Here is a 45,040-nt window from a genome sequence, read left to right on the forward strand (position 1 = left end):
GCCTCCGGTCCTTCTGCCTCCGGGATTGATGGTGCTGTTGCAGGGGGCACGGGCACCTCCGCCGCTGGGGCTGCCGCTTCTGGAGCCGGCGGCACAGCCCCCGGTGTGACGGGCACCCCGGCCTCCGGCCCTTCTGCTTCCGGAGCCGGCGGCACAGCCCCCGGTGTGACGGGCACCCCGGCCTCCGGTCCTTCTGCCTCCGGGATTGATGGTGCTGTTGCAGGGGGCACGGGCACCTCCGCCGCTGGGGCTGCCGCTTCTGGAGCCGGCGGCACCGCCCCCGGTGTGACCGGCACCCCGGACTCCGGTCCTTCTGCCTCCGTAGCCGGTGGTGCCGGTGCGGAGGGGGCGGGCGCTTCGGTCGCCGGACCCTCCGGCTTCCGGGCCGGCGACACCGTTCCGGGAAACACGGGGGCCCGGTCGGCAGGCGGGGTTCTGCAAGCCGACGGGTCAGCCCTCGCCGATGCCTCCGCCGCTGACAGTGCCCTCGCCGCCCGGGAGCCAGGCCCTCAGCTTCCCTTCGGCGAAGAAGAAGACCCCACCACGGAGCGCAGTGCCGCTCTCGCCGCCCGGCTGAGTGCCGAGCTGGCTCGGGAGGAGGCCGCCGGGGTGGACGCAAGCGGCGCGGGACGGCGGAGTCCCGAGAGTGCCCAGTGGGACGATTTCGCCTGCGGGGTGCCACTCTTCCCGCTGCAACCCCAGCGCACCGCCCGTGAGCTGCTCGCCGACCACGTCACGGCGATGGTGTGCTGCGCGGCCGTAGACACCGCCGGAGCCGTCCCCGCCCTGGACTGGCTGGACGGGCCCTCCCTGCTGCTGGGCGGTGAACGGGCGGCCGACCTGGCGCCCAAGGTCCTCACTCTGATCGAGGAGGGAGACCCGGGCCCGCTGCGCGACTGGCTGGCCGCGTCCGGCATACGCCCCGAGAAGCCCGTACGTCTCGTCTGACCCGACCGGGGACGACCCGCCGGCCCCCCGCCGGAGGCGCCCGCCGCCCGCCACGGGCCCGAATCCCGCCGAGGCCGGCGGTAGTCCCTCCCCGGCTCTCAGCCGACCCGGACCCCACCCGACCCCCGTGCCGGAAGCCCGCACGGGACCCCGTACCGGAAAAGCGACTTCCAGTTCAGGTCAATTCGCAACGACTAGTGACCGTCCCCGTGCGTTATGTGATGTGCTGGGACCGACCACGCCCTTGGCAAAGGCACGCGACATAAGACAGCACGGCCGAGCACACCGAGCACAGCGAGAGCAGTGAGCACCACCGAGACAGGCACGGGGGCCTGAGGGAGGGGAGCGACCATGGCCTCGGACCACATCCGCCGCTGGGAGTCCGGAGCACTCGCGCACGCCGTCACGGACCCCTTCGGGCAGGGCCCGGTGCCCTGGCTGCGTGGCAGTGAGACGTATTTCGACGACACCGGCCACGTCGTGCCGTGGTACGTCGACCCCAGCCCGCAGCAGCTCACCGGCGGCGACCGCGTACGCGTCCCGGCGCCGCGCGCGGCCGGGTCCGGCCCCCGCTCGGCCGACGACGTGCACCGCCAGATCAAGGGCTTCACCTCCACCGGCGCGGTCGCGCCCGGCGAGGCGATCGACTTCCACATCACGGTCGACCCGCCGCAGCAGTTCAGCGTGGACATCTACCGCATCGGCCACTACGGCGGCGACGGCGCGTCCAAGATCACCACCAGCCCCCGCCTCTCCGGCATCGTCCAGCCCCCGCCGCTGACCGCCGACCGCACGGTCTCCTGTCACCACTGGTGGCTGTCCTGGCGCCTCCAGGTGCCCTCCTACTGGAGCATCGGCGCCTATGTGGCCGTCCTGACCACCGCCGACGGCTACCGCTCCCACGTGCCGTTCACGGTCCGCGACGACCACCCCGCGGACCTCCTCCTGCTGCTGCCGGACATCACCTGGCAGGCGTACAACCTCTACCCGGAGGACGGCCGGACCGGCGCCAGCCTCTACCACGCCTGGGACGAGAAGGGCCGGCTGCTGGGGGAGGCCGACGCCGCGACCACCGTCTCCTTCGACCGGCCGTACGCCGGCGCGGGCCTGCCCCTGCACGTCGGCCACGCCTACGACTTCATCCGCTGGGCCGAGCGCTACGGCTACGACCTCGCCTACGCCGAGGCCCGTGACCTGCACGCCGGCCGGATCGACCCCACCCGCTACCGGGGACTGGTCTTCCCGGGCCACGACGAGTACTGGTCGGTGCCGATGCGCCGGGCCGTCGAGGACGCCCGCGACCGTGGCACCTCGCTGGTGTTCCTCTCCGCCAACACCATGTACTGGCAGGTGGAGCTGGGCCCGTCCCCGTCCGGCGTCCCGGACCGCCTATTGACCTGCCGTAAGCGCAAGGGCCCCGGGCGGCCGGTGCTGTGGCGCGAGATCGACCGGCCCGAGCAGCAGCTGGCCGGCATCCAGTACGCGGGCCGGGTCCCCGAGCCGCACCCGCTGATCGTCCGCAATGCCGGCCACTGGCTGTGGGAGGCGACCGGCGCCCATGAGGGCGACGAGATCGCGGGCCTGGTCGCCGGCGAGGCGGACCGTTACTTCCCGCGCACCCCACTGCCCGAGCACGACGAACGCATCCTGCTCGCCCACTCCCCCTACACCGACAACGACGGCGTCCTGCGCCACCAGGAGACGTCGCTCTACCGTGCCCCCTCCGGCGCCTGGGTGTTCGCCTCGGGCACTTTCGCCTGGTCCCCGGCCCTGGACCGCCCGGGCCATGTGGACGCCCGTGTCCAGCGCGCCACCGCGAACCTGCTGGACCGCATCTGCAAACGCGACTGACACCAAGCGCCCCACGCCCGGCGCCCGACCCACACCCCCGGGCGCGCCCTATCACCCCCATACGGGAGAATCGAGGCATTGGACAGAACCACGGGGAGGAACCGTGTCCGGATTCGTAGAAAAGCCCGAGCCGATCGAGGTTCCGGGCCTGGTGCACCTGCACACCGGAAAGGTGCGCGAGCTGTACCAGAACGAGGCGGGCGACCTCGTGATGGTCGCCAGCGACCGCATGTCCGCCTATGACTGGGTGCTGCCCACGGAGATCCCCGACAAGGGCCGCGTCCTCACCCAGCTCTCCCTGTGGTGGTTCGACCAGCTCCGCGACCTCGCCAGGAACCATGTCATCAGCACCGAGCTGCCCGAGGGCGCCCCGGCCGACTGGGCGGGCCGCACGCTGATCTGCAAGTCGCTGAAGATGGTCCCGGTGGAGTGCGTGGCCCGTGGCTACCTCACCGGCTCCGGCCTCGCCGAGTACCAGGAGTCCCGTACGGTCTGCGGCCTCGCCCTCCCCGAAGGCCTCGTCGACGGCTCCGAACTCCCCGCTCCGATCTTCACCCCGGCCACCAAGGCCGAGGTCGGCGAGCACGACGAGAACGTGTCCTACGAGGAGGTGGCCCGCCAGGTCGGCGCCGAGACCGCCGCCCAGCTGCGCCAGGCCACGCTCGCGGTGTACTCGCGTGCCCGGGACATCGCCCGGGACCGGGGGATCATCCTGGCCGACACCAAGTTCGAGTTCGGCTTCGACGGCGACACCCTCGTCCTCGCCGACGAGGTCCTCACCCCGGACTCCTCCCGCTTCTGGCCGGCCGACCAGTGGCAGCCGGGCCGCGCCCAGCCGTCGTACGACAAGCAGTACGTCCGTGACTGGCTGACCTCGCCCGAGTCCGGCTGGGACCGCAGGAGCGAGCAGCCCCCGCCGGCGCTGCCGGAGGAGGTCGTGGCGGCGACCCGGCAGAAGTACGTGGAGGCGTACGAGCGGCTGACGGGCACCAGCTGGTCCTAGGCACGAAAAAGACCCCGGTCCAATGGACCGGGGTCTCATCCCGAGCGGACGACGAGGCTCGAACTCGCGACCTCAACCTTGGCAAGGTTGCGCTCTACCAACTGAGCTACGTCCGCGTTGCGCCGTTGCGCGAGAGCAACTATACCCAACCTCGCTCGCGTGCGAGACGCACTGCCGCATGACGGTTCTCGGCGCCGAGCTTCGTGACCGCCGAGGAGAGGTAGTTCCGCACGGTCCCCGGTGACAGCGCGGCCCGTTCGGCGATCTCCGCGACCGGCGCTCCGTCGGCGGCCAGCTCCAGCACCTCCGCCTCCCGCGCGGTCAGCGGGGAGTCCCCGGCGGAGATCGCGTCGGCGGCCAACTCGGGGTCCACGTAGCGGTTTCCGGCATGCACCGTGCGGATGATCTCGGCGAGCCGCTGGGCGCTGACGGTCTTCGGGACGAACCCGCGCACACCGGCCGCGAGCGCCCGTTTCAGATGCCCGGGCCGCCCGTGCCCGGTGACGATCAGCACCTGGCAGCCGGGCAGTTCGGCACGCAGGGATGTGGCGACCTTCACACCGTCCGCGCCCGGCATCTGGAGGTCCAGGACGGCTACGTCGGGCTGGTGCGCCCGGGCCATCGCCAGTGCCTCGGGCCCGCTCGCCGCCTCCGCGACGACCAGCAGATCGTCCTCCAGGGAGAGCAGGGCGGCCAGCGCACCCCGGATCAGGTGCTCGTCGTCGGCGAGCAACAGCCGTACCGGAGCGCTCACGAGGTGACTCCTCTCACAGTCCTCAGGGGTACGTCCGCCACCAACCGGAACCGGTCCCGGCCCGTGCCCACGACTCCCGCCTCCAGGGTTCCGTCCACGGCGGCGAGCCGCTCCCGCAGTCCCGCGAGCCCCGAGCCACCGCCACCGCTGGGCGCCGCGGCCCCGTCGTTCTCCACCGTGAGCACCACATGCCCCTCATGTACCGCCAGTTCCACCTCGCACCGGCCCGCGTCCCCGTGCCGCAGCACGTTGGTGGTGGCCTCGCGCACCACCCAGCCGAGTGCGGACTGCACCTCGGCGGGCAGTCCGCCGGTCTCCGCGCGGACCTCGCAGTCGATCCCGGCCGCCGTCAGCACGCCCTGGGCACCGGCGAGTTCCACGCCGAGGTCGGCCTCGCGGTAGCCGCGTACGACGGCCCGCACCTCCCGCTGGGACTCCTGCGCGACGCGCTGCACCTCGATCATCTGCTCCACGGCCTCCGGCCGCCCCCGCCGGGCCAGTTGCACGGCCAGCTCGCTCTTGAGGGAGATCACGGACAGGTTCCGCCCCAGCACGTCGTGCAGGTCGCGTCCGAAGCGCAGCCGTTCCTCCGCGACGGCGAGCCGGGCCTCCACCTCACGGGCCCGTTCCGCCTCCCACAGCACGGCCAGGGTCCAGGCGCCGCAGCGGCAGGCGAGCAGTGAGAACACCGTCTGGAAGGCCACCATCAGGAAGGTCGCGAGCAGGCCCACGGTGTCGTGGTCGGCGAGCCACACGGCACCCGTCAGCACGGCCGCGAGCACCGCCGACCGGCGCAGGAACACCCGTACCGGGACCGCAAGTCCGTACAGGAGCCCGAACGGCAGCAGGGAGGCGCCGACGGCCAGCCGGATCGTCATGGGGTCGGCCGCGTCCAGCGCCGAGAGGGCCACGGTCAGGGCCAGCGCCAGGGCCAGCAGGACGGCCGGGGCGCGGTGGGCGTCGGCCGGCAGCCGGGCACGCCCCAGGTAGTGGTCGAGGGCGGGCCGGGTGAGCCGGTTCGAGGCCACGCACTGCAGGGCCGCCACGAGCACGAGCAGGGCGCCCAGGACAACCGCCACGGGCCGGTGGCCGAGGCCGCCCACCAAGGGCAGCAGCAGCCAGCCGAGCGAGAAGAACCAGGTCGTGCCGTGCCAGGTGACGACCGTGTACAGCTCGACCCGTTCCGCCTTGCTGCGCTCCCTCCAGTGCCGCTGCTGCCACCGCCGTATCCGCCCCACCACGTGCGCCCCCCGTTCCTCAGCGCCGGGGCTCCCACCGGAACCACCGCCGTACAGCAAACACCGCCACCACGGTCCAGGCCAGCGCGGTCGCGAGCGCGCCGAGCGCCTCGTACCCGCTCAACCCGCCGGTCCAGCCCGCCCGGACCAGGCGCATCGCGGGGGACAGCGGGAGCAGTTCGCAGACGGAGGCGAGCTTCTCCGGCATGACCTCGGTGGGGAACATGATCCCGGAGCCGATCATCGACACGAACACCAGCGGCAGCGCGGTGACCTGGCCGCTCTCCACGGTCCGGGTGAAGGACGCGGTGAGGGCGGCGAGCGCCGCGCTCAGCACCAGTCCGGACGCGAGCCCCAGCAGGGTCAGATACGGCGCCCTGGGCGCCCCGGCGTCCAGCAGGACCGCGCATCCGGCGCAGAGCAGCAGCGCCTGCGCGAGGCCGAGGCCCAGGGCGGGCAGGGCGGTGCCGGTGAGGATCTCGGGGTCGGTGAGTTCGCCGGTGCGCAGCCGCTTGAGGACCAGTTCCTCGCGGCGGGCGACGTAGGCGTTGACGAGCGAGGTGTAGACGGCGAAGAGGAGGGAGAAGCCGATCGCGGCCGTGAGCATGGCCGCGCCGATGCTGATGCCCCGCTTCTCCACGTCCATCTGGTCGAGGGCCGGGCGCACGCTGAACGGCAGGGCGAGCGGCACCACGAGCGCGGTGAAGACGACACCTCGGTTGCGGCCGAGGAGGGCCAGTTCGGCCCGCGCCAGCGCCCGCAGCCGCCGTACGGAGGGCGCGAGGGTGCTCAGGGCCACGCCACTCATGCCGCCGCCTCCTCGTCCCGGGCGATCCCGAGGAACGCCTCCTCCAGCGAGGCCGAGCGGACGTCCAGGCCGCGCAGTTCGACACCGGCCCGCTCGGCCCAGACGAGCACGGCGGTGGCGGTCCGCTGGAGTTCACGGGTCCGCAGCCGCACCACCCGGCCGTCGCTCTCGTGTCCGCAGACACCGAGGCCGGCGAGGGGCGGCAGATCGGCGAGGAAGTAGCCGTCGGGAAGTTCGAAGGAGATCCGGGAGGGGCGGCCGGCGGTGACCTCGGCCGGGGTGCCGGAGGCGGCGATACGGCCCTCGTGCAGGATGGCGAGCCGGTCGGCGAGGCCCTCGGCCTCCTCCAGGTAGTGCGTGGTGAGCAGCACGGTGGTGCCGGCGTCCCGCAGCCGGCGCACCAGTGCCCAGGTGTCCCGGCGGCCCTCGGCGTCGAGCCCGGTCGTCGGCTCGTCGAGGAACAGCACCTCGGGGTCGCCGAGCAGGGCGAGCGCCAGGTCGAGGCGCCGCCGTTCGCCGCCGGACAGCTGCTTGACCCGTACGCCCCGCTTGCCCGCGAGCCCCACCAGCTCCAGCACGTCCGCCGCCCTGTGGCTCGACCCCCTCCGGGCGGTACCGGCGCGGCCCTTCGGCTCACTCGCGACCGGCCGGGCGCCGGTCGTGCAGTCCGCCCACATCCGGGCGGTCTCCGCGACGGTCAGCTCGGCGGGGAAGCCGCCCTCCTGGAGCATGACGCCGGTGCGGGGCCGTACGGCGGCCCGCTCGCGGTGGGGGTCGTGGCCGAGCACCCGGACCCGGCCGCCGGCCGGTGCGGCGAGCCCTTCCAGCAGTTCGACCGTGGAGGTCTTTCCGGCGCCGTTGGTGCCCAGCAGGGCGAAGATCTCCCCGCGCGCCACGGAGAAGGTGATTCCGCGTACGGCCTCGAACCCGCCCCCGTAGACACGCCTGAGGTCGGTGACCTCGATCACGTTCTCGTGTCCGTCGATGTCCATGACCCCAGCGTCCCGGCGGGGTGCCCCGGCCGGCAGTGCGCGGTGTCATCGCTCGGCATGACACATGTCAGAGACGCCGGGCCGGACGACGAAAAGACCCCGGTCCAGTGGACCGGGGTCTCATTCCCGAGCGGACGACGAGGCTCGAACTCGCGACCTCAACCTTGGCAAGGTTGCGCTCTACCAACTGAGCTACGTCCGCACTGCTCCCGATCGGCTCCCACCGATCGGTGCGAACACCAGCCTACCTGATCCACAAGCGTGGTCGGGTCGGCGGTGCGGAGCGGGTGACAGGAATCGCACACTGCGCCTTCCCCCTGGAAGGGGGATGTTCTACTACTGAACTACACCCGCACGGTCCTCGGGATCCGGCCTGTCGGCCTCGCCCCTCGGCGTGTCCCAGACATTAGCTGATCAGCAGGGGGGTAGCGCAAGTCGGTTCCCCCCGAGGCCCCGTATGCCCCAAGTGCACGGCCCCCAGGGCCGTCTGACGGGCCCTGGGGACTCGCCCCTTCGCGGGCTCACTGCGCGGCGCTGAACGCCTCGTAGACCTTCTTCGGGATGCGTCCACGGGCGGGGACGTCCATCTTGTTGGCCTGGGCCCAGGCGCGGACGGCCGCCGGGTCGGGGGCGACCTCCGTCTGCTTGTACGCCTTGCCGGACCGCGACCGCTTGCGGCCGGCCTCGACGTAGGGCGCGAGCGCCTTGCGCAGTTTCTTGGCGTTGCTTTCGTTCAGGTCGATCTCGTACGACTTGCCGTCGAGTCCGAAGGCGATCGTCTCCGCCGCTTCCGAGCCGTCGATGTCGTCAAAGAGAGTGACCACGACCTTTTGCGCCACGAATATCGGTCCCTTCGTGCAGCACGTCGTTACAGCTCAACGCCGACGACGTGCCGAGTATCGGCTATTGCCAATTCATTTGTACAGTGCCCGGCAATGCAAAGTGAAGCCCGACTAAATCCGTCCGCGTGTCCGGGCGCAATAGGTGCGACGGACGGACTGTGGAACTTTCCCAGAACTTTTCACGGGTGTCCGGCTTCGACACCCGATCGTGATGCGCCTCACGTACATTCCTCCAACTCTACTCGCGTAGAAATTTTGTGCGGGTAGTCTGAAGGAACCTGCTCAGCACCACACACCGGGAGTGCCAGTGGCACGCGTCGTAGTCGACGTCATGCTCAAGCCGGAGATCCTCGACCCCCAGGGCCAGGCGGTCCAGCGTGCGCTGCCGCGCCTGGGTTTCGAAGGGATCTCGGACGTACGTCAGGGAAAGCGTTTCGAACTGGAAGTTGACGGGCCGGTCGACGAGGCCGCGCTCGCCCGCATCCGCGATCTTGCGGAATCCTTCCTCGCCAACACCGTGATCGAGGACTTCACGGTCCGGGTCGATGAAGTCGCGGAGGCGGCCAAGTGACCGCTCGTATTGGCGTCGTCACTTTCCCGGGCAGCCTGGACGACCGGGACACCCAGCGCGCGATCCGTATCGCCGGGGCGGAACCGGTCGCCCTCTGGCACAAGGACAAGGACCTCAAGCAGGTCGACGCCGTCGTGCTGTGCGGCGGTTTCTCCTACGGCGACTACCTGCGGGCCGGCGCCATCGCCCGCTTCTCGCCCGTGATGGAGCCGCTCATCGAGCAGGCGAAGGCCGGACTGCCGGTCCTCGGCATCTGCAACGGCTTCCAGATCCTCACCGAGGCCCACCTCCTCCCGGGCGCGATGCTCGGCAACGACCACCTCCACTTCATCTGCCGCGACCAGAAGCTGCGGGTGGAGAACGCGGAGACCTCCTGGACCAGCGACTACCGCGCGGGCCAGGAGATCCACATCCCGCTGAAGAACATGGACGGCCGGTACGTCGCCGACGAGTACACGCTCGACAAGCTGGAGGCGGAGGGCCGCGTCGCCTTCCGCTACCTGGTCCGCGGCGAAGCCGCTGATGGATACGGCAACCCGAACGGCTCGCTGCGGGACATCGCCGGCATCACCAACGAGGCCGGGAACGTCGTCGGCCTCATGCCGCACCCCGAGCACGCCGTCGAGCCGCTGATCGGTACGGGCCGTACCGACGGGCTCCCGTTCTTCACCTCGATCCTCAAGAAGCTGGTCAACGCATGAGCCGGACGCCTCTGGACACGGTCGAGCACGCGGCCGCGACCCCCGACGTCGAGCTGCCCTGGGCCGAACTCGGCCTGAAGAAGGACGAGTACGAGCGGGTGGTGGAGATCCTCGGCCGCCGCCCGACCGGCGCCGAACTCGCCATGTACTCGGTCATGTGGTCCGAGCACTGCTCGTACAAGTCCTCCAAGGTCCACCTGCGCCAGTTCGGCGAGAAGGCGCCGCAGAGCGACGCGCTGCTCGTCGGCATCGGCGAGAACGCCGGTGTGGTGGACGTCGGCCAGGGCTACGCCGTCACCTTCAAGGTCGAGTCGCACAACCACCCGTCGTACGTCGAGCCCTACCAGGGCGCGGCCACGGGTGTCGGCGGCATCGTCCGCGACATCATCGCGATGGGCGCCCGCCCGGTGGCGGTCGTGGACCCGCTCCGCTTCGGCGCGGCGGACCACCCCGACACCAAGCGCGTCCTGCCGGGCGTGGTCGCGGGCATCGGCGGCTACGGCAACTGCCTGGGCCTGCCCAACATCGGCGGCGAGGTCGTCTTCGACGCCTGCTACCAGGGCAACCCGCTGGTCAACGCCGGTGCCATCGGTGTGATGCGGCACGAGGACATTCACCTCGCGAAGGCCTCCGGCGCGGGCAACAAGGTCATCCTGTACGGCGCCCGGACCGGCGGCGACGGCATCGGCGGCGCCTCGATCCTGGCCTCCGAGACCTTCGACGACGCCAAGCCCTCCAAGCGCCCGGCCGTCCAGGTCGGCGACCCCTTCCAGGAGAAGCTGCTCATCGAGTGCACCCTGGAGGCGTTCCAGGAGAAGCTGGTCGTCGGCATCCAGGACCTCGGCGCGGCCGGTCTGTCCTGCGCCACCTCCGAGCTGGCCTCCAACGGCTCCGGCGGCATGCGCGTCACCCTGGACGACGTACCCCTGCGCGACTCCACGCTCTCGCCCGAGGAGATCCTCATGAGCGAGTCGCAGGAGCGCATGTGCGCCGTCGTGGAGCCGGACAAGGTCGACCGCTTCCTGGAGATCTGCGAGAAGTGGGACGTCATCGCCACCGTCATCGGTGAGGTCACCGACGGCGACCGGCTGGAGATCTTCTGGCACGGCGAGAAGATCGTCGACGTCAACCCGCGCACGGTCGCGCACGAGGGCCCGGTCTACGAGCGCCCCTACGCGCGCCCCGAGTGGCAGGACGCCCTCCAGGCCGACGACGCGAACAAGCTGCCCCGCCCCGAGACGGGCGAGGAGCTGAAGGCCCAGGTCCTGAAGCTGGTCGGCTCGCCGAACCAGGCCTCCAAGAAGTGGATCACGTCCCAGTACGACCACTTCGTGCAGGGCAACACCGTCCTCGCCCAGCCGGAGGACTCCGGCATGATCCGCGTGGACGAGGAGACCGGTCTCGGCGTCGCCATCGCGACGGACGGCAACGGCCGCTACGCCAAGCTCGACCCGTACACCGGCGCCCAGCTGGCCCTGGCCGAGGCCTACCGGAACGTGGCGACCACCGGCGCCAAGCCGCTGGCCGTCTCCGACTGCCTGAACTTCGGCTCGCCCGAGGACCCGGCGGTGATGTGGCAGTTCGCCGAGGCCGTGCGCGGTCTCGCGGACGGTTGTCAGCAACTGGGCACCCCGGTGACCGGCGGCAACGTCTCGCTCTACAACCAGACCGGCGAGGCCGCCATCCACCCGACCCCGGTGGTGGCCGTGCTCGGCGTGATCGACGACGTCGCCCGCCGCACCCCGGTCGCCTTCCAGGAGGAGGGTCAGCTGATCTACCTCCTCGGCGACACCCGGGAGGAGTTCGGCGGCTCGGCCTGGTCCCAGGTGATCCACGACCACCTGGGCGGTCTGCCCCCGCAGGTGGACCTGGAGCGCGAGCGGCTGCTGGCCGAGATCCTGATCTCCGCCTCCCGCGACGGCATGATCGACTCCGCGCACGACCTGTCCGACGGCGGTCTGGTCCAGGCCGTGGTCGAGTCCGCGCTGCTCGGCGGCAAGGGCGCGCGTCTGGTCGTACCCGACGGCCTGGACGCCTTCACCTTCCTGTTCTCCGAGTCGGCCGGCCGCGCGATCGTCGCGGTGCCGCGCTCGGAGGAGGTCCGCTTCAACGACATGTGCGGTGCGCGCGGCCTGCCGGCCACCCGTATCGGTGTCATCGACGGCGACGCGGTGGAGGTGCAGGGCGAGTTCACCCTCTCCCTCGCCGAGCTGCGCGAGGCCCACGAGGGCACGATCCCGGCGCTGCTGGCGTAGCGGAGCCTGCTCGGGTCGTATGCGCAGACGCCCCCGTCCGAACGCGGTCCGGGCGGGGGCGTCCGCGTGCACGGCGACAGTCCGTCCGGTGAAAGTCTCCGCACCGGCCGTAAGGATGCGCCCGGCCCACGACAATGTGGAGACCTTGCCGACACGGAGCGGCCGTGACCGCGCCGCACGCCTCACGGACCTGTACGTCCGTGAGCACGCGCGCGTGTGCGCCTTCGTGCACCGGCGGCCGGGCGACCGCGAGGCGGCGGAGGAACTGACCGCCGAGGTCTTCCGCACCGACCGGGAGCGCTTGACGGCAGGTCAGGGCGTGAGCCCGGGCCGGCTGTTCGTGACCGTGCGCAACCTGCTGAACAACCACTACCGCTCCAGGACCCGCCTGACGGAGCCGCACCGCACCATCGCCGACGCGGTGGGCCGCGCTCCCGCGCCCGAGCGGGACGACGCCGTCCTCGACGCCCTCGGCCGGCTGCCGCCCGCCCACCGCGAGGTCCTGCCGCTGAGCTACTGGGACGGGCTCAGCGTCGCGGAAGCCGGCGAGGCCGGCGTAGCCGCCGCGACCGCGCGAAGGCCCCGCCGGGACAGCCGGGCGGAGCCTTCGCGGATCGGCAGCGGCTTGGCGGAACCCCGCTGAAACGCCGCCCCGGCGGGCATAAGGTCGCTCTCATGCCACCGGCCAAGAAGCGTCCCCGCAGCTACGACCCCGCCAAGACCCGAGCCGCGGTCTTCGCCCAGCTCGGCACCGTACGGGAGGCTCTGCGCGGCCTGGAACCCCGGCAGCTCGCCCTGCCGACCCGGCTCGGCGCCTGGACCGTACGGGACCTGATCGCGCACATCGGCATGGCCGTCACCGCCGTCCACCGGGCCCTGGAGCTGCCCGCCCCGGCCCGGCAGACCGTCACCGTGGTCGAGTGGCCGTTCTCCACCCGGCCGCGCGCCGGCGCCATCGACGACTTCACCCGGGGCCTCACCGCCGCCCACCCGGACCTCGGCGCCTACCTCGCCGACGTCGACCAGAGCCTGCGCGCCCTGCTGGACGAGCACCCCGGCAGCCGGCTGCTGGACACCAGCGCGGGCGCGCTGCCGCTGGACGACTACCTCGTCACCCGCGCCCTCGAACTCGTCGTCCACACCGACGACCTGAACGCCGCCGTCCCCGGCCTGGAGGTGCCGTACGACCGGCAGGCCCTGGCCGCCACCACCCGGCTGCTCGCCGACGCCCTCGCCGTGAAGGCGCCCGGCGGCTCCACCGAGGTGCGGGTGCCGCCGTACGCGGTCGTGCAGTGCGTCGAGGGCCCCCGGCACACCCGGGGCACCCCGCCCAACGTCGTGGAGACCGACCCGCTGACCTGGATCCGGCTCGCCACCGGCCGTACGGCCTGGGCGGACGCGCTGGCCGCTGCCAAGGTGAGCGCGAGCGGGGAGCGGGCGGACATCGGGGGGCTGCTGCCGGTCATGGCGTAGCCGGAACCCGGGTCCGCCCACGTACGTCGAATCACCATGAACCGGTACAAGCAGCGCGTGACCCTGGCGGTGGCCGCCGTGCTTCTCCCGTTCACGGTGGCCTGTGGCGGCGAGAAGGCGGACAGTGGAGCGGTGAGCGTCCAGCAGCCGGTGACCGGGATCGACTGGCGGGTCGACGGCATCACCGTCGGCGCCACCACCCGGCCCGCGCCCGCCCCCGCCCGTCTCCGCATCGACGAGGACGGCAAGGCGGGCGGCAACCTGGGCTGCAACCACTTCAGCGCCCGCGCCACCGTGAGCGGGGACCGCATCACCATCGGTGACCTGCGCACGACCCGGATGGCCTGCAGCGAGGAGCGCATGGACTTCGAGCGCGCCCTCGCGCGCATCCTCACCACCGGCACCCTCACCGCCAAGGCCGACGCCGCGAAGGCGACGCTCACCGACGGCGACGGCGACCGCGTCCACCTCAGCCGGAGCACCCCCGGATGATGTGCGACACCTCACTCACGAATACGGCGAAGCCGCCCGTGACCGGCTCGTACGGCCCGCCCGCAGCCCCCCGCGGCCGGTGACACACCGCCCTGACCAGGGAAAACGCGGAATCCACCAAGGTGATCCGGACCGCCCGGCCCGTTACGGGCGCGTATCCCCAATTCGGACCAGTGGTCGACCTCGCCTACACTCGGTGGTGTGCCACGTGGTGACGGTCGACTCAATCACGATCTGCTTCCCGGCGAGAAGGGCCCCCAGGACGCTTGCGGCGTCTTCGGTGTCTGGGCTCCGGGTGAAGAGGTCGCAAAGCTCACGTACTTCGGGCTCTACGCCCTCCAGCACCGGGGTCAGGAATCCGCGGGAATCGCGGTCAGCAACGGCTCCCAGATCCTCGTCTTCAAGGACATGGGCCTGGTCTCCCAGGTCTTCGACGAAACCTCGCTCGGTTCGCTCCAGGGTCACATCGCGGTCGGACACGCCCGCTACTCGACCACCGGCGCCTCCGTGTGGGAGAACGCCCAGCCGACGTTCCGCGCCACCGCGCACGGCTCGATCGCGCTCGGCCACAACGGCAACCTGGTCAACACGGCGCAGCTCGCCGAGATGGTCGCCGACCTGCCGAACGACAACAACAGCCGCTCCACCCGGGTCGCGGCCACCAACGACACCGACCTGCTGACGGCCCTGCTGGCCGCCCAGGTCGACGAGGACGGCAAGCCGCTGACCATCGAGGAGGCCGCGCACGCGGTGCTCCCGAAGGTCAAGGGCGCCTTCTCCCTCGTCTTCATGGACGAGCACACCCTCTACGCCGCCCGTGACCCGCAGGGCATCCGCCCGCTGGTCCTCGGCCGGCTGGAGCGCGGCTGGGTGGTCGCCTCCGAGACCGCCGCGCTGGACATCACCGGCGCGAGCTTCGTCCGCGAGATCGAGCCGGGCGAGTTCGTCGCCATCGACGAGAACGGCCTGCGCAGCTCCCGATTCGCGGAAGCGAAGCCCAAGGGCTGTGTCTTCGAGTACGTGTACCTGGCCCGCCCGGACACCGACATCGCCGGCCGGAACGTCTACCTCTCCCGCGTGGAGATGGGCCGCCGGCTGGCCAAGGAAGCCCCCGTAGAGGCCGATCTGGTCATAGCGACCCCGGAGTCCGGCACCCCGGCCGCCATCGGCTACGCGGAGGCCTCCGGTATCCCCTTCGGTGCGGGTCTCGTGAAGAACGCCTACGTCGGCCGTACGTTCATCCAGCCCTCGCAGACCATCCGCCAGCTGGGCATCCGCCTGAAGCTGAACCCGCTGAAGGAAGTCATCAAGGGCAAGCGCCTGGTCGTCGTGGACGACTCGATCGTGCGCGGCAACACCCAGCGGGCCCTGGTGCGCATGCTCCGCGAGGCGGGCGCCGCCGAGGTCCACATCCGGATCTCCTCCCCGCCCGTGAAGTGGCCCTGCTTCTTCGGCATCGACTTCGCCACGCGCGCGGAGCTGATCGCCAACGGCATGACCATCGAGGAGATCGGCACCAGCCTCGGCGCCGACTCGCTCGCCTACATCTCCATCGACGGCATGATCGAGGCGACCACGATCGCCAAGCCGAACCTGTGCCGCGCCTGCTTCGACGGCGAGTACCCGATGGAGCTGCCGGACCCGGAGCTGCTCGGTAAGCAGCTGCTGGAGACCGAGCTGGCGGCCGGTCCGGCCGCGACCGCGGCGACCGACGCGATCCGCCGCCCGTAAGTTCTGCCGTACGACACGAAAGTTCTCACCCCATGTCTGAGACGACTGGTGCCAGCTACGCAGCCGCGGGCGTCGACATCGAAGCGGGAGACCGCGCCGTAGAGCTCATGAAGGAGTGGGTGAAGAAGACCCGGCGCCCCGAGGTGCTGGGCGGCCTCGGCGGCTTCGCCGGGCTCTTCGACGCCTCCGCCCTCAAGCGCTACGAGCGCCCGCTGCTCGCCTCCGCCACGGACGGCGTCGGCACGAAGGTCGACATCGCACGCCGGATGGGCGTCTACGACACCATCGGCCACGACCTGGTCGCCATGGTCATGGACGACATCGTGGTGTGCGGCGCCGAGCCGCTGTTCATGACCGACTACATCTGCGTCGGCAAGGTGCACCCCGAGCGTGTCGCGGCCATCGTCAAGGGCATCGCGGAGGGCTGTGTGCTGGCCGGATGCGCCCTGGTGGGCGGTGAGACGGCCGAACACCCCGGCCTGCTCGGCGAGGACGACTTCGACGTCGCCGGCGCCGGTACGGGCGTTGTGGAGGCGGACCGGCTGCTCGGCGCGGATCGCATCCGCACGGGTGACACCGTGATCGCCATGGCGTCCTCCGGGCTTCACTCGAACGGGTACTCCCTGGTCCGCCATGTCCTGCTGAACACGGCGGGCCTGGCCCTGGAGTCGGAGGTGGCCGAGCTGGGCCGCACCCTCGGCGAGGAGCTGCTGGAGCCCACCAAGATCTACTCGCTGGACTGTCTGGCACTGACCCGCACGGCCGAGGTGCACGCGTTCAGCCACATCACCGGTGGCGGGCTCGCCGCGAACCTGGCCCGGGTGATCCCGGACGGGCTGCACGCCGTGGTCGACCGCTCCACCTGGACCCCGGGCGCGATCTTCGACCTGGTCGGGACGACCGGGAACGTCGAGCGCCTGGAACTGGAGAAGACCCTCAACATGGGCGTCGGCATGATGGCGATCGTCCCGGAGGAGTCCGCGGAGGTCGCCCTCGCGACGCTGGCCGACCGGGGTGTCGACGCCTGGGTCGCCGGTGAGATCACCGAGCGGGGCGAGAAGACGACCGGCGCGGAGCTGGTGGGGGACTACGCGGTCTGACCGTGCGGACAGCACAGAAGCCGGTCGGTGGCTGTGCCACCGACCGGACTGGTGCTCAGTGCAAGGTCAAGCGCCTCGACGGTGCTGTGCGGGACCTTCGTCCTCGTCCTCGTCGTCGTCCTCATAGAGGTCGGCGTAGCGGGAGTACAGGTCGTCGTCGTCATGCTCATCGTCCGTGAAGCGGTCGCCGTTCGGCGACTGGTTCGACGTCGATGCGCCCAGCTCCTCGGCCAGGCGTGACAGGTCCGTCCCGCCGCTGTTGTACTTCAGCTGGCGGGCGACCTTCGTCTGCTTGGCCTTGGCCCGGCCGCGCCCCATGGCTCGACCCCCTCAACGACGGGGCTCGACGGCCCCAGAGTCTGACACGCGTTCATGATCTGGAACGGACTCTCCGTGGAGAGGCCCGTCCGTAGGGCTTCCACGGTACCTGAGCCCGCGCCCATACGGTACGTCGCCCGCAGCACGCGCGTCTGCCCAGAACCTTCGAGGCGCCCTGTCCTCGCTGGTCAGTGGCGATTTTAACCACTTATCGGGGAACGACCCGCCGGGGGGAGTGAGAGTTCTCTCTAAGTTCCCGCCGACGGGTACCGCTCAGATGTGCGACCGGCTCAGCACGCGGCCCGGGTCGCGCGGGCGTCGGCCATCCGCTGCTCGGCGATCCGGTCGGCCGCCGCGGCCGGCGGAATCCCGTCTTCCTTCGCACGTGCGAATATGGCCAGCGTGGTGTCGAAGATCTTCGCGGCCTTCGCCTTGCACCGGTCGAAGTCGAACCCGTGCAGCTCGTCGGCCACCTGGATCACCCCGCCGGCGTTCACCACGTAGTCCGGCGCGTAGAGGATCCCGCGGTCGGCGAGGTCCTTCTCCACACCCGGGTGGGCCAGCTGGTTGTTGGCCGCACCGCAGACCACCTTGGCGGTGAGCACCGGGACGGTGTCGTCGTTCAGGGCGCCGCCGAGGGCGCACGGGGCGTAGATGTCGAGCCCCTCGACCCGGATCAGCTCCTCGGTGGTGGCGACGGCCGTCACCCCCGCGGGGTACTGCTCCAGGATCCGCTGGACGGCGTCCACGCGCACGTCCGTGATCACGACCTCCGCGCCCTCGTCGCGCAGGTGCTTCACCAGGTGGCGGCCGACCTTGCCGACGCCGGCGATGCCGACCTTCCGGCCGCGCAGCGAGGGGTCGCCCCACAGGTGCTGGGCGGAGGCGCGCATGCCCTGGTAGACGCCGAAGGCGGTGAGCACGGAGGAGTCGCCGGCGCCGCCGTTTTCGGGGGAGCGGCCGGTGGTCCAGCGGCACTCGCGGGCCACCACGTCCATGTCGGCGACGTACGTGCCGACGTCGCACGCGGTGACGTAGCGGCCGCCGAGGGAGGCGACCATGCGGCCGTAGGCGAGGAGCAGCTCCTCGGTCTTGTCGCGCTCCGGGTCGCCGATGATCACGGCTTTGCCGCCGCCGTGGCCGAGCCCGGCCATGGCGTTCTTGTACGACATGCCGCGTGCGAGGTTGAGGGCGTCGGCGACGGCCTCGCCCTCGGTCGCGTACGGGTAGAAGCGCGTGCCGCCGAGGGCGGGGCCCAGGGCGGTGGAGTGGATGGCGATCACGGCCTTGAGGCCGCTGGCGCGGTCCTGGCAGAGCACGACCTGCTCATGGCCGCCCTGGTCCGAGTGGAACAGGGTGTGCAGGACATCAGCAGGCGCGCCGGTTACGTCGGTCACTGTGGTGACTCCTGTGTACTAGCGGCGAGTGGGGTTCGGTCCCCGTACGGGTGGCGGGGAGCCGTGGCATGAGCGTAGAGCCTCGGTTCCCTCACCATCCGCGCAGTGTTCAGGATCACTCTCCGGGGCCCGCTGCGCACGTATGAGCGTGGCACGATTTGCAGTGGTTTCGAGCCGGGTCCGGTGGGGAGGGAGCAGGCGTGCCGAAGGTGTCCTCCGTGGTCGTCCCCTATGCGGCGTACCTGCGCGTGTACGAGCCGCTGGGCGCCTTCCCCGAGCCGGAGCGCGGTCACTGGGCGCGCTACGCCCGCCGCCCCGACCGCCCCTCCTACCAGGACGAACTGCGTCGCTCCCTGGCCGACCTGCTGCCCGTCCCGCCGATCGCGGTGCCGGTGCACGAGAGCAGCGACGCCTTCGTGCTGGAGGTCGACGGGGTGGTCTGCGTGTGCCCCTGGCGGACCCGGCTGCGCGGCTGGCAGGCCCTGGAGGAGCTGGCCGAGGAGCTGCCCCCGCCGGTGCTGGACGCGGTGCTGCCGCCGGTGGTGCGCCGCCAGGCCGCCCAGGACTACGAGCGCTGGCTCGCCCGCAACCCCGACGCCCGCCCGTGGATCCGCACGGCGACCTGGCAGGTGCCGCTGAACTGGTTCGTGCTGGTCTCGGACGAGGAGCGGCGGTACGACAAGGGGACCGCCGAGGTGCCCCCGGTGCTGCGCTACCGCACGCCGATGGTGCAGGCCCGGCGCCGGGTGGCGCGGGCGCTGCGCACGCTGAAGGACGCCGTCGAGGAAGGCCCGCTGATCGACGGTCTGGTGGACGTCGGCCGCTGGCTGGAGGAGTTCCATCCGCGCTCGCTGGTGGAGCTGGACTACGGGGGCCTGGTGCATGTGCTGCCGGCCGGCGAGCTGGAGGGCGACCACTCGGCGGCGGACGTGGCGGCCGGGATCGAGGCGCTGCGCCGGGGTGACGGGACGGCCGCCGGGGAGGCGTACGGGCGGCTGGTGGAGCGGTGGCGGGCGGTACGGGACCGGCGCTCCGCGAACTGAGTGACGTACGTCACGGTCAAATCGGTGACAGAGGACGTACGTTCTACTCGCTTAGACCACCTGACGGGACGTTGGTCCCGATCTGGACTTATGTCTCAAGGGTGATGCACGGCACTTACCCGGCTCTTGCGCCTCTTGGCACTCCTCGTGCCAAAATAGGACAAGGGGTCCGGGGAGGGCTCCATCCGTCCAACTATGCTCCATGGTGGGCGGATTCTCAGCATTGCACGCTTTGGGGGGTCTGGTGACTCCTGATTGTCCTGTGACTGATCGTCACAGTGGCGTGACTGTCCGCTATGGCATGGTCCATCGGCTTCCGTCGCTGATGAACACCTGGGAGGGCAATTCCATCGGTTTGGCCGACGCGGCTGGACAGATGGTGTAGTTGTAGTGCCGAGGACAAGCCGTTCGTCCTATAACCGACTCGACTCGCGTCCGCCATTTCGGGCAACGCGGGTCAAGGTGCAGAATTTAGAGGAAAGAACCGAGAAGGTTCGGTTCTCCCGAGGAGGCCGCTCATGACCGCTCGCACCCCTGATGCCGAGCCGCTGCTGACCCCGGCTGAGGTCGCCACCATGTTCCGCGTCGACCCCAAGACGGTCACGCGGTGGGCGAAGGCCGGCAAGCTCACGTCCATCCGTACGCTCGGCGGGCACCGCCGCTACCGCGAGGCCGAGGTCCGCGCCCTGCTGGCGGGCATCCCGCAGCAGCGCAGCGAGGCCTGAACAACTGCATAACCGGGCAAGACGGTCGGTCCCCCAACTGGCCGAGGCGCCCGAAACCCTAGCTCCAAGCGACGCGGGACCTGCCCCAACAGGCCCCTCGCCCAGGCCGAAGAGAACGTTGTAGGCAAGCGACACAGGGTGCGTCGTCGATCGCGCTGGACTCCGCCGGGTCCAGCGCGATCTTTTTTGTGCGCAGGTCGGGGGGCGCGGGCGGCAGTTGTGAGCGTCCTTGTCGGAGTCTGGGGAGGGCTGTCGGAACGACTGTGCGCGACCCCTGGGAGCGGTGCAATTGCACATATTAAATTGACCCGTTGTATGAAGGGGGTAAGTACCGCTGTTTCAAAAACTCATGCGGTGACTCCCGTCACACGTTCGGACGCTTGTTGCCTGCGGCTCGCATGCGTTAGAGGAGCGTCCGGGCGGGGTGCGCGCCCCAGACTCCCACGTCTGTACGGTGGTTGGGGCCGGCGGAGGTCAGACGCGACGAGTGGTCTCGCCGTCCTCGGGGGCCTCCCGCTCGGCCTCCTGGGCCTGCGGGGCGCCGTCCATCGCCAGCCGCAGCAGGTGGTGGCAGATGGGACAGTGGCGGGTGAGGTGCCGGTAGGACGAGGCGGCCGACAGATGCGCCCTCAGAAGCGCCCGCGTCTCATGCCTGACCGACGCCGCCATACGCCACCTCCGGGGGCCGCACAGAGGGAACGAGCCCTGCTCCCTGAGTACCGAGGGAATGTGACGCCGTCAAGACGGCGTGGGCTCCCCCGGCCTCGCTGGAACAGCCCCCAGCCTCACCGGAACAGCAAGAAGGGCCCCCTTCCGGGGGCCCTTCGTCATGCGGTCCTGACGGGATTTGAACCCGCGGCCTCCACCTTGACAGGGTGGCGAGCACTCCAAACTGCTCCACAGGACCTTGTTTCGCGGCGCTTCTTCGTGCGTTGCGCTGCGAGAAGAGACTGTACAGGAGGGTGAGGGTCCCGGTCGAACTCACCCTCCGTGCGGGAGCGGTTACGGGATTGCTGCGTCGATCGCCTTGACGATCCGCTTGTCGGAGACGGGGTACGCCGTGCCCAGCGCGTGGGCGAAGTAGCTGACCCGCAGCTCCTCCAGCATCCAGCGGATGTCCAGGACGGCGGACGGGACCGGGCGGCCCTTGGGGAGCTGCTCCAGGAGCCAGGCGTACTCGTCCTGCATCTCGTGGACCTTCTCCATGCGGGTCGTGTCCCGCTGGACGTTCGTCGGCATCTGCTGCAGGCGCCGGTCCGCGGCCACCAGGTAGCGCATCAGGTCGGGCAGGCGCCGTATGCCCGCCCAGGTGACGAAACCGGGCTTCACGAGAGCGTCCAGCTGCTTGCGGACGTCCGTGAGGTTCGCGAGCAGCGCGGGGCTGCCGACGGCCTTCAGGCGGCGCTCGCAGGCCTGCCAGGCGGCGAGGACCTGCTGCACCTGGGCGACCGTACGGACCGTGGTGTCCACGATCTCCGCGCGCACCTTGTCGTACAGCTTCCGGTACGACTCCTCGTCCCACGCCGGCCCTCCGAAGTCCGCGATCAGCTTGTCCGCCGCGGCCATCGCGCAGTCGTCGAACAGGGCCTGGATCGAGCCGTGGGGGTTGGCCGAGAGGGCGAGTTTCTGGGCGTTCGTCAGCTTCTCGGACGCGAACTTCGCCGGATTCACCGGGATGTTGCGCAGGATGAGCCGGCGGGTGCCCTTCCACATGGCCTCCGCCTGCTCCTCCTCCGTGTCGAAGAGGCGGACGGAGACCGTGTCGCCGTCGTCGACGAGCGCCGGGTACGCCTTGACCGGCTGACCGGCCCGGCGGGTCTCGAAGACGCGGGTGAGGGTGCCGATCGTCCAGTCCGTCAGGCCCTTGCGCTCCAGGGACTCCCCGCCCTCGCGGGACGCGGTCGCGGCCGCCGCCTGCGACAGGGCCTTGCGCGCCTTCGGCTTCAGCCGGAGCTTCAGCGCCTCCAGGTCCTTGTCCTCGGCCAGCTTCCGACGCCGCTCGTCAACGATCCGGAACGTGATCTTCAGGTGGTCGGGAACCTTGGTCCAGTCGAAGTCGTCCGCCTCGAACGGGACACCGACCATCCGCTTCAGCTCGCGCGCCATCGTGACGGTCAGCGGCTCCTGGAGGGGCACCGCCTTCTCCAGGAACGCCTTCGCGTAGTTCGGTGCCGGTACGTAGTTGCGGCGGATCGGCTTCGGCAGGGAACGGATCAGCTCCGTCACCACCTCCTCGCGCAGGCCCGGGATCTGCCAGTCGAAGCCCTCGTCCGTGACCTGGTTGAGGACCTGGAGCGGGATGTGGACCGTCACACCGTCGGCGTCCGCACCCGGCTCGAACTGGTACGTCACCCGGAACTTGAGCTGCCCCTGCCGCCAGGTGTCGGGATAGTCGGCCTTGGTGACCGCCTCCGCCGACTCCCGGATGAGCATCTCCCGCTCGAAGTCCAGGAAGTCCGGCTGCTCGTGCCGCTTGCGCTTCCACCAGGAGTCGAAGTGGGCGCCGGAGACGACGTGTTCGGGCACCCGCTGGTCGTAGAAGTCGAACAGCGTGTCGTCGTCGACCACGATGTCCCGGCGCCGGGCGCGGTGCTCCAGCTCCTCGACCTCGCTGAGCAGCTTGCGGTTGTCGGCGAAGAACTTGTGGTGCGTGCGCCAGTCACCCTCCACGAGCGCGTTGCGGATGAACAGCTCGCGCGAGACCTCCGGGTCGATCCGGCCGTAGTTCACCTTCCGCTGGGCGACGATCGGCACGCCGTACAGCGTGACCTTCTCGTACGCCATCACGGCGGCCTGGTCCTTCTCCCAGTGCGGTTCGCTGTACGTCCGCTTGAGCAGGTGCCCGGCCAGCGGCTCGACCCACTCCGGCTCGATCTTGGCGTTGACCCGCGCCCAGAGGCGGCTCGTCTCCACCAGCTCGGCCGACATCACGAACTTCGGCTGCTTCTTGAACAGCGCCGAGCCCGGGAAGATCGCGAACTTGGCGTTGCGGGCGCCCAGGTACTCGTTCTTGTTGCCGTCCTTCACGTCCTTCATCCCGACGTGGGAGAGGAGACCGGCGAGGAGGGAGACATGGATCCGGTCGGCCGGGGCGTCGTCCTCGTTCAGATGGATGCCCATCTGCTTGGCGACCGTGCGCAGCTGGGTGTAGATGTCCTGCCATTCGCGAATGCGCAGGAAGTTCAGGTACTCCTGCTTGCACATCCGGCGGAAGGACGACGAGCCGCGCTCGCGCTGCTGCTCGCGGATGTACCGCCACAGGTTCAGATAGGCGAGGAAGTCGCTGGTCTCGTCCTTGAAGCGGGCGTGCTGCTGGTCGGCCTGGGTCTGCTTGTCGGCCGGGCGCTCGCGCGGGTCCTGGATGGACAGCGCGGCGGCGATGACCATGACCTCGCGGACACAGCCGTTCTTGTCGGCCTCCAGGACCATCCGGGCCAGGCGGGGGTCGACGGGCAGCTGGGCCAGCTTGCGGCCGGTGTCCGTGAGCCGCTCGCGGGGGTCCTTCCGGGCCGGGTCCAGCGCGCCCAGTTCCTGGAGCAGCTGCACGCCGTCGCGGATGTTGCGGTGGTCCGGCGGGTCGATGAAGGGGAACTTCTCGATGTCGCCGAGGCCGGCCGCGGTCATCTGGAGGATGACGGAGGCCAGGTTCGTCCGCAGGATCTCCGCGTCCGTGAACTCCGGGCGGGCCAGGAAGTCGTCCTCGGAGTACAGACGGATGCAGATGCCGTCGGAGGTACGGCCGCAACGGCCCTTGCGCTGGTTGGCGCTGGCCTGGCTGACCGGCTCGATGGGCAGCCGCTGGACCTTGGTGCGGTGGCTGTAGCGGCTGATCCGGGCGAAGCCGGGGTCGATGACGTACTTGATGCCCGGGACGGTGAGGGAGGTCTCGGCGACGTTGGTGGCCAGAACGATCCTGCGCCCGGTGTGCGGCTGGAAGACCCGGTGCTGCTCGGCGTGCGAGAGCCGGGCGTAGAGGGGGAGCACCTCGGTGAAGCGGTACTTCTTCTTCTCCAGCGCGTCCGCCGTGTCGCGGATCTCCCGTTCGCCGGAGAGGAAGACGAGGATGTCGCCCGGACCCTCGGCCTGGAGTTCCTCCACGGCGTCGCAGATGGCGGTGATCTGGTCGCGGTCGGCGTCGTCCGATTCCTCTTCGAGGAGCGGCCGGTAGCGCACCTCCACGGGGTACGTCCGCCCGCTGACCTCGATGATCGGGGCGTCGCCGAAGTGCCGGGAGAAGCGCTCGGGGTCGATGGTCGCCGAGGTGATGACGACCTTCAGGTCGGGCCGCTTCGGCAGCAGCTGGGCGAGGTAGCCCAGCAGGAAGTCGATGTTGAGGGACCGCTCGTGGGCCTCGTCGATGATGATCGTGTCGTAGGCGCGCAGCTCGCGGTCGGTCTGGATCTCGGCGAGCAGGATGCCGTCCGTCATCAGCTTGATGAAGGTGGCGTCCGGGTTCACCTGGTCGGTGAACCGCACCTTCCAGCCGACGGCCTCGCCGAGGGGCGTCCTCAGCTCCTCCGCGACCCGCTCGGCGACGGTCCGGGCGGCGATCCTGCGGGGCTGGGTGTGCCCGATCATGCCGCGCACGCCCCGGCCCAGCTCCAGGCAGATCTTCGGGATCTGGGTGGTCTTCCCGGAACCGGTCTCACCGGCCACGATGACGACCTGGTGATCGCGGATGGCGGCCGCGATCTCGTCCTTCTTCTGGCTGACCGGCAGCTGCTCGGGGTAGGTGACGGCCGGCACGCGCGAGCGCCGCTCGGCCATCCGGGCCTCGGCCTTGCCGATCTCGCCGTCGATCTCGGCGAGGACGGCGGCACGGGCCTCCGGCTTACGGATCTTGCGTGCGCCCTCCAGCCGCCGCCCGAGCCGATGCGCGTCGCGCAGCGACAGCTCGGTCAGACGGGGTGCGAGGGTGCCGAGGGCGGGGGCGGGATGCGTAGACATACGCGATCCAGGATCTCACCTGGGGCGAAAAACAAGCGAACGATTTGACCGGGGCGCGATGTCACAGCATGACCTAGCGTGGTCGGTATGCCTGATTCCCCGCACGGAGAGCACGGACGCCCCCCGACCCGCGCGGAGCGCTGGGCGGCGTTCAAGGCATCCCCTTTCCTTCCCGCCATCGTCCTCCTCCTGATCATCGCCGCCGCGGCCGGCTTCTTCGCGGGTTCCTACACGTACGCCATGGCCGACCCGACCCCGCACAGCATCCCCACGGCGGTGACCGGCGCGTACGACCAGCCCGCGGCCCGGCGGTTCGTCGACGGCATGGAGAAGGCACTCGGCGCCTCCATGAAGCTGCAGCCGTACGGCAGCCGGGAGGACGCGGTACGGGCGGTGGACCAGCAGAAGGTCTTCGCGGTGGTCGACGCGCCCGCCGGCGGCCGGACGATCACCCTCCATGTGTCCGGGGCCTCCGGGGCGACGGTGGCCCAGGTGCTGGGGCAGGCGGCGTCGAAGGTCGGCAAGGCCACCGGCATCACCGTGGTGCTCCACGACCTGAAGCCGTTGCAGAAGGGCGACCCGAGAGGCCTGGCCATCTTCTACATCTCCCTGGCCGCAGTGATCATCGGCTTCGTCGGCGCCATCCAGCTCAGCGTGCACGCGTCGGCGCTGAACCCGCTGGAGCGGATCTGTTTCACCGTCGCCTACGCCCTGCTCGGCGGGTTCTCGATCGCCGCGGTGGTGGACTGGCTGCTGGGGGCGCTGAGGCTGCCGTTCGCGGAGTCCTGGGCGATCCTCGCCTTCACCATGTTCACCTCGGGCATGGTGTTCACGATGTTCAACACCCTGGTCGGGCGCTGGGCCATGCTGCCGACGTGGGGGCTGATGGTGCTGCTGGGCAACCCGTCGTCCGGCGGTGCCGTCTCCTGGCCCCTGCTGCCGTCCGTGCTGGGGACGATCGGCCGCTGGCTGCCGCCCGGTGCCTCGGTGAACGCCCAGCACACGGCGGTGTACTTCCGCGGCAACCAGCACGCGTTCCCGTTCCTGGTGCTGGCGGGCTGGGCGGTCGTCTCCTGCGCGGTCTTCCTGATCTGGCGGCACCGCCATCCGGGCGGCAGACCGCGGCAGCCGGCCCACGCGGCCTAGGGGGTGCGCTGGGCGGGCGGAGCCGGTGGGGTGGTCTCGGTGCGCCGGCGGTCCGGGCCGTGCCCGAGGGCGATCGACCTCGCGGTGTTGGAGACGGCCTTGATGCCCAGGTAGGCGGTGGTCGTGCTGCTGACAGCGGTGAACGCGGCGGTGAGGATGCCGACGATCACCGCCTTGTCTCCGTCGAGCTGCCACACACCGAAGACGGCGACTGCGGCGATCGCCAGATTGCTGATGACGACCGCGAGCAGCCCGTACCGGGCCCGGTCCTTCTCCAGCTCGGTGTCCTGGATGCCTCTGCCCTGGTCCCGGCCCATGTCTCCCCCTATGTGAAGAGCCCCTCTCCAGTGATGCTGGAGAGGGGCTCAAGCCCTGGTCAGGGCGGTTGTGGCTGGGGCCGGGGTCGAACCGGCGACCTTCCGCTTTTCAGGCGGACGCTCGTACCAACTGAGCTACCCAGCCACGGTGTTTCACGTGAAACACCAGCGGTCCTGACGGGATTTGAACCCGCGGCCTCCACCTTGACAGGGTGGCGAGCACTCCAAACTGCTCCACAGGACCAAGCGTGTGTGCAACAGTGTCGCACACGGTATTGCGTGCCCCCAACGGGATTCGAACCCGTGCTACCGCCTTGAAAGGGCGGCGTCCTAGGCCGCTAGACGATGAGGGCTATCGGCCCGCCTGGGCGCTTCTCAGCGCGTCGGGGACGTGAGAAGCATATGGGATGGCGAGGGGTATCGCCAAAACGGTTTACGGCGAGGTGCTCGGAGAAGTCGGGGAAGGGGAGCGCGAGGTACCGGTGATGCCCGGTTGGTTGTCGTCCGCCAGATGGCGGCTGACCTCCGCCGTCGTGAGCCCCAGACCCCCCAGCTTGATCGCGTCCCAGGCCTGCAGCCTGCGGCTGTCCCGGTCGAAGTAGAGGATCGAGGCCTCGATCGGGGCCGGGTACGTGCGCTCCACGGCCCGCAGCCCGCTGCCGCCGGTCGAGCCCTCCATGCGCAGCCGGGTGCCGAACGGCAGCAGCTCCGTCCCCTCGTGGTGCAGATGCCCGCAGAGCACCAGCGGCACCGTGCCGTCGGTCTCCCGGGCGGCGGACGGCTCGTGCGCGACCGCCACGTCCACGGGGGTGCCGGCCGTCCGCTGATCGCGCAGGGCGCTGGCCAGCCGGTCGCCCGCCAGCCGCTCGGACGCGTCGCCGCCGGGCACCGCCGAGCGGTCGGGGGTGAACTGCGGATCACCGATGCCCGCGAACCGCAGGCCCGCCACCGTCTCCGCCCTGCCGTCGTCCAGGACATGCACGTTCTTCATGCGCTCCAGGTAGCGCTGGGTGGTCCGCGAGTCATGGTTGCCGCGCACCCAGACGTACGGCACGCCCAGGTCCCGGATCGGGTCGAGGAAGCCGTTCTCCGCCGCCGTACCGTGATCCATGGTGTCGCCGGAGTCGACGATCACGTCCACCTTGTACTGCTCCACCAGCGAGCCGATGATTTTCCAGCTCGCCGGGTTGAGATGGATGTCCGACACGTGCAGGACGCGGAGGGTGGAGGGGTCCGGCCGGTAGGCGGGGAGCGTGGAGGTGACGTCGTAGAGCTTCGTCACGTTCGTCACCAGGCGCGCCAACTCCTTCTGGTAGACGTCGAATTCCGTGACGATGCTGCGGGCGTTGCCGACCACCGACGGCGCCGAGCTGAGCAGCCCGGAGAACCGCGGCTCCAGGACCGACTTCGGGTTCCAGGTGGCGTACGCCGACACGCCCGAGGCGGCCAGCAGGGCCAGGGCCAGTCCGCCGGCGGTCAGGGCCCGGCGCGGGCGGCGGTACACGGCGAGGCCGAGGGCCATGGCCCCGGAGACCGCGGCGACGCAGGAGCGTACGGCCAGGTCCAGCGTGCCGTGCTCGACGTCCCGGGCGACCTCGTCCTGCAGGCCGGAGAGCCGCTCGGGGTGGTCGACCAGCGCCTGCGACCGGAGCGGGTCCAGCTGGTCGACGTTCACGTCCAGGCGGACCGGTGCCACATGGCTGTCCAGGCTGAGCGAGCCCAGCGGAGACACATTGATCTTCGTGCCGCCGCTGAGGGAGGGGCGCAGCGCCATCGTCGTGTCCATCGGGCCGACCGGGGCCCGGACGTTGCCGACGATCAGCAGGCCCAGCCAGGCGCCGACGAGAACGACCGTGGTGAGCCCCAGGGCGCGCAGCCAGGGGTTGGGGCGGGCGGCGAGTTCCAGGGAGGGGAGGGAGCGGGGGCGGGCGGGGCGTGGGCGGTTCGGGGTCCGGTTCAGCATGGTGCTCAGGGCTGCGACGGGGACGCGGGCCATTGGTGCCGTATGCCCACGTCCCCTGGTGGATATGCGGCGGCGTTCCCGGACAATGACCCTGTGCTGGAGATGACGCGCGAGGAGTTCGAGGAACTGGTGGCCGAGGCGCTCGACCGGATTCCTCCGGAGCTGACGCGGCTCATGGACAACGTGGCGGTGTTCGTGGAGGACGAGCCGCCCGCCGACGACCCCGAGCTGCTCGGGCTGTACGAGGGCACCCCGCTCACCGAGCGGGGCGAGTGGTACGCCGGTGTCCTGCCGGACCGGATCACCATCTACCGCGGGCCCACGCTCAGGATGTGCGACAGCCGCGAGGACGTCGTCGCGGAGACCGAGGTGACCGTGGTGCACGAGATCGCCCACCACTTCGGAATCGACGACGCCCGACTGCACGCCCTCGGCTACGGCTGATCACGGTGGCGCGCACGGGCGGGGAAGCGTGCGCGGGGCGCCGATGACCGCATGGTGGGGCGTGGGTCCGTGTGCGGGGGCGGATGACCGCAGGGCCGGGCGTGGGCCGCGTGTGCTGAGCCGGGATCGACTCGCGTGGCCGGGGGGTGAGTCTGTGTGCTGGGCGGGGATCGGGTCGCGCGGCTGAGTGCGGGCCGTGGGGGGTGAGTGCGGTGGCACGCACGGGCGGGCGGGGGCAGGGTGTGCCGGGCGTCGATGACCGCATGGCTGAGCGCGGGTCCGTGTGCTGAGCGCCTATGACCGCATGGCATGACCGCATGGCCGGGCGGGCGCACCGTGCCGGGCGCGGATCGGGTCGCGTGGCCGGGCGGCGTGGGTGTGCGCTGGGGGCCGATGCGCGCGCGGCGCGTGTCCTCTTGTGGGCGGCGGGAGTTGGGGAGGTTGACTCCTTTCCTTGCCCCCGGAGGTGGCCGCCGTGCGCCCCTTGTACGTACCCGTCCGTCTCGCCGTCGCGGTACTGGCCGTCACCGCCGCCGCCGGCTGTGTGAACGTGGGCGACGACGCGGGCCGGGTCCGGCCCTCCCACTCGGCGGGGCAGCGTGGCGCCGAGGCGCCCGACGGCGGCCCGGTGCCTGGTGTGGGCGGCTTCGCCGAGGAAGGCGGCGGCGCCGGTGACGGCAAGCAGGGGCACGGCGGCAAGGCGAAGCGGGGGAAGCCGGGCTCGGCGTCGGCCAGCCCGTCCGCCGCGCGCAGCGCCTCGCACGCGCCGGCCGAGCCGGGCAGGACCGCCGAGCCGGGCGAGCCGGTGCCGACGAAGGCGCCGCCGACGCCCCCCGTGACCTCCGCCCCGCCCGAGCCGCCGGCCTCGACGCCACCACCGCCCGTCTCCGAGCCGCCGTCGGCAGAGCCGTCCTCGTCGGCGCACGAGGAGACGGGCCCGCAGCTGGTCCAGCGGGTGCCGGCACCGGCGGCGGGCGTGCCGGCGTGAGATCCGGGGGCCCGGCCGGTCGGCGACGCCGGCTGTCACGTCGGCGTGGCGGAGCGCCGTAGCGACGGAAAGGAGAGTGTGAGCTGTGCCTCTGCGGCTCGGTTTGCGTTCGGGGGTGGTAGGTGCGTATGGTGGTAGATCGTTTGATCCCATTTGCCCGGCGCCACCACAGAGCGCGCCGTGTGGCGCGTACTCTCCTTTGCCGTGGCGGACCGCATTGAGGCGGTCGTGAGCGATTCACGGAGTTGACGGGCGCGTGCCGAAGAGACTCCGGAAGGTTTCGCATTCGCATGTCCGTGTCCAGTACTGACCAGATCGTCGTGTCCGAGAACGAGATCGAGATCGAGAACACCACCGAGATCGAGAACGCACTCGTCGACGAGACGACCGAGGTCACCGAGGCCCCCGAGGCCGCTGACACCCCCCAGACCACCTTCGCCGACCTCGGCCTCCCCGAGGGCATCGTGCGCAAGCTCGCACAGAACGGCGTGACGACCCCCTTCCCGATCCAGGCCGCGACCATCCCGGACGCCCTGGCCGGCAAGGACATCCTCGGCCGTGGCCGCACCGGCTCCGGCAAGACCCTCTCCTTCGGCCTGCCGACCCTGGCCCAGCTGGCCGGCGGCCGTACCCAGAAGCACAAGCCCCGCGCGGTCATCCTCACCCCGACCCGCGAGCTGGCCATGCAGGTCGCGGACGCCCTCCAGCCGTACGGCGACGTCCTCGGCCTGAAGATGAAGGTCGTCTGCGGCGGCACCTCGATGGGCAACCAGATCTACGCCCTGGAGCGCGGCGTCGACATCCTCGTCGCCACCCCGGGCCGGCTGCGCGACATCATCAACCGCGGCGCCTGCTCCCTGGAGGACGTGCAGATCGCCGTCCTGGACGAGGCCGACCAGATGTCCGACCTGGGCTTCCTGCCCGAGGTCACCGAGCTGCTCGACCAGGTCCCGGCCGGCGGCCAGCGGATGCTCTTCTCCGCCACGATGGAGAACGAGATCAAGACCCTGGTCGACCGCTACCTGAACGAGCCCGTCCTGCACGAGGTGGACGCGGCGCAGGGCGCGGTGACGACCATGTCGCACCACATCCTCATCGTGAAGCCCAAGGACAAGGCGCCGGTCACCGCCGCGATCGCCTCCCGCAAGGGCCGCACGATCATCTTCGTCCGCACCCAGCTGGGCGCCGACCGCGTCGCCGAGCAGCTGCGCGAGGCCGGCGTGAAGGCCGACGCGCTGCACGGCGGCATGACCCAGGGCGCCCGCACCCGCACCCTGGCCGACTTCAAGGACGGCTACGTCAACGTCCTGGTCGCCACCGACGTCGCCGCGCGCGGCATCCACGTCGACGGCATCGACCTGGTCCTCAACGTGGACCCGGCCGGCGACCACAAGGACTACCTGCACCGTGCGGGCCGTACCGCCCGGGCCGGCCGCACCGGCACGGTCGTGTCGCTCTCCCTCCCGCACCAGCGGCGCCAGATCTTCCGCCTGATGGAGGACGCCGGCGTCGACGCGGCCCGCCACATCATCCAGGGCGCCGGCGCCTTCGACCCGGAGGTCGCCGACATCACCGGCGCCCGCTCCATGACCGAGGTCCAGGCCGAGTCCGCCGCCAACGCGGCCCAGCAGGCCGAGCGCGAGGTCGCCCAGCTCACCAAGCAGCTGGAGCGCGCCCAGCGCCGCGCGACCGAGCTGCGCGAGGAGGCCGACCGGCTGGTCGCCCGGGTCGCCCGCGAGCGCGGCGACGACCCGGAGGCGGCGGTGGCCGAGGCCCAGGCGACGGCGGCGGAGCAGCTCGCCGTGGCGGAGAAGCCCGCGGAACGCGAGACCGAGCGCGAGGAGCGTCCGGCGGCTTCGGCGCCGTACGAGCGCCGGGAGCGGCGCGGCTTCGACCGTGACCGTGGTTTCGAGCGTCGTGACGAACGCCGGGACGACCGGGGTGGCCGTGGTTTCGAGCGCCGGGACGACCGGGGTGGCCGTGGTTTCGAGCGTCGTGACGAACGCCGGGACGACCGGGGTGGCCGTGGCTTCGAGCGCCGCGACGACCGCCGTCCCTTCGACCGCGACCGTGACCGTGGTTTCGAGCGCCGTGACGACCGCCGCGACGACCGGGGTGGCCGTGGCTTCGAGCGTCGCGACGACCGCCGGGACGACCGGGGTGGCCGCGGTTTCGAGCGCCGCGACGACCGGGGCGAGCGCCGTCCGTTCGACCGTGACCGGGGTGGCCGTTCCTTCGACCGCCGTGACGACCGGGGCGGCTTCCGCCGGGACGAGCGCGGTGGACACCGGGGCAGCGACCGTCCGTTCAACCGCGACCGCCGCGACGACCGCCCGGGCTTCCTCCCCCACTCTCGGCGACCCTCGAGCGGGGGGACCTCCAGCGCCGGCCACGACCGCCCCTACGGCCGTCGTGACGACCACCGCGGCACCGGCTCCTTCGGCCGCCGCGAGGACAAGCCGCGCTGGAAGCGCAACGGCTGACACCGCATCGGCTGACAGGCACCGCATCGGCTGACGCCGAGTGAGACAGGGCGAGGGCCCGTACGACACCGTTCGTACGGGCCCTCGCGCGTACCCCGGGCCATCGATTTCCGGTCAGCGAGTGACGCATGTCGCGCCCCCGGTGGGGGAATTGCTGGGGGCATGACAGATGACGTGAGCGCCGGTGGCCTGTCGGACGAGGAACGGCTGGCCCAGCTCGGCTACACCCAGGTCCTCGCCCGCCGTATGTCGGCGTTCTCGAACTACGCCGTCTCCTTCACGATCATCTCGGTGCTGTCCGGCTGCCTGACCCTGTACCTCTTCGGCATGACCACCGGCGGCCCCGCGGTGATCACCTGGGGCTGGGTGGCGGTGGGCCTGATGACGCTGTTCGTGGGCCTGTCGATGGCCGAGATCTGCTCGGCCTACCCGACCTCGGCGGGCCTGTACTTCTGGGCGCACCGCCTGGCGCCCCCGCGTTCGGCGGCGGCCTGGGCGTGGTTCACGGGCTGGTTCAACGTGCTGGGCCAGGTGGCGGTGACCGCCGGCATCGATTTCGGCGCGGCCTCCTTCCTCGGCGCCTACCTGAACCTCCAGTTCGGCTTCGCGGTGACCCCCGGGCGCACGGTGCTGCTGTTCGCGGCGATCCTTCTCCTGCACGGCCTGCTGAACACCTTCGGCGTCCGGATCGTCGCGTTCCTGAACGGCGTGAGCGTGTGGTGGCACGTCCTCGGCGTCGCGGTGATCGTCGGCGCACTGGCGCTCGTCCCGGACCACCACCGGTCGGCGTCCTTCGTCTTCACCCACTTCGTCAACGAGACGGGCTGGGGCAGCACCCCGTACGTGGTGCTCCTGGGCCTCCTGATGGCCCAGTACACCTTCACCGGCTACGACGCCTCCGCCCACATGACCGAGGAGACCCACGACGCGGCCACCGCGGGCCCGAAGGGCATCGTCCGTTCCATCTGGACGTCGTGGATCGCGGGCTTCGTCCTCCTGCTCGGCTTCACGTTCGCGATCCAGTCGTACGACCGGGCGCTCACGTCCCCCACGGGCGCACCGCCCGCCCAGATCCTCCTGGACGCCCTCGGCGCCACGGCCGGCAAGCTCCTGCTGCTGGTGGTGATCGGCGCCCAGCTCTTCTGCGGCATGGCCTCGGTCACCGCCAACAGCCGCATGATCTACGCCTTTTCGCGGGACGGCGCGCTGCCCTTCTCCCACGTCTGGCACACGGTCAGCCCGCGCACCCGGACCCCGGTGGCGGCGGTGTGGCTGGCCGCGCTCGGCGCCCTGGCCCTGGGCCTGCCCTACCTCATCAACACGACGGCCTACGCGGCGGTGACGTCCATCGCGGTGATCGGCCTGTACATCGCGTACGTCATCCCGACCTTCCTCCGCGTCCGCAAGGGCACCGGCTTCACCCCCGGCCCCTGGCACCTGGGCCGCTGGTCCCGCCTCATCGGGGTGATCTCGGTGATCTGGGTACTGGCGATCACCGTCCTGTTCATGCTCCCGCAGGTCTCCCCGGTCACCTGGAAGACGTTCAACTACGCCCCGGTCGCCGTCCTGGTCGTTCTCGGCTTCGCGGCGACCTGGTGGCTGGCCTCGGCCCGCCACTGGTTCCTCGTCCGGCGCCCCGCCCCCGCGCCCATCCCGGCCGAAAAGTAACCATCCCCCCCACTCCGGCGTCGTCCGACGTGGCCGTGTCCCCGATACCCGATCGGCGACACGGCCTCGTCCGGCTATGCTCGGACAGGCAACGTCGCACGGGCCGTTAGCTCAATTGGCAGAGCAGGGGACTTTTAATCCCTTGGTTGTGGGTTCGAGTCCCACACGGCCTACCGTCCGCAGGTCCGGGGGTCTCCCCCTCCGCCCTGCGGCACAGCGCCCGGGACGGCTCACGCCGGCTCGGGCGCTGTCGCGTTCTCGGGGGGCTGTTGCCGGTACCTCTGTGCCGGTACCTCCGCTGTCAGTACCTCTGTGCCTTGGCCAGTTCGGCCGTCAGGTGGGGCTCGGGAGGCTTGTGGCTGATGGCGTAGCGCTCCGCCTTCCGCCCCGGCTTCACGTCCTGCGCCCCCACGACGACGGTCTCCACGACCTTGCCGTGGGAGTCGCTGAAGTCCACCTGGACCGCGAAGGACGCGGGCTTGTCGGTGCGGTTGGTCATCGTGACGAGGAGAGCGCGCACGTTGTGCGTCTGGGACAGGGGAACGCCCGTCATGGAGACGTCGTTCGTCGCGTTGCCCCGCCCCCTCACCTCGGCGAGCTGCTTCTGGGCCTCCGCGCGGGCGCGCTCGGTGTCCGCGGACACGGATGCCTCGAACTCGGACGCGCGGGCGGAGGCCGAGGAGGCCGCGGCGGAGGCGGAGGCGCTGGCCTCCGCCTTCTTCGACTCCGCCCAGGACGACATGCCGGACGGTGCGGTGCCGGAGAAGTTCGATGTGGCCGGCGCGGTCGGGGTGGTGGCGCTGCCGTTGCCGGTGTCGGTGCCGCAGGAGGCGACGGCCAGCACACCGGTGAGCGCCGCGCCCACGCCGTACAGGAGCGGTCTCAGGCGCGAGCGTGCGGTGCGCGACGGCTCGGCGTCCTGGCCGGTCACGTTGGGTTCCGACACGGCGACCTCCACGGTGGTGTGGGCACGGGGCCTCGTCAGTCCTGGTACAGACCAGAAATATGGTGATACAAGGTGAGGTGATGCGCGATCCGGCGCAGAGCCCTCCCGGCGGGGTGGGTGACGTCGGGAAGTGGCGCGGCGCCGGTCTCCGTCACGGCGGAGGTGACCCGGCGCCGGATTCCGCCACGACCGCTGTCCACGCCGCCCCGTAAGCCCTGAGGAACGCGCTGACACCGGCCCTGAGCAGGCGGTCCGTTTCCGGCTCCGGCAGGGGCAGGACGCCGTAGTGGGTCGTCTGGACGATGCGGTGCGAGATCAGGGCCGTGAAGTGGCCGGCGGCCACGGCCGCGTCGCCGTGGAGGTTCAGCAGACCGGCGTCTTCGAGGTGGGTCATCGCCTCGGTGAGGGCCCGGCCGACCGGTTCCGGACCGGCCTCGTGCCAGGCCCTGAGGACCTCGGGCGGGACGTGGTCGGCTTCCGCGTGGATGTGCCGGACCAGGGCGAAGTGGTTCGCGTAGTCGGTCATGAGCCCGTGGAAGGCGCGGGCCAGGGAGACCAGGTCGCGTTCCAGGTCGTCGGGGTGCGGCGGGCGCTCCGGGTCCAGTACGGCGTGCAGACGCGCCAGTTGGGCGTCCCGGACCTCGCTCGACGTCCAGGTCACGACGGTCTGGAAGAGCTGGGCCTTGCCGCCGGGGAAGTGGTTGTAGAGCGTGCGGGTGGAGACGCCGGCCGCCGCGGCGAGCGCGTCGACCGAGGCGCGGGCGTAGCCCTCGCGGCCGAAGACCGTGCAGGCCGCGCTCGCGATGGCCATCTGCTTCTGCAGCTTGCGCGGTGACACGTCGTGCCGTGCCTGCTCCAGCCGGGACTCGTTCGTCTCGCCCACGCCTGTCGCCCCTTCCGTCGTGACCCGCCCACTCTAGCCGAGTTACAACGGGCGTTGTAATTTCTACAACGAGCGTTGTACTTTCATGGCGGGCGGTCGCCGGAAGCGGTCGCCACAGCACCGACATCGCCACAAGGGGGACAGCTGTGTCCGTTTCTGATGCGCTTCGCGTCACCGTCATCGTCGGCAGCGTGCGTGAGCGGCGCCTGGGGAGGGCAGTCGCCGACTGGTTCCTCGCCACCGCCGCCACCGACCCGGCCCTCGAACTCGACGTCATCGACCTCGCCGAGGTGGACCTGCCGCTGGTGCTGCCCGGCTGGGGCGGCACCCCGAGCCCCGAGGCCGTCGCCGCGCTGAAGGACGTGTCACCGCGGCTCGCCGCCGCCGACGCGTTCGTGATCGTCACGCCCGAGTACAACCACAGCTTCCCGGCGGCCCTGAAGAACCTCATCGACTGGCACCACCGGGAGTGGCAGGCCAAGCCGGTCGGCTTCGTGTCGTACGGCGGTCTCGGCGGCGGGCTGCGCGCGGTGGAGCAGCTCCGGCTGGTCTTCGCCGAGCTGCACGCCGTGACCGTGCGCGACTCGGTCAGCCTGCACGGCCCCTGGTCCGGCCTGGGCGAGGACGGCGTCCCGCGCGACGCCGACGTGTCCGCGGGCGCGGCCAAGGGCATGCTCGGCCAGCTCACCTGGTGGGGCCGGGCGCTGCGGACCGCGCGCGCCGAGCGGCCCTACGCGGGCTGAGGGTGGCTGAGATGAGCAGTCCCCGGCCCGCCGGCCCCGCCCGGCCCGCTGCCTCCGCCGACGCGGCGAAGCCGGCCGCCGCCTCCCCGACCGCCCTCTACCGGGTCGTCACCGTCGTCGTCCTCGGCACGACCATGTCCGTGCTCGACATGACGATCGTCAACGTCGCGCTGCGCCACCTCGCGGAGTCCTTCGGCGCCCCGCTGGAGACCATCCAGTGGACAGCGACCGCGTACACGCTCGCGCTCGCAGCGGTCATCCCGACCGCCGCCTGGGCGATGGGCCGCATCGGTGTCAAGCGGACGTACGTGACCGCGCTCGCCCTGTTCACGCTGGGCTCCCTGCTCGCCGCCTGCGCCTGGGACGCGGCCAGTCTGATCGCGTTCCGCGCGGTGCAGGGGCTGGGCGGGGGTCTGCTGCAGCCGGTCGGCATGGCGATGGGCATGCGGGTCGCCGACCGGGCCCGGCTCGGCCGGGCGATGGGCCTGCTGGGGCTGCCCATACTGATCGGACCCGTCGCCGGCCCGGTGCTGGGCGGCGGGCTGGTCGACGCCGCGTCCTGGCACTGGATCTTCCTGATCAACCTGCCCGTCGGCGCCCTGGCCCTGGCCCTCGCGGTCCGTCTGCTGCCGAAGGACGCCCCGCAGGCCCGTGGCCGGGACCTGCCCCGGCTGGACGTCCCCGGCCTGCTGATGCTCTCGCCCGGCCTGGCCCTGCTCCTGTACGGCCTGGCCCGGGGCGGCGAGCGCGGGGACTTCACGGCACCCGGCGCGCTGCTGCCGACGCTCACCGGCGCCCTGCTCGCGGCCGCCTTCGTACGGCGGGCGCTCACCGTCCGCGCGCCGCTGCTGGACCTGCGCCTGCTGCGGGACCGTACCTTCGCCGCCGGCATCGGCACGCTCGCCCCGTTCACCTGCGGCTACTTCGGGTCGATGCTGCTCGGGCCGCTGTACTGGCAGCAGGAGCGGGGCCTGAGCGCGACGGCGGCCGGACTGCTCGGGGCGCCGGTCGGGCTCGTGGTCGGTACGACGATGCAGATCGCGGCCCGGCGGATCGACACGGCGGTACCGCGCCGGCTGATCACGGCCGGCTGCGCGGTGGCCGCCCTCGGAATGGGGCTGATGGCGTGGCAGACCGGCACGGCGGGGGTCGCGCCCTGGCGGATCGTCGTCGCGGGCATGGTGATGGGCGTCGGCGCCGGGATGACGCTGATGCCGGCGATGACCACCGCGACCCGTGGCCTGCCCCCGGACCGGCTGGCCGGGGCGAGCACCGCGCTGAGCATCAACGCCCAGCTCGCCGCGTCGGTCGGTACGGCCGTGCTGTCGGTGGTGCTGGGCGCGGCGGGCACGTCCCCGGCCGGCTTCCGGCTCACCTACGCCGTGACGGCGGCCCTGCTCGCCCTCGGCGTCTTCTCGGCCCTCCGGCTCCCCGGCCGCCCCGCGGCCGGCTAGGGCCGGTCTGCCCATGCGCGTCCTCGCCCGAAGGGGCGCCGCGCGGCGTCAAGCGCGTGCTCTACGGGTCCCCCGGCCGAAGGCTGGGGGAGTGCCGGCGAGGGGGCACCGCCCACGCCCTTGAGGCAGTGGGGGCGTGCAGGGTGTCGTGCGGCAGACAGGAACGGTCAGACAGGAATGGTCAGACAGGTCCTAGCCCGCCGTCAGTTCGGCCAGCGGGAGCGTGTGCTGGGTCTGGAGCACCTTCGCGCGCAGGTAGCGGACGTTGTGGGCCGTGGTGAAGACACCGGTCGGCACCCGGTCCCGTACCGCGATCCCCAGCGAGCGCAGCTGGCCGGCCTTGTCGGGGTTGTTGGAGAGCAGGTCCAGCTCGGTGATGCCGAGGGCGCCGAGCATCTGGGCGGCGGCCGTGTAGTCGCGGGCGTCCTCCGGCAGGCCGAGGGCGGCGTTCGCCGCGTAGGTGTCGAGACCCTGGTCCTGGAGGGCGTACGCGTCGAGCTTGTTGTAGAGGCCGATGCCGCGGCCCTCCTGGCGGAGGTAGAGCAGGACGCCGCCGCGGTCGGCGATGCGCTCGACGGCCTCGCGCAGCTGCGGTCCGCAGTCGCAGCGGGCCGAGCCGAAGACGTCCCCGGTCAGGCACTCGGAGTGCAGGCGTACCAGCGGGACCGGGCCGGGGTCGCCGAGGACGACGGCGAGGTGTTCGCGGCCGTCGGTGAGGCCGTGGAAGGTGACGAGTTCGGCGTCGGCGCTGTAGCCGTCGGCGAAGCGCAGCGGTACCCGGACGCGGGCACGCGGGGTGGCGGCGGGGATGTCGGGCATGCGGGTCCTCCGGGACTGTTGCTTCAGATTTGAAGCAGAGGTTCGCATGGACCCTACCCCTGCTTAAAAGTTAAAGCAATTGCGGCAGGCAGGCAGGCAGGCAGGCCCGGCCCGCTCAGGAGCCCGACGGCGACGAGCAGGACGAACGGCGCCGCCAGGGGACGTCGTCGGCACCGGACGCGTCGTCCTCGCCCTGCAGCCCGCGCGCGATCCCCGTGCAGATCTCCTCCAGCTGCCCCACCTGCTCCGGGGTGAGCCGGTCGAACAGGGTGCTGCGGACCGTCTCGACATGCCCGGGTGCCGTACGCTCCAGGACGGCCATCCCCTCGTCCGTCAGCACCGCGAGCGAGCTGCGCTTGTCCCAGCGGCAGTTCTCCCGGCGCACCAGGCCGTCCCGCTCCAGCCGGGTCACCACGTACGTCAGCCGGCTGCGGGTGATCTTCAGCGTCTCGGCGAGATCGGTCATGCGCAGCCGCCGGTCGGGGGCCTCGGAGAGGTTGGCGAGCACCGAGTAGAACAGGTGCGGCATACCGCCGTCCTGCTGGAGCTGCCGGTCGATCGCGTCCTCCAGGAGGCGCGAGGCGGCCATGTAGGCGCGCCAGGCGCGCTGCTCCTCGGGGGTGAGCCAGCGGGTCGTCATGCCGCCAGTGTAAGTTTGTTTAAAACTTGAACCAAGCCCGTCCGTCCAGACGAGCCCGTCCGTCCAGACGAGCCCGTCCGCCTCCGGAAGAGAGGGCGCCGATGCCCCTGCCGTACGTGCTGCTGTCCGCCGCCGTCTCCCTCGACGGCTACCTGGACGACACCGGCCCCGAGCGCCTGCTGCTGTCCAGCCCGGCCGACTTCGACCGGGTCGACGCGGTACGGGCCTCGGCCGACGCGATCCTCATCGGCGCCGGCACGATCCGCGCCGACAACCCCCGCCTGCTGGTCAACTCCGCCGAGCGGCGCGCGGCCCGGGTGGCGCAGGGCAGGCCGGAGTACCCGCTGAAGGTCACGGTCACCGCCACCGGCGACCTCGACCCGGACGCCAACTTCTGGCACACCGGCGGCGACAAGATCGTCTACACCACCGACCGGGGCGCCGGGCGGGCCACGCGCCTCCTCGGGCGCACCGCCGACGTCGTCCCGCTCGGTCCCGCCCTGGACTGGCGGACCCTGCTGGAGCATCTGCACGACGTGCGTGGCGTCGGCCGCCTGATGGTCGAGGGCGGCGGCACGGTCCACACCCAGCTCCTGCACCAGGGCCTCGCCGACGAACTCCAGCTGGTCCTCGCCCCGCTGTTCGTCGGCGACCCCGCGGCCCCGCGCCTGTTCGGGCCGGGGGCCTACCAGCCCGGACGGCTGCGCCTGCTCGACACCCGCCGGATCGAGGACGTCGTGCTCATGCGGTACGTGCCGACGGCCCCCGGCACCGGGGCTGTCGCCACCGCCGCCGACCGCCACTGGCTGCGGACCGCCTGCGAACTGGCGGCGCTGTGTCCGCCGTCGGAGACGGCGTTCAGCGTCGGTGCGGTGGTCGTCGCCGCCGACGGTACGGAGCTGGCCCGGGGCCATTCACGGGAGGGCACCGATCCCGTCGTGCACGCGGAGGAGGCGGCGCTCGCGAAGATCGACGCGGGCGATGCGCGGCTGGCCGGTGCCACGGTGTACAGCAGCCTGGAGCCCTGTGCCCGGCGGGCGTCCCGGCCGGCGCCCTGTGCCGAGCTGATCCTGCGGGCGGGGGTGCGGAGGGTGGTCACCGCGTGGCGTGAGCCGGACACGTTTGTGGCGGGGGCCGACGGACGTGGCGTTCTGGTCGCGGGGGGTGCGCAGGTGGTGGTGCTTCCTGAGCTGGAGGAGCTCGCCAAGGCGCCGAACGTTCACCTGCTGTGAGCGCCTGCCCGTCCGCCATGGGCCGCATGGTGGGCGGGCGCGGGCGCGGGCGCGTTGGGGCTGGTCGCGCGGTTCCCCGCGCCCCTGGCGGGGCACCGCGGTGGGCCGGGAAAACACTCAGGGCCCGGAATCCTTGGGATTCCGGGCCCTGAGCCTTCAGTAGCGGGGACAGGATTTGAACCTGCGACCTCTGGGTTATGAGCCCAGCGAGCTACCGAGCTGCTCCACCCCGCGTCGTTGTGACTCCAGTGTACGCCATGCGCGGGACCGCTCGCACACCCCTTTCGGCCCACACCGGTCGCCGCCCGCCCCGGGGGCCGGAAACCTGGAGGTACGTCGGACAAGTGGGAGACACGCGGTGCGCCCTGGAAAGGTGGAGGAGAGCCCGTACGCCAGGGCGGGCGGCAGGCTCCCCGGCGACCCCGTGCCCGACCCGGGCCTCGGGGACGAGCGGGCGCCGGTGCGCGCCCGCCGCCGTCCGAGCCCCCGTGCCCTGGCCCGCGCCCTGCCGGCCCTCCTCGTCGTCTGCGGTGTCCTGTACGGCCTGCTCGCCCCGGACGACTTCACCGCCGTCCCGTTCTTCACAGCGGCCCCACTGGTCGCCGCGCCCTTGTCGGCGCTGCGCACCACCGTCCTGACCGGCCTCGCCTCCCTCGCCGCCGCCTACGCCGTGCACACCGACGCGGGGGTCCATCCGGCCGTGGGCACCCTCACCGACGTCGTCACCGTGGCCACGGTCGCCCTGCTGGCCGTCGCCATCAACCGGGTGGTCCGCCGGGGCGACCGGCGGCTCGCCTCCGCCCGGGAGATCGCCGAGGCCGCCCAGCGGGCCGTCCTGCCGGAGCCGGACGAGCGGATCGGCGGCTACGAGATCGCCGCCTGGTACGAGGCGGCACGGCAGGACGCGTTCATCGGCGGCGACCTGTACGCGGTGCAGGACAGCCCGTACGGTGTCCGGCTGGTCGTCGGGGACGTGCGCGGCAAGGGCATGGGCGCGGTCGCCGCGGTGGCCGTGGTGATCGGGGCGTTCCGGGAGGCGGCCGAGCAGGAGGCCACGCTGGAGGCGGTCGCCGAACGGCTGGAGCGGGCGCTGGCCCGCGAGGGCACCCGGCGCGACGGGATCGACGCCTTCGAGGGGTTCACCACCGCGGTCCTCGCCGAACTCCCGCACGACGACGGCGTCGTACGGATCGTCAACCGCGGCCATCCGCCACCGCTGCTGCTGCACGCCGACGGCACCCTGCGCACCCTGGTCCCCGCCGAACCCGCGCTGCCGCTCGGCATGGGCGACCTCGGGCTGTGGCCGGACCGGGCCACCGAGACCGCCTTCCCGAGCGGCGCGACCCTGCTGCTCCACACCGACGGCCTGTCCGAGGCCCGGGACGCCCACGGCCGGTTCTACGACCCCGAACGGCGGCTCGCCGGGCGCACCTTCGCCGGCCCGGCCGCGCTGGTCGGCCGGCTCGCCGAGGAAGTGCGCCGGCACTCCGGGGGCGGCATGACCGACGACATGGCGCTGCTCGCCGTACGACGGCCCTGAACGTCACCGAAGGTGACCGGGCGAGCGCCGTACGCATAACATCTGAGTCACCATCAAAACCGAAGGTGGCTGCTGAACGGGATCGATGCTCGGTCAACTCGCCCGTTTTGGCGGGGTAGTGGCCGATAAATCGCCGGTAAAGACGGGAATGATCAAGCCGAACGGCTTGGAAAGTGACTGGCAGGTCTATTAACGTTCGATAACGCAGCGCGGTCGTCACAGCCGTCACAAGAGGCGGCTCCGTGCGCACGCGCCGAATCCCGCGAGGGAGCCGGGGAACCACCACCCTGGGGTGAATCACGCGGATGCCGCAGTGAACTCACGGAGTCCACGACCGGTATACGCGCGTAGGAGACCTTCCTGCTCCGAACCCGTCAGCTAACCCGGTAGGCGAAAGGAAGGAAAGGAGCACGCCCGCGTGGCGTCCAACCGGCCTGTCCCAGAAGCCCCGTTCATTCCGGCACAGCGCGAGCCCGAGACCTTCGGGTACGGCGCCTACCACGCCGAGGAGGGCCCCTGGGAGGAGTGGAACCCCACCGAGGAGTCCGTCGCCCCGGTGCGTGGCCGGCATCGCGTAGCCAAGCAGCGCGGTGGCTTCGCCCGCAGCTCCACCGTCCTGGGCGTCGGCGTCATGGCCGCGGTCGGCGCGGGCGGTATGGCCAGCGCCAACACCGGCAAGCCGCCGGTCCCCATCTCCCTGCCGGACCTGCCCTCGGTCGGCTCCCTCTTCGACGACGACTCCGCCGATCCCCAGCCGGCCGAGGCCGCCACGGCCACACTGAGCGGTGTCGGCGTGGCCACGGCCGCCGGCGAGGACACCGCCGACGCGGGCGAGGCGCTGCGCAACCGGATCATGGCCCAGGCCGAGCAGCAGCAGGGCCAGGCCGAGAGCAGGGCCACCGCCGCCGCGCTCGCCGCCGCCGAGAAGCAGAGCGCCGACGCCGCCGCCCAGGCCGAGAAGGAGGCCGCCGCCAAGGCCGCCGCGGCCAAGGAGAAGGCGGAGGCCGCCGCCGAGAAGAAGGCCGAGGAGGAGCGGCTGGCCCGGCTGGCCAAGCAGTACACGCTGCCCACCTCCTCGTACACGATCACCTCGACCTTCGGCCAGGCCGGTGCGATGTGGTCCTCCGGCTACCACACCGGTCTCGACTTCGCCGCCCCCACCGGCACCCTGATCAAGGCCGTGCACAGCGGCACGATCACCGAGGCGGGCTGGGCCGGCTCCTACGGCTACCGCACGATCCTCACCCTGGACGACGGCACCGAGCTGTGGTTCTGCCACCAGTCCTCGATCAGCGTCTCCGTCGGCCAGAAGGTCGGCACCGGCGAGGTGATCGGCCGCGTCGGCGCGACCGGCAACGTCACCGGCCCGCACCTCCACCTGGAGGTCCACCCCGGCGGCCAGGCCACCGGCATCGACCCGATGGCGTGGCTGCGCGACAAGGGCCTCACCCCCTGACGGTCCTCCGTGCGGGAATCTTTGCGGGAACTTGGCGGGAACGCCGCCCCGGCGGTGGGATGCGATCACCCACCGCCGGTGTTGACATGACGTATGACGTCACTTCGTAAACTCGGCTCTTCCGACCTTGAGGTCTTCCCGCTCTCCCTCGGGGGCAACGTCTTCGGCTGGACCGCCGACGAGCAGACCTCCTTCGCCGTCCTCGACGCCTACACCGCCGCGGGCGGCAACTTCATCGACACCGCCGACTCCTACTCCGCCTGGATCGAGGGCAACCAGGGCGGCGAGTCGGAGACGATCATCGGCAAGTGGGTCAAGGCCCGCGGCAACCGCTCCGACGTCGTCATCGCCACCAAGGTCAGCCAGCACCCGCAGTACCAGGGGCTGTCCGCCGCCAACATCAAGGCCGCCGCCGACGCCTCCCTGCGCCGCCTGGACACCGACTACATCGACCTCTACTACACCCACTTCGACAAGCCCGAGGTGCCGGTCGAGGAGATCATCGGCGCGCTGGACGAGCTGGTGAAGGCCGGAAAGGTACGGCACATCGCCGCGTCCAACATCAGCCCCGAGCGGCTGCGGGCCTCCCTCGACTTCTCCGACCGCGAGGGCCTCGCCCGCTACGTCGCCCTCCAGCCGCACTACAACCTGGTCTCCCGGGACACCTACGAGGGCCCCCTGCAGGACCTCGTCGCCCGCGAGGGCCTGTCCGCCGTCCCGTACTTCTCCCTCGCCTCGGGCTTTCTCACCGGCAAGTACCGGCCCGGCACGACCGTCGACAGCGCCCGCGCCGAAGGAGCCCAGAAGCACGCGGAATCCGAGCGCGGCCGGAAGGTCCTCGCGGCCCTGGACGAGATCGCCGCGGCCCACGAGGCCCCGGTCCCCACGGTCGCCCTGGCCTGGCTCGCCGCCCAGCCCACGGTCACGGCCCCGATCGCCTCGGCGCGGACGGTGGAACAGCTCCCGGCGCTGCTGGGGGTGGCGGAGCTGAAGCTGACGGAGGCCGAGGTGGCCCGGCTGACGGAGGCGTCCGCCTAGGCCCTGTCGTCAAACTCCCGTCTGCCGCGCGACGCCATGCACGCACTCTCGCCGCACCGGGCCCCGACCCAAGTACAACCAGTACGAGGGC

At 71.4% G+C, this 45,040-nt stretch carries 38 protein-coding genes, 9 tRNA genes, 1 pseudogene and 1 riboswitch; of the genes and pseudogenes, 25 read left to right on the forward strand and 23 right to left on the reverse strand.

What is annotated here, in order from left to right; translation table 11 throughout:
• Positions 1–540 precede the first annotated feature (540 nt).
• The 3 genes and pseudogenes from AB0L21_RS33000 to AB0L21_RS33010 form a co-directional block, all read left to right on the forward strand.
• Positions 541–948: pseudogene (locus AB0L21_RS33000) on the forward strand (hypothetical protein); the annotation flags it as partial.
• Between the two features lie 351 nt (positions 949–1,299).
• On the forward strand, positions 1,300–2,799 hold the full coding sequence (locus tag AB0L21_RS33005) for a N,N-dimethylformamidase beta subunit family domain-containing protein (RefSeq protein ID WP_365706421.1): 1,500 nt from the start codon (positions 1,300–1,302) through the stop codon (positions 2,797–2,799).
• Between the two features lie 103 nt (positions 2,800–2,902).
• Entirely contained in the window at positions 2,903–3,802 is a 900-nt protein-coding gene (locus AB0L21_RS33010) for a phosphoribosylaminoimidazolesuccinocarboxamide synthase (RefSeq protein ID WP_365788051.1), read from the forward strand.
• Positions 3,803–3,845: 43 nt separating this feature from the next.
• On the opposite strand, the gene AB0L21_RS33015 is transcribed toward AB0L21_RS33010, so the two are convergent.
• From AB0L21_RS33015 to AB0L21_RS33050, 8 genes are all read right to left on the reverse strand, one after another.
• Positions 3,846–3,918: transfer RNA gene (locus AB0L21_RS33015), tRNA-Gly, on the reverse strand.
• A 23-nt stretch (positions 3,919–3,941) separates the two neighbouring features.
• Entirely contained in the window at positions 3,942–4,556 is a 615-nt protein-coding gene (locus AB0L21_RS33020) for a response regulator transcription factor (protein WP_365706425.1), read from the reverse strand.
• Complete coding sequence (locus AB0L21_RS33025) at positions 4,553–5,797, reverse strand: histidine kinase (protein ID WP_365706427.1); 1,245 nt, start codon at positions 5,795–5,797, stop codon at positions 4,553–4,555. The genes AB0L21_RS33020 and AB0L21_RS33025 overlap by 4 nt, the downstream gene beginning before the upstream one ends.
• Before the next feature lie 16 nt (positions 5,798–5,813).
• Positions 5,814–6,602: an ABC transporter permease gene (locus AB0L21_RS33030; protein ID WP_365706429.1), complete on the reverse strand. Its 789-nt coding sequence runs from the start codon at positions 6,600–6,602 to the stop codon at positions 5,814–5,816.
• The gene (locus AB0L21_RS33035; RefSeq protein WP_365706431.1) at positions 6,599–7,594 is read right to left on the reverse strand and encodes an ABC transporter ATP-binding protein; all 996 of its coding nucleotides are present in this window, start codon (positions 7,592–7,594) and stop codon (positions 6,599–6,601) included. The genes AB0L21_RS33030 and AB0L21_RS33035 overlap by 4 nt, the downstream gene beginning before the upstream one ends.
• Positions 7,595–7,723: 129 nt before the next feature.
• Positions 7,724–7,796: transfer RNA gene (locus tag AB0L21_RS33040), tRNA-Gly, on the reverse strand.
• 80 nt (positions 7,797–7,876) lie between these two features.
• Positions 7,877–7,948: transfer RNA gene (locus AB0L21_RS33045), tRNA-Gly, on the reverse strand.
• A gap of 167 nt (positions 7,949–8,115) precedes the next feature.
• Positions 8,116–8,433 (reverse strand): Lsr2 family protein, encoded by a 318-nt coding sequence (locus AB0L21_RS33050; RefSeq protein ID WP_030656924.1) that lies wholly within the window; start codon positions 8,431–8,433, stop codon positions 8,116–8,118.
• Between the two features lie 310 nt (positions 8,434–8,743).
• On the opposite strand from AB0L21_RS33050, the gene purS reads away from it, so the two are divergent.
• The 8 genes from purS to purM all read left to right on the forward strand — a co-directional run bounded on the left by purS (position 8,744) and on the right by purM (position 16,759).
• Positions 8,744–9,007, forward strand: a complete 264-nt coding sequence (gene purS, locus AB0L21_RS33055) for a phosphoribosylformylglycinamidine synthase subunit PurS (RefSeq protein WP_014673609.1) — start codon at positions 8,744–8,746, stop codon at positions 9,005–9,007.
• Entirely contained in the window at positions 9,004–9,708 is a 705-nt protein-coding gene (purQ, locus tag AB0L21_RS33060) for a phosphoribosylformylglycinamidine synthase subunit PurQ (protein ID WP_365706433.1), read from the forward strand. Before purS ends, purQ begins: the two co-directional genes overlap by 4 nt.
• Complete coding sequence (purL, locus tag AB0L21_RS33065; protein ID WP_365706435.1) at positions 9,705–11,963, forward strand: phosphoribosylformylglycinamidine synthase subunit PurL; 2,259 nt, start codon at positions 9,705–9,707, stop codon at positions 11,961–11,963. The genes purQ and purL overlap by 4 nt, the downstream gene beginning before the upstream one ends.
• A 136-nt stretch (positions 11,964–12,099) precedes the next feature.
• Positions 12,100–12,606: a sigma-70 family RNA polymerase sigma factor gene (locus AB0L21_RS33070; protein WP_365788071.1), complete on the forward strand. Its 507-nt coding sequence runs from the start codon at positions 12,100–12,102 to the stop codon at positions 12,604–12,606.
• Positions 12,607–12,638: 32 nt separating this feature from the next.
• The gene (locus AB0L21_RS33075; protein ID WP_365788052.1) at positions 12,639–13,436 is read left to right on the forward strand and encodes a sterol carrier family protein; all 798 of its coding nucleotides are present in this window, start codon (positions 12,639–12,641) and stop codon (positions 13,434–13,436) included.
• A gap of 36 nt (positions 13,437–13,472) precedes the next feature.
• Complete coding sequence (locus AB0L21_RS33080) at positions 13,473–13,928, forward strand: META domain-containing protein (protein ID WP_365706443.1); 456 nt, start codon at positions 13,473–13,475, stop codon at positions 13,926–13,928.
• 201 nt (positions 13,929–14,129) lie between these two features.
• The gene (gene purF, locus AB0L21_RS33085) at positions 14,130–15,659 is read left to right on the forward strand and encodes an amidophosphoribosyltransferase (protein ID WP_365788053.1); all 1,530 of its coding nucleotides are present in this window, start codon (positions 14,130–14,132) and stop codon (positions 15,657–15,659) included.
• 32 nt (positions 15,660–15,691) lie between these two features.
• The gene (gene purM, locus AB0L21_RS33090) at positions 15,692–16,759 is read left to right on the forward strand and encodes a phosphoribosylformylglycinamidine cyclo-ligase (protein WP_365788054.1); all 1,068 of its coding nucleotides are present in this window, start codon (positions 15,692–15,694) and stop codon (positions 16,757–16,759) included.
• Between the two features lie 66 nt (positions 16,760–16,825).
• Here purM and AB0L21_RS33095 read toward each other — a convergent pair whose 3' ends face one another.
• The gene (locus AB0L21_RS33095) at positions 16,826–17,077 is read right to left on the reverse strand and encodes a DUF3073 domain-containing protein (protein ID WP_030656912.1); all 252 of its coding nucleotides are present in this window, start codon (positions 17,075–17,077) and stop codon (positions 16,826–16,828) included.
• 290 nt (positions 17,078–17,367) lie between these two features.
• Complete coding sequence (locus AB0L21_RS33100) at positions 17,368–18,474, reverse strand: Glu/Leu/Phe/Val dehydrogenase dimerization domain-containing protein (protein WP_365788055.1); 1,107 nt, start codon at positions 18,472–18,474, stop codon at positions 17,368–17,370.
• A gap of 200 nt (positions 18,475–18,674) precedes the next feature.
• On the opposite strand from AB0L21_RS33100, the gene AB0L21_RS33105 reads away from it, so the two are divergent.
• Together AB0L21_RS33105 and bldC are read left to right on the forward strand one after the other, a co-directional pair.
• Positions 18,675–19,517, forward strand: coding sequence for a hypothetical protein (locus tag AB0L21_RS33105; RefSeq protein WP_365706452.1), 843 nt, complete (start codon positions 18,675–18,677; stop codon positions 19,515–19,517).
• Positions 19,518–20,035: 518 nt separating this feature from the next.
• Positions 20,036–20,242 carry a developmental transcriptional regulator BldC gene (gene bldC, locus AB0L21_RS33110; protein WP_003949541.1) on the forward strand — a complete coding sequence of 69 codons (207 nt, stop codon included), beginning with the start codon at positions 20,036–20,038 and terminating at the stop codon, positions 20,240–20,242.
• Between the two features lie 474 nt (positions 20,243–20,716).
• On the opposite strand, the gene AB0L21_RS33115 is transcribed toward bldC, so the two are convergent.
• The 3 genes from AB0L21_RS33115 to hrpA form a co-directional block, all read right to left on the reverse strand.
• The gene (locus AB0L21_RS33115) at positions 20,717–20,911 is read right to left on the reverse strand and encodes a DUF6274 family protein (RefSeq protein WP_365788056.1); all 195 of its coding nucleotides are present in this window, start codon (positions 20,909–20,911) and stop codon (positions 20,717–20,719) included.
• A 163-nt stretch (positions 20,912–21,074) separates the two neighbouring features.
• A tRNA-Asp gene (locus tag AB0L21_RS33120) sits at positions 21,075–21,149 on the reverse strand.
• A 95-nt stretch (positions 21,150–21,244) separates the two neighbouring features.
• Positions 21,245–25,189 (reverse strand): ATP-dependent RNA helicase HrpA, encoded by a 3,945-nt coding sequence (hrpA, locus tag AB0L21_RS33125; protein ID WP_365788057.1) that lies wholly within the window; start codon positions 25,187–25,189, stop codon positions 21,245–21,247.
• An 87-nt stretch (positions 25,190–25,276) separates the two neighbouring features.
• Between hrpA and AB0L21_RS33130 the strand changes: the two genes are divergently transcribed.
• Positions 25,277–26,335: an ABC transporter permease gene (locus tag AB0L21_RS33130; protein ID WP_365706458.1), complete on the forward strand. Its 1,059-nt coding sequence runs from the start codon at positions 25,277–25,279 to the stop codon at positions 26,333–26,335.
• Here the strand turns inward: AB0L21_RS33130 and AB0L21_RS33135 are convergent.
• The 5 genes from AB0L21_RS33135 to AB0L21_RS33155 all read right to left on the reverse strand — a co-directional run bounded on the left by AB0L21_RS33135 (position 26,332) and on the right by AB0L21_RS33155 (position 28,648).
• Positions 26,332–26,652, reverse strand: a complete 321-nt coding sequence (locus AB0L21_RS33135; RefSeq protein WP_365706460.1) for a hypothetical protein — start codon at positions 26,650–26,652, stop codon at positions 26,332–26,334. The genes AB0L21_RS33130 and AB0L21_RS33135 overlap by 4 nt on opposite strands.
• Positions 26,653–26,723: 71 nt before the next feature.
• Positions 26,724–26,797 (reverse strand) — tRNA-Phe (locus tag AB0L21_RS33140).
• Between the two features lie 24 nt (positions 26,798–26,821).
• Positions 26,822–26,896, reverse strand: a tRNA-Asp gene (locus AB0L21_RS33145).
• Between the two features lie 36 nt (positions 26,897–26,932).
• Positions 26,933–27,005: transfer RNA gene (locus tag AB0L21_RS33150), tRNA-Glu, on the reverse strand.
• An 80-nt stretch (positions 27,006–27,085) separates the two neighbouring features.
• Positions 27,086–28,648 carry a metallophosphoesterase gene (locus tag AB0L21_RS33155; protein WP_365788058.1) on the reverse strand — a complete coding sequence of 521 codons (1,563 nt, stop codon included), beginning with the start codon at positions 28,646–28,648 and terminating at the stop codon, positions 27,086–27,088.
• A gap of 60 nt (positions 28,649–28,708) precedes the next feature.
• On the opposite strand from AB0L21_RS33155, the gene AB0L21_RS33160 reads away from it, so the two are divergent.
• The 5 genes from AB0L21_RS33160 (at position 28,709) to AB0L21_RS33180 (ending at position 34,371) form a co-directional block, all read left to right on the forward strand.
• Positions 28,709–29,059 carry a metallopeptidase family protein gene (locus tag AB0L21_RS33160; protein WP_030657012.1) on the forward strand — a complete coding sequence of 117 codons (351 nt, stop codon included), beginning with the start codon at positions 28,709–28,711 and terminating at the stop codon, positions 29,057–29,059.
• A gap of 475 nt (positions 29,060–29,534) precedes the next feature.
• On the forward strand, positions 29,535–30,047 hold the full coding sequence (locus AB0L21_RS33165) for a hypothetical protein (protein ID WP_365788059.1): 513 nt from the start codon (positions 29,535–29,537) through the stop codon (positions 30,045–30,047).
• 290 nt (positions 30,048–30,337) lie between these two features.
• A complete protein-coding gene (locus AB0L21_RS33170; protein WP_365788060.1) occupies positions 30,338–32,530 on the forward strand; it encodes a DEAD/DEAH box helicase in 2,193 nt (730 codons plus the stop codon).
• A gap of 162 nt (positions 32,531–32,692) precedes the next feature.
• Positions 32,693–34,198 carry an amino acid permease gene (locus AB0L21_RS33175; protein WP_365706468.1) on the forward strand — a complete coding sequence of 502 codons (1,506 nt, stop codon included), beginning with the start codon at positions 32,693–32,695 and terminating at the stop codon, positions 34,196–34,198.
• A gap of 100 nt (positions 34,199–34,298) precedes the next feature.
• Positions 34,299–34,371 (forward strand) — tRNA-Lys (locus AB0L21_RS33180).
• A gap of 128 nt (positions 34,372–34,499) precedes the next feature.
• On the opposite strand, the gene AB0L21_RS33185 is transcribed toward AB0L21_RS33180, so the two are convergent.
• The gene (locus AB0L21_RS33185) at positions 34,500–35,144 is read right to left on the reverse strand and encodes a hypothetical protein (protein WP_365788061.1); all 645 of its coding nucleotides are present in this window, start codon (positions 35,142–35,144) and stop codon (positions 34,500–34,502) included.
• A gap of 151 nt (positions 35,145–35,295) precedes the next feature.
• Positions 35,296–36,027 carry a TetR/AcrR family transcriptional regulator gene (locus tag AB0L21_RS33190; protein ID WP_365788062.1) on the reverse strand — a complete coding sequence of 244 codons (732 nt, stop codon included), beginning with the start codon at positions 36,025–36,027 and terminating at the stop codon, positions 35,296–35,298.
• A gap of 146 nt (positions 36,028–36,173) precedes the next feature.
• Here AB0L21_RS33190 and AB0L21_RS33195 point away from each other — a divergent pair, with 146 nt between their 5' ends.
• Complete coding sequence (locus AB0L21_RS33195; protein WP_365788063.1) at positions 36,174–36,770, forward strand: NAD(P)H-dependent oxidoreductase; 597 nt, start codon at positions 36,174–36,176, stop codon at positions 36,768–36,770.
• An 11-nt stretch (positions 36,771–36,781) separates the two neighbouring features.
• Positions 36,782–38,224, forward strand: coding sequence for a DHA2 family efflux MFS transporter permease subunit (locus AB0L21_RS33200; protein ID WP_365788064.1), 1,443 nt, complete (start codon positions 36,782–36,784; stop codon positions 38,222–38,224).
• 192 nt (positions 38,225–38,416) lie between these two features.
• On the opposite strand, the gene ribA is transcribed toward AB0L21_RS33200, so the two are convergent.
• Both ribA and AB0L21_RS33210 read right to left on the reverse strand, forming a co-directional pair.
• A complete protein-coding gene (gene ribA / locus AB0L21_RS33205; RefSeq protein ID WP_365788065.1) occupies positions 38,417–39,043 on the reverse strand; it encodes a GTP cyclohydrolase II in 627 nt (208 codons plus the stop codon).
• A 115-nt stretch (positions 39,044–39,158) separates the two neighbouring features.
• Positions 39,159–39,683: a MarR family transcriptional regulator gene (locus AB0L21_RS33210; protein ID WP_365788066.1), complete on the reverse strand. Its 525-nt coding sequence runs from the start codon at positions 39,681–39,683 to the stop codon at positions 39,159–39,161.
• 101 nt (positions 39,684–39,784) lie between these two features.
• Between AB0L21_RS33210 and AB0L21_RS33215 the strand changes: the two genes are divergently transcribed.
• Positions 39,785–40,915: a dihydrofolate reductase family protein gene (locus AB0L21_RS33215; protein ID WP_365788067.1), complete on the forward strand. Its 1,131-nt coding sequence runs from the start codon at positions 39,785–39,787 to the stop codon at positions 40,913–40,915.
• Positions 40,916–41,075: 160 nt separating this feature from the next.
• On the opposite strand, the gene AB0L21_RS33220 is transcribed toward AB0L21_RS33215, so the two are convergent.
• A tRNA-Met gene (locus tag AB0L21_RS33220) sits at positions 41,076–41,149 on the reverse strand.
• Between the two features lie 124 nt (positions 41,150–41,273).
• Between AB0L21_RS33220 and AB0L21_RS33225 the strand changes: the two genes are divergently transcribed.
• The 3 genes from AB0L21_RS33225 to AB0L21_RS33235 all read left to right on the forward strand — a co-directional run bounded on the left by AB0L21_RS33225 (position 41,274) and on the right by AB0L21_RS33235 (position 44,949).
• Entirely contained in the window at positions 41,274–42,455 is a 1,182-nt protein-coding gene (locus tag AB0L21_RS33225; protein WP_365788068.1) for a PP2C family protein-serine/threonine phosphatase, read from the forward strand.
• A gap of 241 nt (positions 42,456–42,696) precedes the next feature.
• A riboswitch (cyclic di-AMP (ydaO/yuaA leader) is annotated at positions 42,697–42,862 on the forward strand.
• 11 nt (positions 42,863–42,873) lie between these two features.
• Positions 42,874–43,911, forward strand: a complete 1,038-nt coding sequence (locus AB0L21_RS33230) for a M23 family metallopeptidase (RefSeq protein ID WP_365706487.1) — start codon at positions 42,874–42,876, stop codon at positions 43,909–43,911.
• A 93-nt stretch (positions 43,912–44,004) separates the two neighbouring features.
• Complete coding sequence (locus tag AB0L21_RS33235) at positions 44,005–44,949, forward strand: aldo/keto reductase (protein WP_365706489.1); 945 nt, start codon at positions 44,005–44,007, stop codon at positions 44,947–44,949.
• The last annotated feature ends 91 nt before the right edge of the window (positions 44,950–45,040 follow it).

This window comes from Streptomyces sp. NPDC052721 (genome assembly GCF_040678315.1).
Classification (GTDB): domain Bacteria; phylum Actinomycetota; class Actinomycetes; order Streptomycetales; family Streptomycetaceae; genus Streptomyces.

Excerpts from the sequence above, each read along its gene's own strand:
- AB0L21_RS33210 (WP_365788066.1), bottom strand. The coding sequence starts at position 39,683 with ATGACGACCCGCTGGCTCACCCCCGAGGAGCAGCGCGCCTGGCGCGCC.
- AB0L21_RS33235 (WP_365706489.1), top strand. The coding sequence starts at position 44,005 with ATGACGTCACTTCGTAAACTCGGCTCTTCCGACCTTGAGGTCTTCCCG.
- AB0L21_RS33005 (WP_365706421.1), top strand. The coding sequence starts at position 1,300 with ATGGCCTCGGACCACATCCGCCGCTGGGAGTCCGGAGCACTCGCGCAC.
- AB0L21_RS33135 (WP_365706460.1), bottom strand. The coding sequence starts at position 26,652 with ATGGGCCGGGACCAGGGCAGAGGCATCCAGGACACCGAGCTGGAGAAG.
- AB0L21_RS33030 (WP_365706429.1), bottom strand. The coding sequence starts at position 6,602 with ATGAGTGGCGTGGCCCTGAGCACCCTCGCGCCCTCCGTACGGCGGCTG.
- purM (WP_365788054.1), top strand. The coding sequence starts at position 15,692 with ATGTCTGAGACGACTGGTGCCAGCTACGCAGCCGCGGGCGTCGACATC.
- AB0L21_RS33075 (WP_365788052.1), top strand. The coding sequence starts at position 12,639 with ATGCCACCGGCCAAGAAGCGTCCCCGCAGCTACGACCCCGCCAAGACC.
- AB0L21_RS33200 (WP_365788064.1), top strand. The coding sequence starts at position 36,782 with ATGAGCAGTCCCCGGCCCGCCGGCCCCGCCCGGCCCGCTGCCTCCGCC.
- hrpA (WP_365788057.1), bottom strand. The coding sequence starts at position 25,189 with ATGTCTACGCATCCCGCCCCCGCCCTCGGCACCCTCGCACCCCGTCTG.
- AB0L21_RS33035 (WP_365706431.1), bottom strand. The coding sequence starts at position 7,594 with ATGGACATCGACGGACACGAGAACGTGATCGAGGTCACCGACCTCAGG.
- AB0L21_RS33130 (WP_365706458.1), top strand. The coding sequence starts at position 25,277 with ATGCCTGATTCCCCGCACGGAGAGCACGGACGCCCCCCGACCCGCGCG.
- ribA (WP_365788065.1), bottom strand. The coding sequence starts at position 39,043 with ATGCCCGACATCCCCGCCGCCACCCCGCGTGCCCGCGTCCGGGTACCG.
- AB0L21_RS33170 (WP_365788060.1), top strand. The coding sequence starts at position 30,338 with ATGTCCGTGTCCAGTACTGACCAGATCGTCGTGTCCGAGAACGAGATC.
- AB0L21_RS33115 (WP_365788056.1), bottom strand. The coding sequence starts at position 20,911 with ATGGCGGCGTCGGTCAGGCATGAGACGCGGGCGCTTCTGAGGGCGCAT.
- purL (WP_365706435.1), top strand. The coding sequence starts at position 9,705 with ATGAGCCGGACGCCTCTGGACACGGTCGAGCACGCGGCCGCGACCCCC.
- AB0L21_RS33095 (WP_030656912.1), bottom strand. The coding sequence starts at position 17,077 with ATGGGGCGCGGCCGGGCCAAGGCCAAGCAGACGAAGGTCGCCCGCCAG.
- AB0L21_RS33175 (WP_365706468.1), top strand. The coding sequence starts at position 32,693 with ATGACAGATGACGTGAGCGCCGGTGGCCTGTCGGACGAGGAACGGCTG.
- AB0L21_RS33155 (WP_365788058.1), bottom strand. The coding sequence starts at position 28,648 with ATGGCCCGCGTCCCCGTCGCAGCCCTGAGCACCATGCTGAACCGGACC.
- AB0L21_RS33080 (WP_365706443.1), top strand. The coding sequence starts at position 13,473 with ATGAACCGGTACAAGCAGCGCGTGACCCTGGCGGTGGCCGCCGTGCTT.
- bldC (WP_003949541.1), top strand. The coding sequence starts at position 20,036 with ATGACCGCTCGCACCCCTGATGCCGAGCCGCTGCTGACCCCGGCTGAG.
- AB0L21_RS33215 (WP_365788067.1), top strand. The coding sequence starts at position 39,785 with ATGCCCCTGCCGTACGTGCTGCTGTCCGCCGCCGTCTCCCTCGACGGC.